This is a genomic window from Curtobacterium sp. LFS079, from assembly GCF_047977865.1.
Classification (GTDB): Bacteria; Actinomycetota; Actinomycetes; order Actinomycetales; family Micrococcaceae; genus Arthrobacter.
On the sequence record NZ_JBFPFO010000007.1, the window covers coordinates 111673 to 167575 of the forward strand.

At 65.4% G+C, this 55903-nt stretch carries 52 protein-coding genes, 1 tRNA gene and 1 pseudogene (2 of these 54 running past the window's edge); 21 read left to right on the forward strand and 33 right to left on the reverse strand.

Features of this window, described 5'->3' with window-relative positions; all coding sequences use genetic code 11:
* Together ACNQPB_RS13320 and ACNQPB_RS13325 are read left to right on the forward strand one after the other, a co-directional pair.
* A protein-coding gene (locus tag ACNQPB_RS13320; protein ID WP_498752422.1) for a M15 family metallopeptidase crosses the window boundary here: on the forward strand, positions 1 to 191 show its 3' end. The gene continues 1306 nt to the left of window position 1, outside the view; only the last 191 of its 1497 coding nucleotides appear in the window; its start codon lies beyond the left edge, outside the window; its stop codon occupies positions 189 to 191.
* 113 nt (positions 192 to 304) lie between these two features.
* Positions 305 to 378: transfer RNA gene (locus ACNQPB_RS13325), tRNA-Gly, on the forward strand.
* Positions 379 to 440: 62 nt separating this feature from the next.
* Here ACNQPB_RS13325 and ACNQPB_RS13330 read toward each other — a convergent pair.
* Entirely contained in the window at positions 441 to 1835 is a 1395-nt protein-coding gene (locus ACNQPB_RS13330) for an MFS transporter (protein ID WP_498752424.1), read from the reverse strand.
* Between the two features lie 174 nt (positions 1836 to 2009).
* Here ACNQPB_RS13330 and ACNQPB_RS13335 point away from each other — a divergent pair, with 174 nt between their 5' ends.
* Positions 2010 to 2864 (forward strand): LysR substrate-binding domain-containing protein, encoded by an 855-nt coding sequence (locus tag ACNQPB_RS13335; protein WP_498752548.1) that lies wholly within the window; start codon positions 2010 to 2012, stop codon positions 2862 to 2864.
* Positions 2865 to 2934: 70 nt separating this feature from the next.
* On the opposite strand, the pseudogene ACNQPB_RS13340 reads toward ACNQPB_RS13335, so the two are convergent.
* From ACNQPB_RS13340 to ACNQPB_RS13380, 9 genes and pseudogenes are all read right to left on the reverse strand, one after another.
* Positions 2935 to 3075: pseudogene (locus ACNQPB_RS13340) on the reverse strand (alanine--glyoxylate aminotransferase family protein); the annotation flags it as partial.
* Between the two features lie 40 nt (positions 3076 to 3115).
* On the reverse strand, positions 3116 to 4219 hold the full coding sequence (locus tag ACNQPB_RS13345) for a membrane dipeptidase (RefSeq protein ID WP_498752425.1): 1104 nt from the start codon (positions 4217 to 4219) through the stop codon (positions 3116 to 3118).
* On the reverse strand, positions 4216 to 5151 hold the full coding sequence (locus tag ACNQPB_RS13350) for an ABC transporter substrate-binding protein (protein ID WP_498752427.1): 936 nt from the start codon (positions 5149 to 5151) through the stop codon (positions 4216 to 4218). Before ACNQPB_RS13350 ends, ACNQPB_RS13345 begins: the two co-directional genes overlap by 4 nt.
* Complete coding sequence (locus ACNQPB_RS13355; RefSeq protein ID WP_498752429.1) at positions 5138 to 6577, reverse strand: MFS transporter; 1440 nt, start codon at positions 6575 to 6577, stop codon at positions 5138 to 5140. The genes ACNQPB_RS13350 and ACNQPB_RS13355 overlap by 14 nt, the downstream gene beginning before the upstream one ends.
* A 215-nt stretch (positions 6578 to 6792) precedes the next feature.
* Complete coding sequence (locus tag ACNQPB_RS13360; RefSeq protein ID WP_498752431.1) at positions 6793 to 7536, reverse strand: SDR family NAD(P)-dependent oxidoreductase; 744 nt, start codon at positions 7534 to 7536, stop codon at positions 6793 to 6795.
* The gene (locus ACNQPB_RS13365) at positions 7533 to 8612 is read right to left on the reverse strand and encodes an NAD/NADP octopine/nopaline dehydrogenase family protein (protein WP_498752433.1); all 1080 of its coding nucleotides are present in this window, start codon (positions 8610 to 8612) and stop codon (positions 7533 to 7535) included. Before ACNQPB_RS13365 ends, ACNQPB_RS13360 begins: the two co-directional genes overlap by 4 nt.
* The gene (locus ACNQPB_RS13370) at positions 8609 to 10033 is read right to left on the reverse strand and encodes a dihydroorotase (RefSeq protein ID WP_498752435.1); all 1425 of its coding nucleotides are present in this window, start codon (positions 10031 to 10033) and stop codon (positions 8609 to 8611) included. The genes ACNQPB_RS13365 and ACNQPB_RS13370 overlap by 4 nt, the downstream gene beginning before the upstream one ends.
* Complete coding sequence (locus ACNQPB_RS13375) at positions 10033 to 11487, reverse strand: aldehyde dehydrogenase family protein (RefSeq protein WP_498752436.1); 1455 nt, start codon at positions 11485 to 11487, stop codon at positions 10033 to 10035. Before ACNQPB_RS13375 ends, ACNQPB_RS13370 begins: the two co-directional genes overlap by 1 nt.
* Positions 11484 to 12473, reverse strand: a complete 990-nt coding sequence (locus ACNQPB_RS13380) for a polysaccharide deacetylase family protein (RefSeq protein WP_498752438.1) — start codon at positions 12471 to 12473, stop codon at positions 11484 to 11486. Before ACNQPB_RS13380 ends, ACNQPB_RS13375 begins: the two co-directional genes overlap by 4 nt.
* Before the next feature lie 181 nt (positions 12474 to 12654).
* Between ACNQPB_RS13380 and ACNQPB_RS13385 the strand changes: the two genes are divergently transcribed.
* The 4 genes from ACNQPB_RS13385 to ACNQPB_RS13400 all read left to right on the forward strand — a co-directional run bounded on the left by ACNQPB_RS13385 (position 12655) and on the right by ACNQPB_RS13400 (position 15369).
* Positions 12655 to 13410, forward strand: a complete 756-nt coding sequence (locus ACNQPB_RS13385; RefSeq protein WP_498752440.1) for a FadR/GntR family transcriptional regulator — start codon at positions 12655 to 12657, stop codon at positions 13408 to 13410.
* Positions 13411 to 13547: 137 nt separating this feature from the next.
* Positions 13548 to 13805: a hypothetical protein gene (locus ACNQPB_RS13390; RefSeq protein WP_498752442.1), complete on the forward strand. Its 258-nt coding sequence runs from the start codon at positions 13548 to 13550 to the stop codon at positions 13803 to 13805.
* A gap of 51 nt (positions 13806 to 13856) precedes the next feature.
* Positions 13857 to 14285 (forward strand): aspartate 1-decarboxylase, encoded by a 429-nt coding sequence (gene panD / locus ACNQPB_RS13395; RefSeq protein ID WP_498752444.1) that lies wholly within the window; start codon positions 13857 to 13859, stop codon positions 14283 to 14285.
* Between the two features lie 148 nt (positions 14286 to 14433).
* Complete coding sequence (locus ACNQPB_RS13400) at positions 14434 to 15369, forward strand: AEC family transporter (RefSeq protein ID WP_498752446.1); 936 nt, start codon at positions 14434 to 14436, stop codon at positions 15367 to 15369.
* Here the strand turns inward: ACNQPB_RS13400 and ACNQPB_RS13405 are convergent.
* Entirely contained in the window at positions 15347 to 16321 is a 975-nt protein-coding gene (locus tag ACNQPB_RS13405) for an EamA family transporter (protein WP_498752448.1), read from the reverse strand. The genes ACNQPB_RS13400 and ACNQPB_RS13405 overlap by 23 nt on opposite strands.
* Before the next feature lie 74 nt (positions 16322 to 16395).
* Here ACNQPB_RS13405 and ACNQPB_RS13410 point away from each other — a divergent pair, with 74 nt between their 5' ends.
* Positions 16396 to 17316 carry a LysR family transcriptional regulator gene (locus ACNQPB_RS13410; RefSeq protein WP_498752449.1) on the forward strand — a complete coding sequence of 307 codons (921 nt, stop codon included), beginning with the start codon at positions 16396 to 16398 and terminating at the stop codon, positions 17314 to 17316.
* Here the strand turns inward: ACNQPB_RS13410 and ACNQPB_RS13415 are convergent.
* Positions 17313 to 18302 carry an LLM class flavin-dependent oxidoreductase gene (locus tag ACNQPB_RS13415; RefSeq protein ID WP_498752450.1) on the reverse strand — a complete coding sequence of 330 codons (990 nt, stop codon included), beginning with the start codon at positions 18300 to 18302 and terminating at the stop codon, positions 17313 to 17315. The two genes, ACNQPB_RS13410 and ACNQPB_RS13415, sit on opposite strands and share 4 nt — an antisense overlap.
* A gap of 177 nt (positions 18303 to 18479) precedes the next feature.
* On the opposite strand from ACNQPB_RS13415, the gene ACNQPB_RS13420 reads away from it, so the two are divergent.
* Positions 18480 to 18908, forward strand: a complete 429-nt coding sequence (locus ACNQPB_RS13420; RefSeq protein WP_498752452.1) for a hypothetical protein — start codon at positions 18480 to 18482, stop codon at positions 18906 to 18908.
* A gap of 254 nt (positions 18909 to 19162) precedes the next feature.
* Here ACNQPB_RS13420 and ACNQPB_RS13425 read toward each other — a convergent pair whose 3' ends face one another.
* The 5 genes from ACNQPB_RS13425 to ACNQPB_RS13445 all read right to left on the reverse strand — a co-directional run bounded on the left by ACNQPB_RS13425 (position 19163) and on the right by ACNQPB_RS13445 (position 24761).
* Positions 19163 to 19690 carry a hypothetical protein gene (locus ACNQPB_RS13425; RefSeq protein ID WP_498752454.1) on the reverse strand — a complete coding sequence of 176 codons (528 nt, stop codon included), beginning with the start codon at positions 19688 to 19690 and terminating at the stop codon, positions 19163 to 19165.
* 70 nt (positions 19691 to 19760) lie between these two features.
* The gene (locus ACNQPB_RS13430; RefSeq protein WP_498752456.1) at positions 19761 to 20363 is read right to left on the reverse strand and encodes a TetR/AcrR family transcriptional regulator; all 603 of its coding nucleotides are present in this window, start codon (positions 20361 to 20363) and stop codon (positions 19761 to 19763) included.
* A 137-nt stretch (positions 20364 to 20500) separates the two neighbouring features.
* A complete protein-coding gene (locus tag ACNQPB_RS13435; RefSeq protein ID WP_498752458.1) occupies positions 20501 to 21361 on the reverse strand; it encodes an alpha/beta fold hydrolase in 861 nt (286 codons plus the stop codon).
* Entirely contained in the window at positions 21358 to 22419 is a 1062-nt protein-coding gene (locus ACNQPB_RS13440; protein WP_498752460.1) for an NADP-dependent oxidoreductase, read from the reverse strand. Before ACNQPB_RS13440 ends, ACNQPB_RS13435 begins: the two co-directional genes overlap by 4 nt.
* Before the next feature lie 155 nt (positions 22420 to 22574).
* Positions 22575 to 24761: a PxKF domain-containing protein gene (locus tag ACNQPB_RS13445; protein ID WP_498752462.1), complete on the reverse strand. Its 2187-nt coding sequence runs from the start codon at positions 24759 to 24761 to the stop codon at positions 22575 to 22577.
* Between the two features lie 406 nt (positions 24762 to 25167).
* Here ACNQPB_RS13445 and ACNQPB_RS13450 point away from each other — a divergent pair, with 406 nt between their 5' ends.
* A complete protein-coding gene (locus ACNQPB_RS13450; protein WP_498752464.1) occupies positions 25168 to 26163 on the forward strand; it encodes an ABC transporter substrate-binding protein in 996 nt (331 codons plus the stop codon).
* On the opposite strand, the gene ACNQPB_RS13455 is transcribed toward ACNQPB_RS13450, so the two are convergent.
* Positions 26117 to 27163, reverse strand: a complete 1047-nt coding sequence (locus ACNQPB_RS13455; RefSeq protein WP_498752466.1) for a threonine/serine dehydratase — start codon at positions 27161 to 27163, stop codon at positions 26117 to 26119. The genes ACNQPB_RS13450 and ACNQPB_RS13455 overlap by 47 nt on opposite strands.
* Positions 27164 to 27697: 534 nt before the next feature.
* Between ACNQPB_RS13455 and tcmP the strand changes: the two genes are divergently transcribed.
* Entirely contained in the window at positions 27698 to 28861 is a 1164-nt protein-coding gene (gene tcmP, locus ACNQPB_RS13460) for a three-Cys-motif partner protein TcmP (RefSeq protein ID WP_498752467.1), read from the forward strand.
* Here the strand turns inward: tcmP and ACNQPB_RS13465 are convergent.
* Entirely contained in the window at positions 28825 to 29580 is a 756-nt protein-coding gene (locus tag ACNQPB_RS13465) for a DUF5131 family protein (protein WP_498752469.1), read from the reverse strand. The two genes, tcmP and ACNQPB_RS13465, sit on opposite strands and share 37 nt — an antisense overlap.
* 286 nt (positions 29581 to 29866) lie before the next feature.
* On the opposite strand from ACNQPB_RS13465, the gene ACNQPB_RS13470 reads away from it, so the two are divergent.
* Together ACNQPB_RS13470 and ACNQPB_RS13475 are read left to right on the forward strand one after the other, a co-directional pair.
* Positions 29867 to 30223, forward strand: a complete 357-nt coding sequence (locus ACNQPB_RS13470) for a helix-turn-helix domain-containing protein (protein WP_498752470.1) — start codon at positions 29867 to 29869, stop codon at positions 30221 to 30223.
* A 304-nt stretch (positions 30224 to 30527) separates the two neighbouring features.
* Positions 30528 to 32018: a hypothetical protein gene (locus tag ACNQPB_RS13475; protein WP_498752471.1), complete on the forward strand. Its 1491-nt coding sequence runs from the start codon at positions 30528 to 30530 to the stop codon at positions 32016 to 32018.
* Between the two features lie 20 nt (positions 32019 to 32038).
* Here ACNQPB_RS13475 and ACNQPB_RS13480 read toward each other — a convergent pair whose 3' ends face one another.
* Positions 32039 to 33028, reverse strand: coding sequence for a HesA/MoeB/ThiF family protein (locus ACNQPB_RS13480; protein ID WP_498752550.1), 990 nt, complete (start codon positions 33026 to 33028; stop codon positions 32039 to 32041).
* 138 nt (positions 33029 to 33166) lie between these two features.
* Here ACNQPB_RS13480 and ACNQPB_RS13485 point away from each other — a divergent pair, with 138 nt between their 5' ends.
* The 3 genes from ACNQPB_RS13485 to ACNQPB_RS13495 all read left to right on the forward strand — a co-directional run bounded on the left by ACNQPB_RS13485 (position 33167) and on the right by ACNQPB_RS13495 (position 36314).
* A complete protein-coding gene (locus tag ACNQPB_RS13485; RefSeq protein ID WP_498752553.1) occupies positions 33167 to 33526 on the forward strand; it encodes a hypothetical protein in 360 nt (119 codons plus the stop codon).
* 1289 nt (positions 33527 to 34815) lie between these two features.
* Positions 34816 to 35769, forward strand: a complete 954-nt coding sequence (locus tag ACNQPB_RS13490) for a D-2-hydroxyacid dehydrogenase family protein (RefSeq protein ID WP_498752473.1) — start codon at positions 34816 to 34818, stop codon at positions 35767 to 35769.
* Between the two features lie 89 nt (positions 35770 to 35858).
* The gene (locus ACNQPB_RS13495) at positions 35859 to 36314 is read left to right on the forward strand and encodes a MarR family winged helix-turn-helix transcriptional regulator (RefSeq protein ID WP_498752475.1); all 456 of its coding nucleotides are present in this window, start codon (positions 35859 to 35861) and stop codon (positions 36312 to 36314) included.
* A gap of 14 nt (positions 36315 to 36328) precedes the next feature.
* Here ACNQPB_RS13495 and ACNQPB_RS13500 read toward each other — a convergent pair whose 3' ends face one another.
* Positions 36329 to 37258 (reverse strand): threonine/serine dehydratase, encoded by a 930-nt coding sequence (locus tag ACNQPB_RS13500; protein WP_498752477.1) that lies wholly within the window; start codon positions 37256 to 37258, stop codon positions 36329 to 36331.
* 65 nt (positions 37259 to 37323) lie between these two features.
* Positions 37324 to 39651 carry a helix-turn-helix domain-containing protein gene (locus tag ACNQPB_RS13505; protein WP_498752478.1) on the reverse strand — a complete coding sequence of 776 codons (2328 nt, stop codon included), beginning with the start codon at positions 39649 to 39651 and terminating at the stop codon, positions 37324 to 37326.
* A 192-nt stretch (positions 39652 to 39843) separates the two neighbouring features.
* On the opposite strand from ACNQPB_RS13505, the gene ACNQPB_RS13510 reads away from it, so the two are divergent.
* On the forward strand, positions 39844 to 40560 hold the full coding sequence (locus ACNQPB_RS13510) for an alpha/beta fold hydrolase (protein ID WP_498752480.1): 717 nt from the start codon (positions 39844 to 39846) through the stop codon (positions 40558 to 40560).
* 71 nt (positions 40561 to 40631) lie between these two features.
* Positions 40632 to 41459 carry an alpha/beta fold hydrolase gene (locus ACNQPB_RS13515; RefSeq protein WP_498752482.1) on the forward strand — a complete coding sequence of 276 codons (828 nt, stop codon included), beginning with the start codon at positions 40632 to 40634 and terminating at the stop codon, positions 41457 to 41459.
* 113 nt (positions 41460 to 41572) lie between these two features.
* Here the strand turns inward: ACNQPB_RS13515 and ACNQPB_RS13520 are convergent, their stop codons facing one another.
* The 7 genes from ACNQPB_RS13520 to ACNQPB_RS13550 form a co-directional block, all read right to left on the reverse strand.
* Positions 41573 to 41893 (reverse strand): GYD domain-containing protein, encoded by a 321-nt coding sequence (locus tag ACNQPB_RS13520; protein ID WP_498752484.1) that lies wholly within the window; start codon positions 41891 to 41893, stop codon positions 41573 to 41575.
* 361 nt (positions 41894 to 42254) lie between these two features.
* Positions 42255 to 43649, reverse strand: coding sequence for an NtaA/DmoA family FMN-dependent monooxygenase (locus tag ACNQPB_RS13525; RefSeq protein ID WP_498752486.1), 1395 nt, complete (start codon positions 43647 to 43649; stop codon positions 42255 to 42257).
* Positions 43646 to 44800 (reverse strand): LLM class flavin-dependent oxidoreductase, encoded by a 1155-nt coding sequence (locus ACNQPB_RS13530; protein WP_498752488.1) that lies wholly within the window; start codon positions 44798 to 44800, stop codon positions 43646 to 43648. The genes ACNQPB_RS13525 and ACNQPB_RS13530 overlap by 4 nt, the downstream gene beginning before the upstream one ends.
* Positions 44797 to 45672, reverse strand: coding sequence for a DUF1684 domain-containing protein (locus ACNQPB_RS13535; protein ID WP_498752490.1), 876 nt, complete (start codon positions 45670 to 45672; stop codon positions 44797 to 44799). Before ACNQPB_RS13535 ends, ACNQPB_RS13530 begins: the two co-directional genes overlap by 4 nt.
* Before the next feature lie 53 nt (positions 45673 to 45725).
* Entirely contained in the window at positions 45726 to 46763 is a 1038-nt protein-coding gene (locus ACNQPB_RS13540; RefSeq protein WP_498752492.1) for an ABC transporter substrate-binding protein, read from the reverse strand.
* Between the two features lie 11 nt (positions 46764 to 46774).
* Positions 46775 to 47626 (reverse strand): amino acid ABC transporter ATP-binding protein, encoded by an 852-nt coding sequence (locus tag ACNQPB_RS13545; RefSeq protein ID WP_498752494.1) that lies wholly within the window; start codon positions 47624 to 47626, stop codon positions 46775 to 46777.
* Positions 47623 to 48654, reverse strand: coding sequence for an amino acid ABC transporter permease (locus ACNQPB_RS13550; protein WP_498752496.1), 1032 nt, complete (start codon positions 48652 to 48654; stop codon positions 47623 to 47625). Before ACNQPB_RS13550 ends, ACNQPB_RS13545 begins: the two co-directional genes overlap by 4 nt.
* Positions 48655 to 48970: 316 nt before the next feature.
* On the opposite strand from ACNQPB_RS13550, the gene ACNQPB_RS13555 reads away from it, so the two are divergent.
* The 3 genes from ACNQPB_RS13555 to ACNQPB_RS13565 all read left to right on the forward strand — a co-directional run bounded on the left by ACNQPB_RS13555 (position 48971) and on the right by ACNQPB_RS13565 (position 52161).
* On the forward strand, positions 48971 to 50920 hold the full coding sequence (locus ACNQPB_RS13555; RefSeq protein ID WP_498752498.1) for an FAD/NAD(P)-binding protein: 1950 nt from the start codon (positions 48971 to 48973) through the stop codon (positions 50918 to 50920).
* Between the two features lie 23 nt (positions 50921 to 50943).
* Positions 50944 to 51447: a GNAT family N-acetyltransferase gene (locus ACNQPB_RS13560; protein ID WP_498752500.1), complete on the forward strand. Its 504-nt coding sequence runs from the start codon at positions 50944 to 50946 to the stop codon at positions 51445 to 51447.
* Positions 51448 to 51546: 99 nt separating this feature from the next.
* Positions 51547 to 52161 carry a dihydrofolate reductase family protein gene (locus ACNQPB_RS13565; RefSeq protein ID WP_498752502.1) on the forward strand — a complete coding sequence of 205 codons (615 nt, stop codon included), beginning with the start codon at positions 51547 to 51549 and terminating at the stop codon, positions 52159 to 52161.
* Between the two features lie 20 nt (positions 52162 to 52181).
* On the opposite strand, the gene ACNQPB_RS13570 is transcribed toward ACNQPB_RS13565, so the two are convergent.
* The 4 genes in view from ACNQPB_RS13570 to ACNQPB_RS13585 are tightly spaced (at most 40 nt apart) and all read right to left on the reverse strand, a layout consistent with a single transcriptional unit that may run on beyond the window.
* Complete coding sequence (locus ACNQPB_RS13570; protein WP_498752504.1) at positions 52182 to 52466, reverse strand: hypothetical protein; 285 nt, start codon at positions 52464 to 52466, stop codon at positions 52182 to 52184.
* A 13-nt stretch (positions 52467 to 52479) separates the two neighbouring features.
* Positions 52480 to 53064 (reverse strand): DinB family protein, encoded by a 585-nt coding sequence (locus ACNQPB_RS13575; protein ID WP_498752506.1) that lies wholly within the window; start codon positions 53062 to 53064, stop codon positions 52480 to 52482.
* Positions 53065 to 53104: 40 nt separating this feature from the next.
* Positions 53105 to 54505, reverse strand: coding sequence for an aspartate aminotransferase family protein (locus tag ACNQPB_RS13580; RefSeq protein ID WP_498752508.1), 1401 nt, complete (start codon positions 54503 to 54505; stop codon positions 53105 to 53107).
* Between the two features lie 19 nt (positions 54506 to 54524).
* A protein-coding gene (locus ACNQPB_RS13585) for a CoA-acylating methylmalonate-semialdehyde dehydrogenase (protein WP_498752509.1) crosses the window boundary here: on the reverse strand, positions 54525 to 55903 show its 3' portion. 112 nt of this gene lie beyond the right edge of the window; only the last 1379 of its 1491 coding nucleotides appear in the window; its start codon lies off the right edge, out of view — the gene reads right to left on this strand; its stop codon occupies positions 54525 to 54527.

Below are 55903 nucleotides of genomic sequence, written 5' to 3' on the forward strand. Positions count from 1 at the left end.
CCCCGATCGGCTGGGGCTGGGGCAACATGGACGCGCTTGCGCCCGACTTCGGTTTCGCGGGCATCGGAACCCGCGGCCTTACCGCCCGCAACGCGGACGGAACGCTCCACTACTACGGATTCCGCAGCGGCAGCTGGGCTCCAGTCAGGGTTGTCGGCAACGGCTGGAGTCCGTTGTCGATCTTCAAATAGTCCCTGACCCGACGGCGTCGGTTGCCACGTGCATGGCCTCCGGTGAGCCTTGGCGGGGAACGCCTGTGATCTGCGCTAAGCTGGGATCTGCTCCGGCCGAAACGCCGGGCAATGCGGGCGTAGCTCAATGGTAGAGCGCTAGCTTCCCAAGCTCGATACGCGGGTTCGATTCCCGTCGCCCGCTCCACGTGAAACACCCCGGTCCTTGTGGGCCGGGGTGTTTCTGCTTCTGCTTTTCCTTGCAGGCTCCTACGCCGCCCGCGGCACGATCCGTACCATCCTGCGCCGGTTCTTCAAGTCCACCCTGAGCTGCAATGCCGACTTCCGGGCCAGCACGACGGCGACCGTCCCCGCCGCGAGCGCCGGCACGCCACCGGCCACCAGGATCGCCAGGTGCGGGTTCAGGTGCTCGGCCAGCCAACCCATCATGGGCCCGCCGATCGCCTGCCCGCCGATCAACACCACGAGGTACAGGCTCATGACCCGGCCCCGGATGGCCATGTTGGCGCTGGTCTGCACCATCTGGTTGGCGGCCGTGAGGAACATCAGGCACCAGAAGCCCGAAAGGACCATCGCCGCGCCGAACCACGCCATCGACGGCGCCAGCGCACCCAGGCACAGCATCAGCCCGTACATTCCCGCGCCCAGTACGACGGAGCGCAGGCGCAACTGCCGGCGCCGGGCGGAAGCGACGGCCCCGGCCAGTGCCCCGAGCGCAACCAGCGCGTTCAGCAGGCCGTAGCCTCCGGCACCGGCGTCGTACACATGGGCTGCAAAGGCGGCCAGCAGCACCGGCAGGCTCATCCCGAACACCGCCACGAAACCGGCCATGAGCCACGGCCAGTAGATGGTGGGCTTGCGGAGCGCGTAGCGCAGGCCTTCGGCGAGCATGCCTTTGCGCCTGGGCGCCGGCTTGCTGAGGTGCAGCTCGTCCTTGCGGAGCAGCAGCAGGGTGGTGATGGTGGAGCAGCAGGCCAGGGCGTTGCCGGCAAAGGCCCAGCCGGGCCCGACGGCGTTCAGCAGCGCACCCGCCAGTGCCGGACCGATCAGCCCGCCCAGTTGGAAAGTGGTGGAGTTGACGCTGATCGCGTTGCGCAGGTACGTGGGTCCGACGAGTTCGTTGACGAAGACCTGGCGGGCGGGCTGGTCGAGCACGGTGACCAGCCCGAGGACGAACGCGATGACGTAGACCTGCCACACCTGCACGGCGCCGCTGAGGGACAGGACCGCGAGGGTCGCGGCAAGGGCTGCGGCCACGCTCTGGCAGAGCATGAGGATGCGGCGTTTGGCGAAGCGGTCGGCGATCATTCCGCCCCATGGGCCGAGCACCAGGGAGGGCATGAACTGCAGGGCGACGGTGATGCCGACGGCGGTGACGGAACCGGAGAGCTGCAGCACCATCCAGTCCTGGGCGATGCGCTGCATCCACAGCGCGACGACGGCCACGAAGTGGCCGATTGCGAAGACCCTGAAGTTTTGGATCCGGAGGGAGATGAAGGTGTGCCGCCAGGGCAGGCGTTCGCTCACGACGGCGATCGGCTGGGTGACGGTGTCCGGGTCGCGGCCGGCGTCGCGGGCCGCGGAGCTCACGGATTCGATGGCGGAGTGGCTGACGGTTGCCTCGGAGGGTGGAGGGGGTGCCAAGGGAGTGTCCTCATTCAAGCGTTAGGTTCAGGCAGGATTCGGTTCAGGTGGTTTCACTGGAATGCCTTTAACGCTAAGGTTGGCCCCGGTAATCATGGAAGCGTATTGGCCTTATAACTCCTATTGCATTCCGCAATAGCAAGCTCCTTGAGGAGACCCGTGTCCGGTGCAATACTGTTCGACCCCGTGCAGCTCCGCTCGTTCCTGGCCGTCGCGGAGACCCTGAGCTTCACCAAGGCCGCCGAACGCCTCGGCCTCGCCCAGCCGACCATCAGCCAGCACGTGCGCAAACTCGAAGCCGCGGCCAAGCGTTCGCTCGTGGCGCGCGACACCCGGGACGTCCGCCTGACAGACAACGGGGACGCTATGGCCGGCTTCGCCCGCAGCATCCTCGCGGCGCACGATGACGCGGCCCGCTACTTTTCCGGTTCGGCGATGCGCGGCCGGCTGCGCTTCGGCACCGCGGACGATCTCGCCATCACCGGCCTGCCGCGGATCCTGCGCGAGTTCCGGCAGCTGTATCCGCAGGTGAACCTGGAGCTCACGGTCAGCCAGAGTGACCAGCTGTACCGACGGCTCAATGCGGGCCAGCTGGACCTCGTGTTCGTGAAGTGGGTGGGCGAGGCCAAGGATGGCACGGTAGTCCGGAAAGACAGCTTCGACTGGGTGGGCCTGGAGCAGACCGCGCTCGATCCCGGCAGCCCGGTCCCCCTCATCTGCTACCCCGCTCCGAGCGTCAGCCGGAAGCTCGCCATCGATGCCTTGGAGGCGCGCGGTCGCACCTGGCGGGTGACGTGCTCCACCAGGCAGATCGCGGGAGTCCTCGCGGCGGTACGGGCGGGTATCGGCGTCGCGGTCATGCCGTCGTCGCTGGTTCCGGAGGACCTCAAGGTCATCACCCACCGTTTCGACCTGCCGCCCGTGGGCGACGTGGACTTCACGCTGATCCGCAATCCGCTTGCCAACGCCGAGGCGATCGACGCGCTGACCCAGGCAATCATCGGCAGGACGCTGCGGAAGCAGGCGTAGGGTTCCGGATGGCATTCGTTCACCGATGCAGGGAATCCTCCAACGCCGCCAGGACAAGGGCCACGGAGTCGCCGTTCGCATTCGGGTCCAGCATGGCAATGAAGTCCGGGTCAAGATGGCCTAGGAGCGGGTGCCCCAAGGCAGCGGTTGCCTCGGGGTAGCAATTGCTGGGACCGGGACCGAAGAGGTGCCGCTGGGCAAGCAAAGTCATGGGTTCCGCTCCGTAATGGGTTGGTTTCGTGTCATTCGGGTCAACCGACTACCCGGTACATGAGGTCGATGAAATTGCCGCCGAGTGCCGCGATGATGGTCGGTTCGTCGACGCCGCGGACCACCAGTTCCCTCGTGATGTTCGGGAAGCCCTCGTACGTCTTGATGCCTTCTGCGTAGGGATACCAGGGCGGGGACTGCATGCACCCCGGGCCTTCCCACTTCATGCGTTTGACGTACAGGGTGCCGTCGTACTGGATGTTGAGGTAGCCCTCGCCGTCGATGAAGGCGGTCTCGTAGACGCTGCGCCGCCCCTTGGGGAAGTCCGTGCAGACCCCGACGCCCGTTGGCCCGAAGACCTCGAGCGTGTACATCAGGTGATCGGCCATCTGCGCAACCGTCGGCTCGTAGTCGTCGTTGATTTCGAGCGGCATCGTGCTCATCATCCCGCCCTTGGCGGCCACCACGTGCATGGTCTCATCCATGGCGTTGCGCCGGTTTCCGAACACCGAGTAGCAGTTGTTGTGCGAGAAATACGGCGGTGCGGTGGATGCCTGGGCCGCCGTCAGCTGCGTCCTCTTCCCGCCGTGGGACAGGTCCACCAGCATGCCGGCACGGTTCATTTCGGCGATCATTTCGCGGCCGATGCTGCTGATTCCGGAGTTCTCCGGCTCGGCGCAGCCATCGCCCAGGAAGTTCCGCTTGTTGTAGGTGATGGCTGAGGATACGACGCCCATGTCCCGGAAGAGCTCGACATTTCCGGGATCGTCCCCGAAAGGCTTGGCGTTCTGAAACAGGTAGTAGACGCCGATCCGGCCGTCTTCCTTGGCTTGCCGTATGTCGTCAGCACAGGTGACCTTCACGAGGTCAGCCGAATGCTTGCGGATGTTTCGATTCCAGAAGGTGATCTGGTCCATGGCGGCACGTTGGTCATGTTCCTCGGCGGAGAGCGTCATGCCCACGCAGTCGACCCCGCCCCGCCGCAGCAGGGCGATGGAATCATCCAGGGAACCGCCGCCGCCCGGAGGAATCGCACCGCAGGTGTCCACCACGGTGGCCCGGGAATGGAGGTCGAGCGCGTACGCTTCCTCGTCCGCGCTCAGGTGGCGGGACAGGTAGGCATGTTCAAGCTGGGTCCGCGTCATTGTTCTTCCTGGAAATCCTGATTGATCATGTCCATGAGCCTCGTGTCCGTTGGCAGAAGACCAGCCCGAAGGAGAGCGTCCGCCCATGCCTTGAACTCAGTCGGATTGGCCTGTGGTGTCCGGGCCCAAAAGCCGATTCTTTGGAACTGGGCAATGGTGGCCAACAGTTCCCCGTCGGAGATGGACGGGAACAGCGCTGCCGCCTCCGCGGCGACCGTGGCGGCCTGCTGCTCCGCCAGCCAGGCCTGTGCCAAACCCAGCCCCGCCCGGAACGCTTCCAGCGTGGCGCCGTTTTCCTGCGCCCAGTCTTTCCTCGCGCAGTAGACGGACCACGGGACCGGGCCAAGGCCTTCGGCGAGCGGCACGGCTTCCCGCAGCCGGGGATCCTGCGCCTCCTGGCCGCCCGCCAGGAGGAAGTCACCGGGTCCGGCGAGGAACTCTTCGACCACCGCCTCCGGCTGGTAGCCGACCAGCAGCTTGATGTCTCCCAGCGGGATGCCCCGCCGGTGCAGGACCTCCAGGAAGGCAACCCACGACGTCGGAACATAACTCGGTGCGACGAGGAGGACTTTTCCGCGGAGCACCTTCCAGTCGAAGGCGGTGGGGCCGCCGCCAAGCACCGGATCCGCCGCGCGCTGGAACAGGAAATGCCGCGTCTGGGTGTTGCTGACCGCGGCCACCACGCTGGGAACAGCCCGGTTGAGGCGGTCCGCGAAGACCACGCTTCCCAGCACCAGCTCGGCCTCCCCGCGGACCACCGAATCGGTGATACTGCCGTGGCCTGGAGCCTGCTCGAGTACTTCCACGTCCACTCCCGCCTCAGCGAAGAAGCCCCGGGAGATGGCCACGTAGTGCGGCAGGTAGGCGAGATTGCGGGCGGCCGCCACCCGCACGGTTGACGCAGCGGCCGCCAGCGGCTCAGAAGTGGGCAACGGCGCCTGCTTCATTGGCTTCTTCGAGGGTCTTGCCCTTTGTCTCCACGCCGCTCGCAGCGAAAAGCACTACGACTCCGAACATGACCGCAAGGACGCTGAACACCCCGGAGAGCTTCCAACTGTCGAAGATCAAGGCGAACAGCGGAGGCATCACGATGGGGCCGACGCTGCCAACACCCTTGACGAAGGACACACCGAAACCACGGACTTTCGTGGGATAGAGCTCCGGGGCCCAGGACCAGATGGTGGTGGTCAGAAGCAGGCAAAAGAACTGGAAGATGGCTCCGAAAATGACCACCTGTGCGTCATTGCTGGCAACCATTCCGAAGAGAAAGGCATCGATTCCGCCCAGAAGGGCACCGACGATCATCACCATGCGGCGTGGAAGCCGAAAAGTGACGGTGGCCGCACAGATCGTGCCGAGGAGACTGCCCAGCTGCATGACCAGGGTGTAGACAAGGCTCTGTCCCACCGAGGAACCGCGGGACACCAGGAACGTGGGCATCAGGGTCAGCAGGGAGATCTGCGCCCCGACCAGCATGAAGTACGCGCCACCAGCTGTGACCGTCCTGCGGAGCAGGCCGCCAAGGAAGATGTCCGTGAGCCTGACCCGCCGGGCGACGCGCAGTTCGCCCTCGCTCTCGGGCAGACGGTCCGGATCAATGTGGATCTCAGAGTCCGGCACCTTGCCAGCGGCGATCTGGGTCAGGCTGCGGTTGCATCCCTCGACGTCGCCCCGGGAAAGCAGGAACCGCGGAGACTCCGGCATCTTGCGCCGGATCACCAGGACCAGGAGAACCGGCAGGACCAGGAGGCCGAAGAGCCACCGCCAGCTGGTCGCCGGGCCGCCGAAAAAGTCACCCAGCACCACCAGGACCAGGCCGGCGTACAGCGGAGCGATCACATTGCCCAGGCCCCCGGAGAAAATGTTCAACGCGGCCACCGAGGAGGCCCGCAGACGGGTGGGCATCATCTCGGAGATGAGCGCGATGCCGACTGCCAGTTCTCCACCCAGCCCCAACCCGACGAAAAGCCGGGCCACCATGAAGAATTCGTAGTTGGGAGCGATGGCGCAGAAGACTCCGCCAATGGTGTAGATGAAGAGGTTCAACACCAAGGAGAACTTGCGGCCTTTGAGATCAGCCAAGGCTCCCGCCGCCCAGGCGCCCAGCGTCAAGCCGATGAAGGTCATCGAGGTAATCAGTGCGAATTGAGGCTTGGATATGCCAAAGGACTTGATGATGTTCGAGCCGGCGAGTCCGACGGAGTTGGACTCCAGGATGTCGAAGAACATGCCCGCGACGATGAGCGCGATAGTGACGATGTGGGTCCGCGTCACAGGAATCTTGTCCACCGAATCGGACAGTTTCAACAACATGGAATTAAGTCTGGGGCTGGTGCCCTTGATGTCTAGCGAACTCATTTTCTGCCTCCTGGGATGAGCCGTTTACACCAGGCGCCACAGATGGCACTTGGCACATCCTTGCGCTCTGTTTGGAACCGGAGTCTGTTGCCCTGAACGGGCCTCACTAGCTGTGATTCGTACCACTAAGTTACTTCATCATCGATGATGATGCAACGATTCCCGGTAAATATCTGACCGTCTCCGGGGGTGATCCGATGGACTGGCGCCGCACCTCAGCGGGCCATGGCGGACAGGGACAGGCCGCCGTCGAGCACTACCATCTCGCCCACCGCATAACTGGCCTCGGGGCCGGCAAGCCACAGATAGATGCCCGTGATCTCGTCGATCCGGGCAGGCCTGCCCAGGGCTCCGCTGTACACGTCGTCCGGGTCCGCCGTCTCGCTGAAGAAACGGGTCTGGACATCGCCCGGGCATACGCCGTTGACCAGGATGCCGGCAGGTGCCAGCTCCATGGCCATCGACTTGACCAGGCCCATGAGCCCCCACTTAGCGGCGGCGTAGACCGCGTAGCCCGGCTCGGCCGTGAGCCCGGCCACGGAGGACGTGGCGATGATCCGTCCTGGCACCTCGTCCACCAGCATGCGGGCAGCGCCCGCGCGTATGGTGTTGAACGCGCCCCTAAGGTTGTTGTCCATCAGCCAGTCCCAGGCGTCATCCGGGGTGTCCACGGCGGGACGTTTGGGCAGCGATACCCCGGCATTGGCGATCACTACGTCGAACGGCAGTTCCGCTCCGGCGAAGTACTGCTCCGTGGCACGGGCATCGGCGACGTTGAGCTCGACGGCCTCCGCTCCGGGAATGTCCCGCGCGGCCCGGGCGGCTTCTTCGCCGTCCAGGTCCAGCAGCGTCACCCTGGCACCGGCCGCGGCGAAACGTTCGGCGATTCCCCTGCCGATGCCACGGGCGGCGCCCGTCACGGCTACCCGCTTCCCCGCGTGGGGCGACTCTCCGGTCATGGCAATGTGATTCCTTCCAAGAGTGGCTGTGCCGGGTACCCGGTCGCCTGGTGGCGCACGGACGCGCCCGGGTGGTTCCGGAAATCCTCGCCCGCCAGGCTGCATGCCATCGAGATCAAGGCGGTAATGGCCGGTGTGGGCGCCCCTGCCGCCTCGCCGAGTTGTTCCAGGGGAACGAGCCCGCACGGCACGTCCTCGGTGGTGAAGCGCGGCTGGAAGGTCGGGCCGAGCCGCGGCGGCAGTGCTTCCCGTGATCCCGGACCGTATGCCCGGGCCGCAAAGTCGTTCCGGCTAACAAAGTGCTCGCCGATCCCGAGGGCGGCCATCACATCCCTACGTTCGGCGTCGAGGACGTTCCGCAGGCCGTCCAGGGCCGGCGCTCCGAAATCGCCCAGGTGGAAGGCGCCGTTCGGCGGGATCAGGCTGTGTTCCTCCAGCGAGGCCGACACAGCGTTGAGCACCGCGGCGGGGACGTGCGCCACCGGATTCGGGTTGTTCAATGATGATGCGAGCTGGTGCCGGGCGGGCACGGCGGCCGGCAGCCAACGCGCCAGCCGGCAGGTTCCCCGCGCGACAGCTGCGGCGTCCGTCCCGGAGACTTCCAGCCAGCTCTTGACGGCGGCAACATGCACGCGGCCGTCACCCGGGGCGTAGGACAGATGGGGCGTGGTGTTCAGGGCCAGGACCGCGTCTCCGCTGGCAGTACACCCGGCGGCGGCGAGGCCGGCCGCGAATGCAGCGGCGCCGTTTGCATAACCGGTCGCCAGCACGCACAACTGGCCGTCCCGCAGGACGGGGGCCAGGCTGCGTGCCACATCCCCGTGCCGGTCCGCCGTCGTCGCCACGAAAATGACGTCGCAATCCGCAAGCCTGCCGTATGCATCCGTCATTTCCGGAAGGCCGAACGCGGCGGTGCCCAGATGCCCGCTGAGGGAAATCCGCCCGGCGGAACGCAGGTGCTCCAGCAGCTCCGCATCCTCGTCCACCATGCAGTGGAGCTCGCCGCCGCGCAGCCCGATCTGCGCTGCGAGCGCCATGCCAGAGCTGCCGCAGCCTATGATTCCGAGGTTCGTCATGGTGCACCGCCTGGCCGGACGAGCCTGCCGTGCCCCGGCCGTCCGATGGCTTCTCCGTCCCTGGCCACCTGGATGCCCCGCACCCAGGTGGCCACCACGGCCCCCTGGGTCCCGCGCCCGTTCCAGAACTTCGCCGCTTCCCGGCTCACCGAATGCTGGCCGGCAAGGTCAATCACGCCCCGACGGCCCAGGTCCACGAGGATGATGTCCGCGTCCCTTCCCTCCCGCAGTTCGCCCTTACAAGACAGTCCGAATACTTCCGAGGCCCGTTGGGACACCACCCTGCTCAGCCGGGGCAGCGTGAGGCGGCCCTGGTTCACGGCGGTCAGCAGGGCCGGCAGCACAGCCTCCAGTCCGTGCACCCCGGAGGGCGCGGACCAGATGTCATTCCAGCCCTTGTCCTTGTCCTCCGTGGTGTAGGGGGCGTGGTCGGTGCCGATGTAGTCGATCGTGCCGTCGGCGAGCCCGGCCCACAGCGCTTCAACGTCGGATTCGTTCCGCAGCGGCGGGTTGACCTTGGCGTAAGGGCCGAGGTGCTCGGCCTGGTCGAGGGTGTTGAACAGGTGGTGGGGGCAGGCCTCCGCCGTGACCGGCTGCCCGGAGGCTTTGGCACGGCGAACCCTTTCCACGGCCGCCGCGGTGCTGATGTGGGCAATCGAAAGCCGCGCGCCGGCCGCACCCGCGAGCAGTATGGCCCGTGCGACGGCCTCTTCCTCGGCGATCGGCGGCCTGGACTCTGCGTGCGCCCTCAGGTCCGTGCGCCCTTCCGCCTTCAGTTGCGCGGCCAGGCAGCCGCAGATGGAATCGTTTTCAGCGTGCACGACGGCGACCAGCCCGGTTTCCGCGATGGCCTTCATCGCTGCGAGGAAGGAAGCGTCGTCCGGCAGGGACCGGGCGTCGAAGCCCGGATCCGCGCCCGGCGCCGGGGCATTCATGAAGGATTTGAAGGCGACCGCTCCCGCAGCGGCCTGCTCCCCGATTTTCCCGGTGTTGCTGTGTCCGGCTCCGCCATAGAGCCCGTAGTCCACGATGGCCTTCGGCGCAACGGTTTCGTCCTTGTACCGCCAGCTTCCGGCGTCGGAGACGGCGGGAATTCCCGAGGGCATCTCGAGTACAGTTGTCACTCCCCCGACGGCGGCAGCTGCGGTCCCGGTGGCGAAAGTCTCCCGGTGCGGGTGGCCGGGGTCCCGCAGGTGGACGTGCGTGTCGATCATGCCCGCCATGACATAGAGTCCCGTGGCGTCCACGACGTCGGCTGCAGGCCGCGCGGCGCCGTCCCCGCCGCCGGGAGCACCGCCGCCGGTCCGCTCACGCAGCTGCGCGATCTTCCCGTCCCGCACGAGGACGTCGGCCTCGATGATCCGGTGCGGAAGGACCACCCGGCCGCCTGTGATGAGCAGTTCCGGTGCTGTCGCGGCCATCAGTCCTCCGACATCATGATCACGGCACCCTTGGTCTGGGTGTAGCCCAGCAGCGCCTCGTAGCTCTTGGACGTCCCGTAACCGGAATGTTTGCGCCCGCTGAAAGGCAGCTCGACGCCGTTGGAGAAGGTGTTGACCATGACCTGGCCGCTGTGCAGGTCCCGGACCATGCGGTGTGCACGGCCCGCATTGCGCGTCCACACGCCCGAAACCAGTCCGTATTCGGTGCCGTTGGCGAGGGCGACGGCTTCGTCGGTGTCGTCGAAGCTTGTCACGGTCAGCACCGGCCCGAAGATTTCCTGCTGGGCGATCACGGCATCCGGAGCCACGGCGTCGAAAATCGTGGGAAGCACGAAGTTTCCGCCTGCGAGGCGTTCGTCCTCCGGCACGCAGCCGCCTGTCAGGAGCTCGCCCTCGTCCCGGCCCAGCCGGATGTAGTCGAGCACGGTGGCTTGCTGCCGCCGGGAAATGACAGGGCCCATGCCGGGGTTTTCCAGGCCGGGGCCGAGGGTGGTCCCGCGGAAGATCCGGACGAGCCGTTCGACGAATTCGTCATGGACGCCGCGCTGCACCAGGAGCCTGGAACCGGCCGAGCAGGTCTGGCCGGCGTTCTGCAGGATGGAATTGGCCACGACGGAGGCCGCCATGTCCAGGTCGGCATCGGCGAAGACGATGTTCGGCGACTTCCCGCCCAGTTCAAGGTCCGCCGGGACAAGGTTCGCGGCGGTCGCCTGGCCGATCTTGATGCCGACCGGCACGGAGCCGGTGAACGACAGCTTGCCGATTCCCGGGTGGGCGGCCAGCGCGGCGCCTGCTTCGGTCCCCTTGCCGGGGACCACGTTGAAGACACCATCCGGCAGTCCGGCTTCGGACATGATTTCGGCAAGCCGCAGGGAAGACAACGGCGCTTCCTCTGCCGGTTTGAGGACGCAGCAGTTTCCGGCCGCGAGCGAGGGGGCGAGGGAACGGGTGGCCAGGCCCAGCGGATAGTTCCACGGGGTGATGTGCCCTGTCACGCCGTACGGTTCGCGATAGGAGAAGGTCATGCGGTCGGTGCCGGCCGGGATGATGCTGCCGAACACGGCTTCCACCATGTTGGAGTAGTACTCGAAGAAACGCGCGGCGAAGGCCACGTCGACCGCGGCCTGCCGCAGCGGCTTGCCGGTGTCCTGGCTCTCGATCCGGGCGAGCTCGTCTTCGTGCGCCACGATCGCCGCGGAGATGTTCCGCATGACCTTGGCGCGTTCGGCCGCCGTCGTCCGCTTCCAGCCGCCGTCGAAAGCCTGACGCGCGGCGGTGACGGCCCGGTCAACCTCGTCCGGACCGCACGCGGCAACGTGTGCGATTTCCTGTCCGCTGGAGGGGTCAAGGACCGTGGAAAAGGTGTCAGTGAACACCGCCCGCCCGTTGATGTGCGCAGCCCTTCGCCGGATTTCGGTGGTGTAAGTCGTCATTGCAATCCTCCTGTATGAGTCTTCGGGGTGCTTGGGCGGGCCGTGTCGCCGGCCCGGACGGGCTGCTGGGGCTGCGGGCGCTCGCGCAGCCAGTGCCTGGCAATTTCTTCCCGCGTGCTGAACAGGACATCACCAGCTCCGAGGGCGTGTTCCACGAAGTCCCGGAGTCCGGCCATGCGCCCTGCCTGGCCGGTGTGGCGCGGATGAATGCCGATGGACATCATCTTGGGCGCCCCGCGGTGGCCTTCGCGCCGCAGTTCATCAAGGCCACGTGTGCAGGTTTCCCAGAAGTCGAAGGGGCTGGTGAAACCCATTGGTTGGACGAGCCGGCCTTCGGTGTAGGTCAGGGTGTAAGGGACCACCAGGTGCTCACGGGTGCCGACCTCGGTGAAGTACGGGAGGTCGTCGTTGTAGGCATCGGAGTCGTAGATGAATCCTCCCTCCTCGACCAGCAGCCGGCGGGTGCTCATGCTGGGTCCGGTCCGCGAACGCCAGCCCACCGGCCGGCGTCCGCAGCTGCGTTCGATCGACTCGACCGCCAGCTTGATGCGTTCCCTTTCCTGCTGCTCGCTCAGTTCCGCGGGGTCGGTCCAGCGCCAGCCGTGCGCGCAGATGTCGTGTCCGCGCTCGGCTACCCATTCGCAGACCGCCGGGTTCCTTTCGAGCGCGACGGCGGGCGCGAAGAGCGTGGCAGGCAACCCGTATTCGTCGAGGAGGTCGGCGATCCGCCAGATCCCCGCGCGGCTGCCGTACTCGTAGACGGACTCGACGGCGAGATCCCGCCGGCCCGGCCTGGGTTCACGTCCTGGACCCAGGCTTTCCCCGTGAGGATCGCCTTCGAGGATGTTCCGCTCGGCCCCCTCTTCATAGGCGATGCAGAAGTTGACCGCGACGGCGGCGTTGCCCGGCCAAGTCACCCGCGGCTTGTGCCTGCCGTACCCGATGAAGTCCCGTGCCGGCCCTGGATCATTTTGCGGACTTTCCATTGAACCCACTCCCCTTCGAATCAGCTCTGCACTCTGCTGAAAATATCTTCATCACCAATGATGAAGTAGAAATCGGATGAGGTCAACAGATTCCCTGCGGCCGCGGCGACCGGCCCCGCTGTGCGAAGATGGCTTGCATGCGGCCGGGCCAACCGCAACTGGCTTGACGAAAGGGGCGCCGATGGTGACATCACCGAACATCGAGATGGAAATCCTGGCATTGACCCTGATCGGGGAATCGGATCGCCCGGTTGGCTCGTCCCGGCTCGCCGAAGCGTTCAACGAATCCGGAATCCAGGTGGCAGAGGCAACGGCAGGCCGCTTCCTCCGCTCCTTGGACAAACAGGGATTTACGGTCATACCGCGGCCTAAGCAAGGCCGCATCGTCACCGAACGCGGCCAGCAGCGCCTCGAGGAGCTCAAAACGACCCTTCGGGCTCAGGAAAACGGCGCCAATCTCGTGCGGGTGGCGAGCACCACGGACCTCAGCGAGCTTCTCGACTTTCTGGTGGTGCGGCGGGCCGTCGAATCAGAGGCGGCGAGGCTCGCCGCCGAATGCGCCTCCGACGACGAACTGGCGGAAATCACGCGGCAGGCCGCGGGCCACCGCGAAGCCGTCAGGGGCGGTACCACACCCAACAGGGATTCCTCGACCCTGTTCCATCGCACGGTTGCCGCCGCCACACACAACCGGATTCTCATATCGATGGCCGATCTCCTGATCGAACCGGCCAATCCGAACCTGACAAGCGTGCTGGAGGAAGTGTCGCTGAATTCGAAAGTGGTCTCCAAGCAGGCGCACGACCACTCGGAGCTGGCGGAGGCACTTTCCCGGCGTGACGCGGAACAAGCGGGCCGGCTCATGCACCAGCACATCGGCCACCTCATCAGCGCCGTCAGCGCCTATCTCAAGAAGGGCGGGACCGCGGCAAACTAGGCCGTCCGCCCGGGGCTGCATGAGCGGTGTCACGGGGACGCTGCGGAAGCAGGCGTAGGGTTCCGTAAGGCATTCGCATGAGGCGCGAAGGGGCATACTCTGATCATGTCCAAACCTACTAATTACCTGGAGTTTCGGTGACCTCCCCGGCAAGCCCCCCACCCGCACCTTCGATCCATGTCCGCGCCTTCATCACCTGGCTCGCGATCTTCCCGCTGGTCAGCATCGGAATGATGACGCTCGGTCCGTTGATCGAGAGCTGGCACCCTGTGCTCCGCGCACTGCTCCTGACCCTGTTGGTGGTTCCCGCGGCCGTGTACTTCGTCGTCCCGAAGTTGTTCGTAGGCTACGGTGCGCTGATGAGGAGCCAGGCACAGCGCACAACAAGGCGGTAGTAACCCACGTCACAGAGCGGCAGCCCCGGCCCGCGCTAAACTTGGTCCGTTATGAACCGCACAATGTTTAAGTCCAAGATCCACCGTGCCACGGTCACCCATGCCGACCTGCACTACGTGGGCTCCGTTACCGTGGACCTCGATCTGCTGGACGCTGCGGACATCCTGCCCGGCGAGCTCGTGTCGATTGTCGATGTCACCAACGGCGCCCGGCTGGAGACCTACACCATCGCCGGCGAGCGCGGTTCGGGCGTCATCGGCATCAACGGTGCCGCCGCGCACCTGGTGCACGTGGGCGACATCGTCATCCTCATCACCTACGCGGAGATGACCACGGAGGAAGCCCTGGCCTACGAGCCCAAGGTGGTCCACGTGGACCGCGACAACAAGATCCTCCAGCTCGGCAGCGATCCCGCCGAGGGCCACACGCCCGGGCTCCTGCGCCCGCCGCACGCCCTCAGCGCCTCAAAGCAGCACTGAGCGTTTCAAGGCCTGAGCAACGCGCTGCCCGCCCGCGCGTCCAGATGGCGGGAATCCACTCGGCTGGCACCGCCCTGGCGAATAAATCTGATTACGCTGGGATGGTGACCTTCCCCGGCAATCCACCCAGCGCTTCCGGAACCCTGTTGTGATCGACGTACTTTCCGGCTTCTTCGTCGTATGGGCAATCATCGGCGTGGGCTGGTTTGTAGGCAGGCGCGAGATCCTGGGTCCGAATGCCGGGCATACCCTCAGCCGCCTCGCCTTCTTCGTGGCCAGCCCGGCGCTGCTCTTCGAGACACTGTCGAAGGCACGGCTTGAAGACGTGCTGGGGCCGCAGCTCGCGGCCGCTGCGATCAGCGGAACGATCGTCGGCATCATCTACGTGCTGCTGAGCAAGTTCGTGCTGAAGCGGAAAATGCCCGAGGCCATGATCGGCGCGATGAGCGCCAGCCAGGCCAACAGCGCCAATCTGGGCATCCCGATCGCGGTCTACGTCCTGGGCGACGCCAGCTACGTGGCGCCCCTGCTGATCTTCCAGCTGGCCTTCTACAACCCGGTCAACCTGATGATCCTGGACACCACCCGCGGCACGCGCAGCACCAAACAGAACCCGCTGCTGAAGTTCCTCCTGATCATCCTGAAGAACCCGGTGATCGTGGCCTCCGCGCTGGCGCTGCTGTTCTCCGCCTTCCACGTCCGCCTGCCCGATCCTGTCCTGCAGCCGATCCATTTCATCGGCGGCGCTGCGGTGCCGGCCATGCTGATGTCCTTCGGCATGTCCCTGAACGGCAACCGGCCCTTCTCGGCAGCCAGCGGACGCCGCACGGACATCGTCCTGGCTTCCTCCTTCAAGCTCATCCTGCACCCGGTGCTGGCATTCCTGGCGGCGCGCTTCATCCTCGGCCTCAATGACCATGCCCTTTTCGCAGCCACGATCGCCGGCGCCCTCCCCACGGCGCAGAACGTCTTCGTGGCCGCCACCCGCTACCAGCAGGGAATCACCATCGCGAAGGACACCGTGCTGATCACCACGGTGATCGCAGTGCCCGCGATGCTCGTCATCGCCGCATTCCTGCACTAGCCCGCCGCGTCCCCAGCCCGCGACGCCGGAACCCACCCAGCTGACCCAGCAGCATCGCCCCGAAGGCAAGTACCAGGCCGAGTGTCTGCAGGGGGCCAAAGGTCTCGCCCTTGAGCAGCACGCCCAGGCTGGCGGCCATGAGCGGGGAAAGGAAGCCGAGCAGGGAGGCACGCGTGACCGGCAGGCGCCCGATCGCCCAGAACCAGACGGCGTACGCCAGCAATCCGCCCACCAGGCCAAGCCAGAGGTAACCGCCCACGGCGCGCGCATCGAACACAGGCGGGAATCCTTCTACCACGAGCGTCAACGGGAGCAGGAACAGCCCGCCCGCCGTCAACTGCCAACCGACCATCGCGACAGGCCGGACGCCTGCAGGACGTCCCCATTTCTTCGTCAGGACAACGCCAAGGGCCATCGACGCCGTCCCGGCCAGGCCGGCCAACACACCCACCAGATCCATTCCGGCCGAGCGTCCCAGCACCACGAATCCCACGCCCGCGGCACCGGTCACGGCCCAGGCGAGGCGCCAGAAAAGCAGCTTCTCGTTCAGCACGGCCACCGCAAGGAACACCACCACCAAGGGCTGGGTTGCGCCCAGGGTTGCGGCGACACCGCCGGGCAGGTGCTCCGCAGATATGAAGAGCAGCGGGAAGAAGAAGCCGATGTTGAGGAGGCCCAGGGCGGCCGCCCGGAACAGCCAGACGCCCTTCGGTAAGGCCCTGCCGAGCGCCAGGGCCACCAGGCCGGCCGGCAGGGCCCGGGCCAGGCCGGCGAACAAGGGGTGCCCGGCGGGCAGGAAGTCCGTGGTCACCACGTAGGTGGTTCCCCAGACCAGCGGGGCGAAGGCGGCGAGGGCCGTCACCGCTCCGAGCGGGAGGGCCCGACGGCGGGTGGCCGGCTTTGTGCCGTTCGGTGCCGTTCGGGCGGGGTAGGTCTTGGCCGGTGAACTCATGCTTCAAGAATCGCCGCGGAACAAGCATGAGTCCAACACATAGATTTCATTTGAATGATGAGCAGAATAGATGCATGGATTTGCAGCAGATGCGGTACGTGGTGGGCATCGCGGAAACCGGCAGCTTCACCCGCGCGGCGGCCCGGAACTTCGTGGTGCAATCGGCGCTGAGCCACCAGCTCGCGGCTTTGGAACGCGAGCTCGGAGTGCAGCTGTTCGTGCGGTCGAGCCGGCAGGTCCAGCTGACCGAGGCCGGCCGGGCCTTCCTGCCGCACGCCCGCGCAGCGCTGGAGGCTGCGGAGCGGGCGCGGGACGAGGCGGCTGCCGCCGACGGGGCTGTGCGCGGCAAGCTGCGGATCGGCTTCATCCCCACGCTCACCGCCGTCGAACTGCCCTCATTGCTGCGCGAATGCCGCAGCCGCTTCCCGGAACTCACCCTTGAAGCCCGGGTTTCCAACAGCGAGGAAATGATCCAGGAAGTCCGCAACGGCGCACTCGATGTGGCATTCCTGGGCCTCCTCGACGGCACCTTCCCGGCCGGGAGCGTCGAGCAAGGCTCTGTGCAGGGTGTCGCGATCCGGGAACTGAACCGGGACACCCTCGCGGCAGTCCTCAGCGAGGAGCATCCGCTGGCCCGGCGCAAGAAGCTGTCACTGAAGGAACTGGCCGAAGAAGCGTTCGCCGACTTCCCCCGGACCTCCGCCGGGCGGAAGCAGAGCGACGCCGCCTTCGCCCGGGCCGGCGTCGAACGCCAGGTCGCCTACGAGCTGGGCTCGATCGAGCTGACGCGGGAGCTGATCGTCAACGGGCTCGCCGTCACCCTGCTGCCGAGCCGTTTCGCCGCGCGCCTGGCGGGAGTCGCCGTCGTGCCGGTCACGGAGGAAACGGCGCGGCACGAGTACCTGATCTGGGACCGCCTGAATCCCAGCCCCGCGGCCCGGGCGTTCACGGCGTTGGTGGCGGAGGTCGCCCCGCCGGCTGAAAGCAAGCCCTAGGCCGGCACCAGCCCCACGGCCTGGGCGGTGAGCTCGACAGAGCGGAGACGGCTCTGCGTGCCGGTGCTTTGGTGGGCAACGATGAGTTCGTCCGCGTCGGCTTGCTTGGCGAATTCGTCGAGGTACTCGCGCACGGCGTCCGGTGTCCCGACCGCCGAGTACTGCATCATCTGCGCCACGTGCTGGCCCTGGGGCGAGTCGAGGATGAGGTCGGCCTCGTCGTCCGTGAAGGTGCGGCCGTTGCCGAAGAAGGTGGAGATGCGCGCCCGCTTGACGTCGAGCAGCATCTGCTGAGCGTCTGGCGCCGAGTCCGCGGCCACCACATTCACGCCGGCGATCACGTACGGTTCCGCAAGCTGTCCGGAAGGCTTGAACTCGCGGCGGTAGAGCGCGACGGCGTCCTGCAGCGCGGCCGGTGCAAAGTGCGAGGCGAAGGCGTACGGGAGTCCGAGCTGGGCAGCCAGCCGCGCGCCGAACAGTGAGGAACCGAGAATGTAGAGCGGCACGTTCGTGCCGCGTCCCGGCGTCGCCTCCACGCCCTGGATCCGGCTGGGCCCGCTCAAGTAGCCCTGCAGCTCGAGGACATCCTGCGGGAAAGTGTCTGCCGCCGTCGGGTCCCGGCGCAGGGCGCGCATGGTGTTCTGGTCGCTGCCAGGCGCGCGGCCAAGGCCAAGGTCGATGCGGCCCGGGTGCAGGGTTTCGAGGGTGCCGAACTGCTCGGCGATGGTCAGCGGCGAGTGGTTGGGCAGCATGATCCCGCCGGCACCCAGGCGAATGCTTTCCGTGTGCGCGGCGATGTGCGCGATCAGCACGCTCGTGGCCGAAGAGGCGATGCTGGCCATGTTGTGGTGCTCGGCGTACCAGATCCGCCGGTAGCCGAGCCGCTCGGCCAGTTGCGCCATGGCGACGCTGCCCGCGAAGCTCTCCGCCGCCGTCTGGCCTTTGCCGATGATTGCCAGGTCGAGGATGGAGAGGGGAACAGTCACGTCGGTGCCGGCCTTTCAGGATTCGTATCGGCCGCGCTCCGGCCGCATTTGGGACAACGACGGCGGGTGGCCGGGAAATTCCTGAAAGCCGGGTGGGCGGGGTCACTGCTCAGAAGTCGCCGTGTCTTGAACGGCTTCCCGCCGCGGCGCATCCTTGAACCGACAGAGGAGAGCACCATGACCCAGGACCCCCACAACAGCCACGCCGAGGGAACTGCCGGCGTCCTCGCCGCCCTCGCGTTCATCGACAACGTCGGCTTCCATGGCATCGCCACCAACCTCACCGGCCCGGCACCCAAGATCGACCGCAACTGGGTTGCGCTGATCAAGAATGCGCGAATCGCCGTCGCCGCCACACGATGGCCGGACGGACTCAATCCCCAAGTCCAGGCGTTCCTGACGGCTGCGGAGAAGCTTGTCTCGGCACTCGAGCTGCGCGACACCGTTGCCACCAAGGATCCCGCCGCGGAGCTGCACATCAGCTACCACGCCCTCAGCGACGCCGGCTGGCAGCACCTCGCCCAGGCCGCAGGGATCGAGGCGGAGAAGCACGATGCGGAAGGGCACGCGCACGGGGCGGAAGGGCACGAGCACCATCACCATTAGGGGTTCCGTGCTGAAAGGTCTGACCGAGATGCGCATCAGAGTCCGCGGAATAGCTCTCATTGTCAGTGTCACTCCCGAACAGCTCGCGGCGAGTGACCTTCTGACCATGAAGTTCGCCGCAGGATCCAACCCAAGCCTCTCGTATGAGCAGGCAGCTGCGGTGCAGGATTGGCCAGCGAATGTCACCAGGGTGGAATGCGTCATTTCCGATCGCAAGGACGCCTTGGTCGTGAATGCTTGCAGTCTCACGTTGTCTACCCTTCGGCGGGCGCGTGTTCCTGCAGCCGTGCCGCCAGAATGATCCGCCCGCGGTTAAAGACTTCTTTGATCAGGCGTCTCTCAGATTTCTTGAAGTGAGGAGCGTAGTGCTCACCTGGCGGAGTGATGCACTTCATGTTCAGCCCGCGGAAGAGCTTGTCGTAGCATCGGTCCACTTCTGCGGTGCGGTCGTCGAGGCTGGCTCCGACACTGCGGGCGATGTCGCCCAAGAGATTCCACGCGTTGATGAGTTGATTGCAGATGTCGTCCGAAATCGGCAGTGTAAGCAGCTTCTCCAACCCGTCCAGCTTCACCAGCTCGGCTGTTCCCTCTTCGAGCGTGAGTCCTTGTCGCTCAGCCAGCTCGCCGAGCTCTCGCGCTGTCCGCGCCCAGATGATTCGGCCGTCGTCGTCGATCAAGACGCCGTCGGTGTCGCCCTCAACCGGTGTCTCGTCGTCGGACTGCCACACAAGGCCGCGGCGCACACCGCGGAATTCGATCCACTGGGCAACGGAATACCTCATTCCCGCACTCTAGCGTCACGCCCGGCAATCTTTCGCCCGGCTCTCATCGGTTGCCAATCCGAAATGGACGTCACCGGGGCAGCAGGACCGCTACCTGGTTCCTGATGTCCTGGAGGATGTCTTCGACCGTACTGGCGGTATGGAATGGTGCTGCCATGGCCAGGAACATGATCGCGGAGACGATGCGCGCCAACGTTGAAGCGTCGTTGGGAGTGATGCACTGATCTCGTCGAAGCACTGCGATGATCGCCTCCTCAGTCTGGACGGTGAGGGCGAGGGCGTCGCGGTGGTGGGGTTCCTCGGGATCGCCGAAGATCATCTCCCGTAGGTAGGTGCGTCCGTTGTCGATTTGGACCCTGTTGCACTCGACGACCGGCCGGACAATGGCCATCAGTGCGTCCAGCACGTCCGGCGTGTTTTCGGCGGCTGCCTTGCCCCGCACGAGCGCGTCGGTGTAGCTCGAATTCTGCACCAGGAGAAGGAGTTCCCCCTTGGACTTGGCGTAAAGGAACAAGGTCCCGGCGCCAATATCGGCTTTGTCGGCGATCTGCTGCGTGGTGACTTCATCGACCCCATGCTGGGCGAACAGCTCGCGGGCCGCGGCAGTGATGCGGTCAAGCTTCTCCTGCTTGTTCCGTTCGCGGCGGCCGACCGGTTGTGGGGCAAGGGGCATGGGGTCCTCCGGAATACAGATTTCCGACTGGGTTCGGTGCTGATCCTAGTCAGTACCGCGTGGGCTCGGATTTGCTGTTGTTCATTTTCGCATCATGCCGGGACGCGGCAAACCTCCCTTTCCCGGTGTCTTCGGCGTCAGCTGGCTAAGAACTTGGCTGCTATCGGGGCGAATTGTTCGTGGAACTGGAAGATCCCGCCGTGACCGGAATCAGGGTAAATGATCAGTTCGGATCCGGCGATGCGACGGTGGAGGTCCTCGGAGAGGACGGATGGCACCATGCGGTCGTTGTCGCCGTTTGCGATCAGTGCGGGTTGGGTGATCGTGGACAGGTCCGAGGGCGCGCCCCGGCCCCACTTCTTGATCGCTTTAAGTTGCGTGCGGAAGGCCTTGACGTTGATCGGGGCATCACGTTCTTCGGTGCGTTCCGCCAGACGTTTCACAAATGCCTTGCCTGCGCGCTTGCCGGCGGTGTTGCGGCTGAAGAACAGGAACTCCTTTGGATCGGACCCGGTCAGGGTGGCACGCAGTATGTCGTAGTAGGTGATCCCGGCGACCTTGTCCATGTCTTTCCCGCCTCTGGGGCCGGTCCCGGTGAGGATGAGCTTGCGGACCAGCTCGGGGTGCTTGAGGACGAGGGCTTGGGCGATCATGCCGCCCAGCGAGAAAGAGAAGACATCGATCGTGTCGAAACCGAGCGCTTTGATGAAGGTGTAGGCGTCATCGGCCATTGCTTCGATGCTGTCGGGGACGGCGCCGGAGGAGGCTCCCACGCCACGGTTGTCGAAGGTGATGACGTGGTGATCCTTGGCGATGGCGTCGATAATCCGGGGATCCCAGTTATCCAACGTGGCGGCGAGGTGCACGAAGAAAATGACGGGTACCCCTCCCCTGGGTCCCAGCTCGCGGTAAGCGTAGCTGATCCCGCCGGCGTCGATGGTGCGGGCCGGGGCCTTTGCGTAGGAGGTGATGGCTGGCTGCTTGCCGGTGGCGCTCATGATTGTTCTCCTGATGTGTGGTTGATGACGACGCCGGTGATGATCGCCGCCGGGGTGGCCGGCGAAGGGTTGCTGATGACGGCCTTGCCGCGGATGCCGCCCGTTTCGATGGCCTGCAAGGCCTGGGGAGTTTGGTCGAACGGGAAGGTGCGTCCGACCACGGGACGCAACACGCCGTCGTCGACCAGCCCGGCGATCCGGGTGAGCTGCTCACCGTTGGCGCGCATGAAGAGGAACTCGTAACTCACGCCCAGCTTCCGGGCCTGACGGCGGATGCCGGCACTGAGGCCGCTGATCGCCAGGCGCAGCGCCGGGTTCAGGCCCATCTCCCGGGCGAAGGCAGGGTCCGGCGGGCCGGAGATACCGATGGCCTTGCCGCCGGGGCGCAGCACACGGAGGGATTTCCCGAGGTTCCCGCCGCCGAGGCTGTCGAGCACCAGGTCATAGCCCTCGAGGAGCTGTTCGAAGTCCTGGGTGCGATAGTCGATCACGGTGTCCGCGCCGAGGCCGCGGACGAATTCCGAGTTGGCGGCGCTGGCCGTGGTGGCCACGGTGGCGCCGAGGTATTTGGCGAGCTGGATCGCGATGGATCCGACCCCGCCCGCTCCGGCATGGACGAGGACCTTCTGTCCCGGCCGGACCTTCCCGCGCTCCACGAGGGCCTGCCATGCCGTCAGCGCCACCAGCGGCAGTGAGGCTGCCTCCTCCATGCTGATCGACGCCGGCTTCAACGCCAGATCGGCCTCGGCCACGGAGATGCGCTCGGCGAACGTTCCGATGCGTTCCTTCCCCGGCCGGGCGAACACCTCGTCACCCGGCGCGAAACCCCGGACCTTGGCGCCGACCCGGATGACAGTCCCGGCGAGATCGTTGCCCAAGGTCAACGGGAGCTTGTAGGGAAGGATCCGCTTGAACTCGCCCGCCCGGATCTTCTCGTCGAGCTGGTTGAGTCCCGCGGCCTCCACCTGGACGAGCACGTCCCGTTCTCCAACCTCGGGCTCGGGAACGTCGGCCTCCTGTACCGGCCCTTTGTACTTGGTGACGACGAACGCTCTCATTTGCAGGTGCTCCTTCGGTGTGTCAGGCCAGATCGAATACTGACTACACTCAATATTGAGCACACTCACTAAAATTGTCAAGGAAGCTGCGTGAGCGCAACACGCACGAAGGCCCGGGGTCATGCCCCAGGCCTTCGTGTGAGCAACGACGCTCTTTACTTCATCTTGAAGTTTGCGTAGATGCTGGAGCCGTCGGCCGCCTTCATCGTCAGCTTGTAGCAGGATCCCGGGGTGGCCGGGGTCTTCCAGTTGTAGATGAACTGGCCGCCGGTTGCGTCGTAGCGGAGCGAGGTGTTCCCCGTGGACGTCAGCTCGATGTCATCGACGGTGGTCAGGGTGCAGGTGATCTTCGCTGCGCTCATCGTCACCAGGTTGGTGTCCGTCAGTTCCGTGCTGCCGGCAAAGACCTCGAACTTCGCCGGAACGGTGCTGCCGCCCTTCACGGTGTTCAGCACACCGTTCATGTCAACCGGCTGGTAGAAGCCCTTGATCGTCCAGGCCATCACCGTGTACGTCTGCTGGGCGGTGGAGGTACGGCCGGCGTTGTCCGTGGCCGTCGCCGTCAGCGTGTGCGTGCCGACCAGGTTGGAGTATCCGGTAACAACGCAGCCGGCCGGGCCGGATACATCATCCGAAGCCGTGCAGCTCGGGGCCGCCGCGACGGAGCCGAAGTAGGCGTTGGCCACCACCGAATCGAACGAGGCCGTGGGATCGGTCTTGTCCACCTTGTAGCTGTGGCTGGCCGCACCTGCCGCCGTCACGTTGCCGGCAGTGTCCTCGAACGCCGGGCTCTGCACCACGACGGCCGAACCCTCACCGCTGCTGGTAGCCGTCTGCGTGGCCGACGCCGGACCGGACGTCGCGTCCGTACCCGTGAACGTCGCCGTCACATCCGAGGTGTACCAACCGTTGGCTCCGACCGTACCGCTGGCGCTGGTGTAGGCAACGTCCGGTGCGGTCTTGTCGATCTTGAAGCTGTGGCTGGCCGCACCTGCGGCGGTCACGTTGCCGGCGTTGTCCTTGAACTCGGGGCTCTGGACCACGACGGCGGAACCCTCACCGGAGGAGGTGGCGGTCTGCGTGGCGTTAGCCGGCCCGGAGGTCGCATCGGAGCCGGTGAACGTGGCGGTCACGTCCGAGGTGTACCAGCCATCATTGCCCGCGGTGCCGCTTGCGCTGGTGTAGGCAACACCCGGCGCCGTCTTGTCGATCATGAAGCTGTGGCTGGCCGCACCGGCCGCGGTCTCGTTGCCCGCGTTGTCCGCGAATGCCGGGCTCTCCACGACGACGGCGGATCCCTCACCGCTGCTGGTGGCCGTCTGCGTGGCCGACACCGGACCCGAGGTCGCGTCCGTACCCGTGAAGGTTGCGGTCACATCCGAGGTGTACCAGCCGTTGTCGCCGGCCGTTCCGCTGGCGCTTGTGTAGGCAACGCCAGGTGCCGTGCCGTCCTTCTTGATGGACACGGTTACCGGACCGGCCGATCCGCCGCTGCTGCTCGCGCTGCAGCTGTGGTCCGCCGGAAGCTGGTCGAGGCTGATGAGTTCGTCGGAGCAGCCGGTCAGCGACAGGGTGCTGGGCGAATCGGATTCAGTGACCGTCCAGTCCAGGAAGACCTCGCTGCGGTACCAGCCGTTGAGTCCGTCAGGCGCTACAGGGTTGAGTGTGTAGCTGATTCCAGGGGCTGTCGCATCGACGATGTTGTAGTTCAGGGAGCTGGCAGCGTGGAGGCCGCCGGCGTCCGTGTAGCTGCAGCTTGCTGTCTGGCTTCCGACGCCGGTGGCGGCGTCCGGCCCGCTGACAGCGCTCAGGCTCGCCGCGAAGGAACTCGGGCCGTCCTCGGCGTCAGTGACGTTGCAGACCGCCGCCGGCACGGATCCCTTGGAGTAGGAGGAACCGGCGGAGACCCCGCTGATGGACAGCGTAGGCGCGGTGTTTGACGGGGCGGGGGCGGTGACGTTCACCTGGAATGTTGCCGGCGCAAGGTCGAAGGTTCCGCCCGAGGTGTTGCTCACCACGTTCGCGCTCACGGTGGTCGAGCCTGAGGTGAGGGGAGTCACCGTCGCCGTCTTGGTATCGCCGCAGGACGTGAAGGTGAGACTGGAGGGGCTGACGGTGGCCACCGACGGCTGGCTTGAAGTGAGGCTGAGCGTCAGGATGGTGGAGCCCGTGAGATTGCAGCCGCTCTTTCCGTCCCCGTTGGTCGGGTCCAGTGCCAGGACTGTGCTTCCGGTGGCGCCTCCCGCGTTCAGCGGCATGACTTCGGCAACCGAATCAACGGTGGCGTCGAGGTTGTTGTAGATGTTATCCGCCCAGGCAACCCCGGCTGCGGAGAGGAACAAGGCACCCGTGGCCAGCGCAACGCCCGCCTTGAGACCTGTTTTCCGTAATTTTTCCCGTTTTCCGGGCGCGTGCTGACATGCTGGTTTTCCCATTTTGAGTGCCTCCCCAGACTGGTGCAGCCCCCGCGGCCGCAGCGTTTTCCCACGGTAGGACCGGGCTTGCACAGGGCACACGCGTAATCCCCACCCGTCTTTCTCCGGCGAGTACTCGTCTTTTCCGGCCTTTGTTTCGCCGCACTACTTGGTTCCTTCCCGCCCGGGTTCCGAATATGACCTTCGCGGACCCGCCGTTAAGCCCGGTTTCGCCCTGTATCCAAGCGTTTCAAAGTGCTTTGACTGGCCTGTTTTCGCTGCAGGATAGTTGCTGCCACAAGCACACCGTTCAGCAGAAAAACAGGGGTATTCCATGGCTATTCCGGCCTTCACAAAGGGCACCGCGCTGGTCCTTGCGGCAGCAGCAACTCTCGGACTTGCGGCTTGCTCGGACCCGGGCGCAACCGCAGCCCAAGGCGCCCAGGGGGCGGCAGCGCCGTCGTCGTCCGCTGCCATAGGTGGGAAGACCTTCAACCTCAGCCCCGAGCAGGACCGTTTCCCGGTGAGCAAGGACGACGCCGCCGCGGCCCTGGTGCCGGAGGCCATCAAGGCGGATGGCAAGCTGACAGTGGTCACCACGGGCGGCACCGCGCCGCTCAGCCTGTTCGCGACGGACAACAAGACGCTGATCGGCAACGAAGTGGACCTGGCCTACGCGGTGGGCGAGACCCTCGGCCTGAAGGTGGAGGTACTGCCGGTGGCGTGGGCGGACTGGCCGCTGGGCATCGAGTCCTCCAAGCACGAGGCCGTGCTCTCCAACGTCACAGTCACCGAGGCGCGGAAGGAGAAGTTCGACTTCGCTACCTACCGCACGGACCTCCTGGGCTTCTATGCGAAGAGCGACTCGAACATCGGCGAGATCAAGGAGGCGAAGGACGTGGCGGGCAAGCGGGTGATCGTGGGCTCGGGCACCAACCAGGAGGCGATCCTGGTGCGCTGGGACGAGGAGAACAAGAAGAACGGCCTGGCGCCGGTTGAGTTCCAGTATTACGACGACGACTCGGCCTCGTCGCTGGCGATCCAGTCCGGCCGTGCGGACCTGACCTTCGGTCCAAACGCGGGGGCCGCGTACAAGGCGGCGAAGGACGGCAAGACCAAGCAGGTGGGCACGGTGAACGGCGGCTGGCCGCTGAAGGCCGACATCGCGTTTACCACCAAGAAGGGCAACGGCCTCGCGGTTGCTGCGCAGGCGGCTTTGAATTCGCTGATTAAAAACGGGACCTACGGGAAGATTCTGGACCGGTGGGGGTTGGCTTCGGAGGCTATTGCGAAATCGGAGCTGAACCCGGCCGGGTTGCCGAAGAAGTAGGGCTGTTATCTATTGCTCCGTAGGTGTCGTTCAGACGTGTGAGAACGACACTTACGGAGCAATCGTTCGTCGACAAGCTCGAAGGATCGGTGTTCGCACCGCAGAGCACGACGGCCACCGTCTCACCGTCGGCGGGCCGGTACGCCCCGGACAGCAGGGCAACGTAGGCAGCCGCCGCTCCATGCTCGACGACGATCCGGTGGCTCTCCCACAAGCGCCGCCGCGCATCGATGATGTCGTCGTCGCTGACCAGGACGCTCTGCACGCCGGTACGCCGGGCGACATCGAAGCCGATTTCGCCGATGCGGCGCGCCCCGAGTGAATCCGCCGCGCTTCCGGACACAGAAACGTCCACAGGCCGGCCAGCGGCGAGGGCCTCGTGAAAGGTCGGCACCGTCTCCGGCTCGACTCCCACCACTCTGGCCTTGCCTTCGACAGCGGCGGCGATGCCGCCCATCAGCCCGCCCCCGCCAACGGCCACCAGGAGGGTGTCGACGTCGGGCAGTTCGGCCAGGATCTCAAGCCCGACGCCTCCGGCGCCGGCCACGATCCCGGGCTGGTCGTAGGCATGGCAGAGAATCGCGCCGCTGGATGCCGCGAACTCGGCAGCGGCGGTGAAAGCCTCTGCGTACTCTGCCCCGTGCTGCACCACTGTGGCGCCAATGGCATGAAGTTTCGCGACCTTGTTAGCGGTTGCCGTCTCGGGGACAAAGACCGTGGCGGGCACTCCCAGGCGGGCCGCAGCGTAGGCGTTGGCCAGGCCGGCATTTCCCCCGGAAGCAACCACGATTCCTGCGGTTTCGGAGAGCTCGCCGCCCTCCCAAGCCGTGAGCTGCCGATTGAAGGCGCCACGTGCCTTGAACGAGCCGGTGTGCTGCATGAATTCGCATTTGAACCAGAGGGTGAACGGCAATTCTTCCCCGGCCGCAACCATCGGCGTGCGCCGGATCAGGCCGGTAGTCCGTGCGTAGGCTGCCTCTACATCTGTACGGGTGATCATCCTTCTGCCTTTCCTCGCCGCCCATCCTCGTGTGTTGGGGAGGGCGGAAAGGATGGCGGCGCATCGCGCGGTCTTGCCGTGCGGACCTGACCTGTGGCCCGAACGCGGAGCTGCGTACAAGGCGGCGAAGGACGGCAACCGATAGTTGACCTAATATAAAGTTAATAGGTTGTCAGAATGAGAGATCAAACTAACCTCCTTCTCACCTTAGCGCTACCCGAATCCGGCCTCAACTGAGTCGACCATTCGCAAATTACTTGGCATATACGGTCTTACGGGGTTCGTCTCAGTTAATCTGGCCATCATGGATGCTTCTCGGGAGCTGAGATCGATAACCTCCCTCCGGGCAAGGTCGAGAGAGCTGACAGATGTTATGACAACCTATGGGTAGGAAGGAAACGCCTCTTACGGAGTGGGGGTGGAGGGGACCAAGGTCCGGAACTCCCGCGAGAACACGCTTGGATTCGTTGCGCCGTCTAACAGATCACAGGTAGAGGCATTACGCTCAAATGTCACAGACGATCTGGGGGAATCATGAGCAGCACAAAAAACTTCTTTGAATCACCGCAGGCTGCTGCAGTCTATAAGCACAAGCTATTGAAGGCGTACATACCGGCCTGGGCGGGAAAAGTTGGATCAACCGCACAGGATGGGAAAGTTGTCGTCTACGACGCCTATTCCGGACCCGGACGATATGCCAACAACCAGCCTGGCTCACCGGAGCTGTTGGTAGATACCGCAGTCGCGATGGAAAATCTACGGCGGGTTCATACCGTGTTCAGCGAGCGGGAGCAGACATACTGCTCTCAACTGCGGAATTTACTCTCGGAGAAGGGCGTTGATCCGACGAGCTACGAAGTTAGACAAGGTCCGGTCGAAGAGCACCTCAATCATGTTTTAGCCTCCATAGGCGATCACCCACTGTTTGTCTTCCTTGATCCCTTTGGCCTAACTGTTCCATTTGACCGCGTGGTTCAGGTTCTAACGTCCCGAGACCAGCCCAACCTTCCCAGATCAAACCAGCCTAAAACTGAGTTACTGATGAATTTCTCTTACGAGGCAGTAAGACGTATTTCCGGAGCTCTCCGGTCTGAGAAGCGTTACGCCGCAAAAGCAGCTCAAATAACGGCCCTGGATAAGGCCCTCGGCGGAGACTGGTGGCACGAGCTGGCGGAATCCGAGCCTGACGGTTGGGTAACGGAAGTCTTGGTCGGTTTCGCCGATCGCGTCGCTCTGGCCACGAGATGTAGTTACATCACTGCCGATGTTTCCGACTCCCTTGAAGCTAAGCCGGTTTACGAGCTCATACTCTTCACTCGCCACCCTGACGGTCTCTGGGAGATGAATAACGCCATGTCTCTTGCAAGGAAGGATTGGCGCCAATGGCTCGTAGAGCAGAAGGAAGGTATGGCAGGTGGTCAGGCCGAGTTGAGGGGCCTCGCGTTCGACGACAACGAACTCGCGTGGAGCGAAGAAATTGAGTCGAACTTGGAAAGCCTATTAGGCACTTTCCCCGGGTTTACCTTAGAGGACAAGCTTGACCATGTACTTGGACGCACACTTGGTCTTGCACGGGAAAAGCACATCCGTTTGGCACTGAAGTCTCTGGAGGCACGAGGAATCATCCCCTCTGGCACCGCAAAAGGTAAGCTACAACGCGCCTACATCGCCAGGGTTGGCTTACCGGCTGGCATCTGATCCCACGTTTGACCGTCCAGTTCCCGCCCTCCGCTCTTGGGGCGGATGCCTCCCCACTGCTTGAAGAAGAACGGAGTACCTGAAGATAGGCAACTGTCCCGCAGCTCCCGAACCCACTCTGGGTCCATTCGCCTCGCCTTGGATCCGCTCTCACCTCCGGCTATCACCCAATCGATTGCACCCAGCGGAACGTCTGGAATCGGGCCGAGGAGGGGTTCGCACGAAATGAACCGCACTGAGGCCGGCACTTTTACGAGATCGAGCACTCTCTGATACTGGTCTGCCGACTCCACGCTCGTGCCCATCCATAAGTTGCTTGGCCATTGAAGCTGATCAGCAATCCGGGCCAAACGACGAGGCCGCTTGGTTAAGACCTGATAGGTGTGGCGTGGCGTCTCCGAAATGACTTCAAAAACGTCCCGAATGAACGACAGCGGAACCCTGGCATGAAATAGGTCGCTCATAGAATTCACAAATACGACTCGCGGGCGCTTCCAAGAATATGGCGTGGAAAGAGCTTCAGGATGAACAGCGAGACCGAAACCAGGACCACTCGTCCTGGGGTCTCCATCATTCTGATACTTTGCTGCCCCCATCGCCTTCAATCGCCTGGCTAGCGTCAGTGCATAACAGTTATCGCAGCCTGCTGACACGCGGTCGCAACCTGTCGTCGGGTTCCAGGTAGCTTCGGTCCACTCGATAGAGCTCTTATCAGACACTAGGACAGACTAGCGCAATCGAAAGTATGTTCTAAGGATGTGGTAGTCGTGGACACCACCGGGCCGATCGTGTCGCGCTGGCGCTTTGAAAGTTCACACTCTCGGAAGCGGCCCACACGCGCAAGAACAGGACAGCAGCAGCCAGGCCCCCTGAACGGTCCTGGGAACGGGTAGCTTCCAGGCATCAACGCCCACCCTTGCGGCCAAAGTTCCGCAGCCATGGACGAGAGGGTACTTGCAGTGAGTCTTGCTAGTTATTCTGAGCAACACTTGCTATCCTAAGAAAATGAACACCGACCTTGGCACGTATCTTCGTGCTGCCCGGAAAGCGGTAGGGTACACACTTCGACGCGTGGAAGAACTGTCTGAGGGTGTGGTCAAAAACGGCTACCTAAGCCAAATTGAGAGCGGCTCAATCAAGATTCCATCTACCAAGATTCTTTTTGAGCTAGCTCGAGTGTATGGGGTTGAATATTCGGAGATCCTCCGAATCGCAGGCCTCCCATCGGATTCAAATCAGCTTCCGACTGAATCCCGCCTCGCGCGGATCGCCGGGGTTCCGGCAAGCGCACTCTCTGACCTCACTGAGCAGGAAACGAAACAAGTAATGGACTTCCTCGCGTTCCTGAAGTCCCAGCGTTAGCATGACAGTCCGCGACGATTAGGTTGCAAGCTGTGGTCCGCAGAATGTCAGACCACCCTTGTATCCTTCCATCAACAGGAGGAGCGAGTATGTCTACGCAGTCAATCACTCGGCCGGGTCTAACGGTACAGACAACCCTTGCCGAGTTACTCAATTTTGAGCAGTCCACCGACATCGTTGTCGAGTGGGAGAGGCGTATGCGCAACATCAAGGAGTCAGAGCGAAGCGCCGAAAATGAGGAAGCAAGCGTCCGTATTCATTAGTCTGAACTTGCTTTCAAAACAAAACACAAGGAGCGAACTGAATGTCGCTGGCGTTCGATCAATGGAGCCCCGACGACGACCCCGGTGAAGTGGTCGATGTCGGGGCTCCAGGCGGATGGGATGTCATCCGATCCAACTACACAGCGCCAAACACGCCATCTTTGCCGCTAGAACGCATCATTGAGATCGCCAAAGCTCACGGAGTGCAGTCAGTTGTCGTCGAGAAGCGATACATCGACAGCGACTGGCGAAGCGAGCACGCAAATTTTTATGGATCCACGTTCCGCCGTTATCCCTCGGTATGTCACCGCCTGCATTTCTTTGCTGCTCAGGTTCCACCGGACTTTAGTGACCTGGACAATCACGTCGAGGCTTACCGTGGATATTCAGTAATCCGGCCCTTGCCAGGAACCCCAGTGGGCCGGACCATGATCCAGGCTCCGCCGGAACTTAAGGCTGCCTCCGTCGCAGGAGTCCCCGAAAAGGTCAACCTCTTTGGCTTCGAACTGACAGTGACGGCAATGCCTTTCATCAGTCAAGACGCCCAATACTTACGCTGCGCCCACGCCTCAATTTGGATGGTTTTGCGCCATGCAAGTCTGCGTCACGGGTTGCCGAAGAGAACGCCTAGCGAGGTTCGGGATGCTGCCACCGGCGGTTTGGTGGTTGGACGTCAAATGCCCTCCGACGGGTTGTCTCCGTCGCAGATGCTCAACGCGCTGGATCGTCTTGGCCTTCCGACGGGAATGCTGGAGCCTGCAATCGATTCTGGGCCAAACGTGCGCCCAGCGGCCGGGAGCACAAGTTTGTACGGTGTCTTGTGCCGCTACGTGAACTCGGATTTGCCGCCAATAGTCGTCTCTAACTCCCACGCTTGGGTGGTCGTGGCTTGGGACCGCACTCCAAGTCGTGGACACGGTCGATTGACACTTTGGCGCCACGACGACGCACGCGGTCCTTACATACCCGTCGATGATCCTTGGAACGAGCCCGACCAGGCGCACCAACCATGGAAGTTCATCTTGACCCCTCTGATGCCGCGGATGAACATCGATGCCGAGCGCGCAGAGGCAACTGGTGCGGCATGGCTGGAATTGGCTACCAAACAGTGGTCTACAGGGCCGAATGGAGCACCTGGCCGGGCCGCCCAGGCGCTGGCTGCCGACGAGCTGGCCTACCAGACCTATGCCGTGGCCTCGAATGACTACAAGAAGCGGCTGCCTCTTCGGGGTCTCGACCCTGATCTCACGCTGCTTTATCGGACCACCCATATGTCGAAATACATTTGGGTCATCGAGGCGATCGACCGAACAGCAAGAAGAAACTCCCAACCCAGCGTTCTCGGCGAGATCATTTTGGATGCAACCCACGCATCGCCCGAGCGACTCGCGCTTACGGGCGTCCTGTGTGCGCATGTGGAGTCGATGGCCATAAGTCAGGCGTTCGATCACGAGACCATTCGGCAGGTTAAGATCTCCTCCGTCGCTCCGTACCTCAGTGATCGGGATGCACGCTCAACAACGGGCGAATAATTCAGGGGCTCATCCCCACGCTAAGTCTGATCGACTGGTTCCGTGCATGGGTCCTTATCAGAGAGGCCTCTTCGCTCCAGTCGCGCTCGTTCGGCGGAAATGTGTCGGTGGACGGTCGGTCGCCCTCCCCTGTCCGCCGCCCCAGTCATTGCCTCGTAGATGCAGCCCGGTTCACACCCCCGAGTATCCAAGTCGACGGTACCGCTGGCGAAATGGAAAGTTTGCGCCCCAATATCGCCGACTCCGGCTGGGGCGACAATCATGCGCAGAGCAGCCAGAACCTGCTGCGCAGACGCTGCCGCCGAAAACGCAAACACATTTTCATTTCGCTTCAATGGACTGCTGTCGAGCAGCTGATCAAGATAGCTGGGGTCAGCGAGCAGCCCATCCCGGTCTGCTTGGACCAATCCCGAATCAAATTGCCCCAAGCACTCCAAACACCGGCGACCTGGAGCAGCCACATGCGCCCGCCACTCGGCACCTCGCATCATATTTCGTCCTGGACTCACGAGCACGCCACCGTCAATGACAGGGATCAGGTGCGCATATGCGAGGGCATTCAGCGCCGCCCGGCCGGCCGGCCGGTCAACGCAAGAGAAGATCAGATCACAGTCCTTGAGTAATTCGATTCCTCGAGCCTCGATTGCGCTGGCTTCACTCCATGCAACCCTAAAGTGCGGATTTGTCGCATGCTTAGCGGCGGCTGCCGCCGCCACCTCGGCTTTTGGTGCCGAGCGGCTGGCATGGTCTGCCGTGGCATTGAGGATCCGATCGAGGTTATGGTCCTCCACAGCGTCGTAATCAAGAATTACGAGATCACCGAAACCTGTGCGGGCAAGCGCCTCAACTATCTGGGAGCCTACGCTCCCAGCCCCAACGATTCCGACTCGCAACGAGCCGATAATCTGCTGGACGCCGGTCCCCCAAGAATCAATCGTGCGTCGTTGGTACCGCTGCGAATACTTCTCGGTGCCCCGCGGCAATGAAACCTCTAAGCGATCCCCGATCACGCGGACATTGTCCGCCCACCGTGGCTCCCAGCGACGCTTTTCAGTGCGTCGCCAGATCCTTGCACTGTACTTCTTGTTGCCCCCGGCGAGAGTCAAGCCAACCAGAGGCTGACCCGTAAGCGCTAGGGCCTGTGCAGCATGCCCAGCCTCCGCATTGAAGTCATCGTCACTCAATTTCGGCCAACTACTGGCCTTCGGATGGGAATGTATCAGGGCAATTCCACCGCCGAGCTCTGCGGCAACGTCACAAGCACGCAGAAAATATTGAGACTCAAAGGAAACATTTCCGTGCACATGACGATCACCGGCCTGAGGCAGAACGAGGTCAGTGAGGATAGCCGTCTGACGTTTAGCGCCTACAGAGGGCCTCCAGACGGCGAACGTCAGATCCTCGTCGCCGTCATCACGGATGAGATGGTCAAGAAGCGCTGTATGAACAGTCGCACCGAACGCTGCACTAAAGCTATCCACCAGTCACCTGCGCAAAGAGGCTTCTAACATGCCGGACCCATGACTTGACTGAACGGTCCGCCGGCCAGGACTGAATGGGCCTGCTCCAATAGACCCAATCAGGGCCGAGCGGTGAAGCATGAACTGCACCGGCCGGATGGGTGGTCGCCGGGCTGACATGCGGGCCGGGAGGCGGCGTGTCAGGGAAGTCCGCCGGAACCTGAGCGGCGATTCGCCGACTTTCGCCAGCATGCCCACCAGCATGTATCGGCAACTCGAAGAAAACCCAGTCCGCGTCAACCCGAATATCCGCCAACCCGATAGCTTCTGCCTGTCGGGCAAATTCCTCCTGCCCACTCATGAGGTCGGGGTGGGGCCGGTGGAGAGGCTGATAAACACCTGGTTGTTGTGGACCCGGATGGCCCTGTCACCCGCGCCTTGGTACGAATTCTGGTGCCGTCCTTGTACTTCAACCAGGTAGTGGCTCGCTGGATCAAGGCCCACAAGGCCAAGAATTTCGTTCGGAGTAGTCTCCCCGTCTGGGAGAAGAGTCTCCTCGCCGTCAATAGTGACCTGAACCTGCTTCTGCCGCCGCGCGTTTGGACTCTGTCCCTGCAGTGAAGTTTCCAACACATCTCCATTTCAATTGGCCATATTTTGGCCTTGCTCATAATTCTAAGCATTGCTCATAACGGCTGTCAACATGGCTTCGTCAGCCGTTGTCTTTCAGCAACGGCCAACAGTCGCGGGGGTGTCAGCGTCAGCGACAAGGTACGCTCCAAGAGCCTGACGAGCGCATCGTCGTCAGCTCTGAATCAGCGGAGGCTGGCAATCGTGGACTCTTGACCGGTGGGAGCCGCGGCCCCGCAGTTCCCGCCTTCAAGGGCTCGGCCGCCAACGCCGCTCTAAACGATCAGTCTTAAGCCGTCCGCTTCCATCTAAGTTGGCTCAGAATCCGATCCGCTGGCGTCGAATCTAGCCGCTCCAAGGAATGCTGACTGCGCAGCCAGTCCGTTCATCCTTTCCATCTCGTGGACGCGTTGTTGCGCCCGGTAATGACGCAGACGTCAGAATGCGTCAGCAAGAGCGACCACGCGGCAAGTTAGGTAGAAGGGCATCTGATCTGCGTTTCGCCATGCGAATCGCTCTCAACGCCGATAACAGCGCATACGTCATGTGAAACCTGCTCTGCGTTTAGAGGCGACGGCCGCGCTTCTGTTAGGCGGAGCAATTATCCAGACCGCACCGGTTACAACCCACCTCTCCCACCGTCCCACCTAACCCCGCATATCGTGGACTCCAACGAACCCTCCCCGTACAGGACCAAAAGGAGAACCATGCGCCAGCGCCTCGCCATCCTCGATGACTACCAGGGTGTCGCCTACGACTATGCCCCTTGGGACCAACTCGCCGCCGACGGAATCGACGTCGCCGTCTTCAGTGAGCCTTTTCAGGACGAAGAGGACCTAGTCCAGGCGCTGCGCGAGTTCAGCATCGTCGTGGCAATGCGCGAACGCACCGCCTTCACGGCCGCCCGGCTCCACCAGTTGCCCAAGCTGAAGCTGCTGGTCACCACCGGAATGGCCAACTCGTCGATCGACATCGAAACCGCCCACGAACTGGGCATCACGGTCTGCGGCACCGGCGGGTCCGCAGCAGCCGCACCCGAAATGACATGGGCGCTCTTGCTGGCTGCCGCGCGAAACCTGCAATTCGAGGGCAATGCCATGCGCAACGGTCGCCTTCAAAGCACTGTCGGGTTTGAACTGGCCGGCAAGACCCTCGGCGTGCTGGGCCTGGGCAAGATCGGCACCAAGATCGCCGGCTACGCTCAGGCGTTCGGCATGAACGTGATCGCCTGGAGCCCCAACCTGCGCGAGGAAACCGCGGCTGCCGTCGGCGTCCGAAAGGTGAGCAAAGAAGCGCTGTTCCGGGAGGCCGACGTCGTCAGCGTCCACGTGCGGCTCTCCGACCGCTCGCGCGGGGTCGTTGGCGAGGAGGAACTCCGGCTGCTCGGGCCGGACGGCATCCTGGTCAACACGGCCCGCGGTCCCCTCGTGGACGAGGACGCGCTGCTGCGCGGACTGAACGAAGGCTGGCTGGGCGGCGCTGCGCTGGACGTGTACGACGTCGAGCCCCTCCCCGCGGACCATCCACTCCTCGACGCCCCGCGCACCGTATTGACCCCGCACCTCGGGTACGTCACTGCCGAAAGCTACACCTGCTACTACGGCGAGGCCTTCGAAGACGTCCGCGCATGGGCGCAGGGCAAGCCGGTGCGGGTGCTTTGAATGCTTGCGCTGTGGCTGCCGCGGGCGCCCCAGCAGGTGCCGTTCGGCCTGCCGGGCGGGCCGAAAATCGGGTTCTGTAAGATGGGCGTGTGGCGACGCATTTCAAGGGTAAACCGGCCGAAGAGGCCGCACTGGATGTCTTCGTCAAGCTCGTCCGCGCAGCCGCGGCTGTTGAGTCCCGCAGCGGCCGGCTGATAGCCGAAGCCGGGCTGACTGCAACCCAGTTCGGCGCGCTGGAGACGCTGTTCCACCTCGGACCAATGACTGCGGGCAGGCTGGCGAGGAAGCACCTGAAAACCCCGAACAACTTCACGCTGGTCCTGGGCAACCTGGAAAAGCTCGGCTTGGTGCGCCGTGAACGCGATCTAAGCGACAAGCGCGTGGTCCGCGTGAGTTTGACCCCGGCGGGCCAGCGGAGGGTCGAGGAGATCATGCCGGGCTATGTCGAGCACCTCGTCGGAGATTTCAGTGTGCTGACGCGCGAGGAGCAGGCCACACTCGCCGAATTGCTGCGTCGGCTGGGGAGATCTGCCCGCGGGATCTGAGAGGGCGATAGGAACTACAGGGTTGCGGGATCGGTGTTTGCCCCGCAAAGCACGACGGCGACAGTCTCGCCGTCGGCGGGGCGGTAAGCGCCGGACAGCAAGGCCGCATAGGCAGCCGCGGCACCGTGTTCCACGACGATCCGGTGGCTCTCCCACAGCCTGGACCGCGCGTCGATGATGTCATCGTCGCTGACCAGGACGCTCTGCACGCCGGTGCGGCGGGCAACATCGAAACCGATATCACCGATCCGGCGCGCTCCGAGGGAGTCCGCCGCGATTCCGGACACCGAAACGTCCACGGGCCGGCCGGCGGCCAGTGCCTCGTGCAGGGTCGGTACTGTTTCGGGTTCCACCCCCACCACCCGGGCACGTCCCTCGACGGCGGCCGCGATTCCGCCGATCAGCCCTCCGCCGCCAACCGCCACGAGGATCGTGTCGACGTCGGGCAGTTCGTCCAGTAACTCAAGCCCCACCCCGCCTGCGCCGGCCACGATTTCGGGCTGGTCATAGGCATGGCAGAGGACGGCACCGCTGGATGCCGCGAAGTCGACGGCGGCGGTATAGGACTCTGCGTATTCCGTGCCGTGCTGCACCACGGTGGCACCGATGGCGTGGAGTTTCTTCACCTTGTTGGCAGGGGCGGTCTCGGGCACGAAGACAGTGGCGGGCACACCGAGCCGGGCCGCCGCGTAGGCGTTGGCCAGTCCCGCATTTCCGCCCGAGGCGATCACGATCCCGGCGGCCTCCGACAGTTCGCCGGCTTCGCGCGCCGTCAGCAGCCGGTTGAATGCCCCGCGCGCCTTGAAGGAGCCGGTGTGCTGCATGAACTCGCACTTGAACCAGAGCGTGTAGGGCAGGCCTTCTCCTGCAGCGGCCAGCGGGGTGCGGCGGATGAGGCCATCTGTCCTTGCATAGGCTGCCTCGACGTCAGCGCGAGTGATCATTTCTGCACCTTTCCTCGTCGCCCATCCTACGGACTGCCGACCAGGTGGAACGTGGCCGCTGCTGTTCAGGCGTCCGGGAGGCGCAACTGGGCGTTTGTCGCGTCCTGAAATGCAGCAGCTACACCCTCCGCACCAAGCGAAACCGAAGCAAGCGCCTCACGCACTTCATCAAGCCACGCCTCGGACCGCGTACCGGTCCCCAATGACAGCGCGGCCGTAAGGTCCGCCCGGGCCGCATCGTGCCGGCCCAGGGCTCGCGCGGCAATTCCCCGGTGCCGGTGCGCCGCCGCCTGCCCGTTGGGAAATTCGCCGGGCGTGCCCGTGCGCAGCGCATCGGACGCGGCGGCCAGCGCGTCCTCGTACCGGCCGAGGCCCAGAAGCGTTGAGGCGATGATGGCGTGCGCGTTGGTCTCCGTCACCACCCGGATGTTCCGCGGAAGCAGCTCAACGGGCTGCTGCACAAAGCCCAGCAGCTCACGGTATTCGCTGATGGCGGCCGCCGGATCGCGCCGGCCGCGGATGTCCGCCCGGATGGAACGCGCCTGCAGCTGCCCTTCCACATCGCCGGCCAGGGCGAAATCGGCCGCCGCTGCATCCGCCCGCTGCGCCGCCACATCCAGCTCGCCGAGCTGCAGCGAACTCCACGCGAGATAAAAACCAGCCCAACCGCACTGCTGCGCATCCCCCGCCTGCCGCGCGGCAGCAAGGGCAGCCTCCGCCGTCGTCCGGGCCGCCGCCGGATCGAAGGACTCGGCGAGCTGCGCCCAGGCAAGGTACCCGAGGTGCCGCGCCTGCTGCAAAGGGTCCGCGATGGACGCCGCGGCCGCCGCCGAGGCCGAATACAGCTCATGCCAGCGGCCCCACGCGAGCCAGAGATCGGAGAACCAGTGCAGCGAGTCCGCCACCGCAAGGACCGCGGCGTGATCCGCGCGGGCCGCGGCCGCCCGGTAGGCGGCAAACCAGTGCTCGGCCTCGGCGATCAGCCAGCGGCGCGCCGCCTCATCGGACGGGAACCCATCAGTCGGGAACGCGCCCGACGGCGGGCCGGGCCGCCGCGGCTCGAAGCGGGAACCAGCCGCGATGGTCGTCTGGAGCAGCCATTCGCGGAGGTGCCGGCGGTGTTCGGCGATCACTTCGGACGTCTCCTCTGAACGGAGCCGCGAGGCGGCATAGAGCCTCAGGAGATCGTGCAGGCGGTGGTGATCGCCATGCAGCGCTTCCACCAGGCCCAGGCCCACCAGCCCGTCCAGCTGATCCTGCGCGTCCACCTCCCCGATCCCGACGACGGCGCCCGCCACCCGCGCGCCGAACGAGCCACCGTCCAGCAACGAGAGCCGGCGGAACAGGGTTTGACCGGCTTCATCCAGCTGCCCGTAGGACAGCCCGAACGCGGATTCGACGGCGAGGTCCCCGGCCACCAGCCCGCCCAAGCGGCGCTCTTCGGTGCTCAGCCGCTGCACCAGGTCCTGCACCGTCCACCGCGGCCGGCTGGCCAGGCGGTTTCCGGCGATGCGGAGCGCGAGCGGGATGTCATCGCAGTAGCGGGCCAGTTCCTCAAGGCCCCCGGCATCTCCAGGTCCGGCATCCCGCTGTGCCGGCGGCACAATCCGCTCCAGCAGTGCCACGCTTTCGGCCCGGGGCAGGTGCCCGATGGTGAGCCGGCGCGCCCCCTCCAGTCCCGCCAGTTCGCGGCGCGAGGTAACCACCACGGCGCCCTGCCAGCCCGGCGAGAGCACCGGCCGGATCTGCGCCTCATTCGCGGCGTCGTCAAGGAGAACCGCGGCGGGCGTTGCGGCAATCGCCGACCTCCAGGCCGCGGCGGCCTCGCCCAGCGAACGTGGCACATCGGCGTCCCCGGTGAGCTGCCGCAAGAGGGACTGAAGCACCTGCAGCGGAGTCAGGGGAACGACGTCGAGCCCTCCCAAATCGACGAAAAGCCGCCTCGGCTTCGCGGGGGCGCAACGGTGCAGGGCTTCGATGGCGATCGACGTCTTGCCCACGCCCGGCGCACCGCAGAGCACAACCGGCGCGGCGGTACTGCGGGCGGCCCCGCCAGCCATCAGATGAGCTACGACGGCGACGATCTCGGCGTCGCGGCCCGTAAAGTCCGCGAGCCGGTGCGGCTCTGGATCCACGGCCGGCTCGTCCTGGGACGCCGGCCGCCGTCCGGCCCGTGCAGCCTCGAGCAGCTGCTCCCGCGCAGTTCCCTGCAGGCCGAGCGCATCGGCGAGGGCCAGCATGGTGCGGTGTTGCGGGCCGCGGCTCACCCCGCGCTCAATGTCGCTGATGGTGCGGTCGCTGACCCCTGATCGCTCGGAGAGGGCCTCGAGCGTCAAATCTCCGGCCCGGCGGTGCTTCCGCAGCAGTGCGCCGAGGTCCCCCGCAGGGCTCATGCGCGCCCAGGAATCATGCGCACGCGGGAACGCAGCCGCAGTTCTGCGTGGTTCCTTCGTGGTGCCGGGAGGGAAAGGTCAGGTCGAATGGAAGTCGTCACCACAATCCGAGGGTCCCAGCGCGGTGCCTCTCAGGCAAATCGCCATCAAGCCCCTGTGAAGGGACAAACCCGTAGAGGAAAGAGACGAGCCATGTCACAAACACCCACGATCGTGCTGGTACACGGCGCCTTCGCCGACGCCGCGAGCTGGGCGCCGGTCACGCGCCTGCTGCTGGACGAGGGTTTCACGGTCCTCGCACCGCCCGTGCCCAACCGCAGCCTTTCGGGCGACGCCGCATACATTCAGTCCTTCGTCCGGCAGATCGAAAGCCCCGTCCTGCTGGTGGGCCATTCCTACGGCGGGGCCGTGATCACCGTTGCGGGCACCGCGGAGAACGTTGTGGGGCTGGTTTACGTCTCCGGCTACGCCCTGGACGAGGGCGAAAGCCTGGCACAGCTGCAAGGCGGCTTTCCGGATTCCGCCCTCGCCGCGAACCTGGTGTACTCGCCGTATCCCGTGGAAGGCAGCGAGCCCGGTACTGACGTTTCGGTGGATATTGCCGCGTTCCCGGAGGTTTTCGCCGCGGGCGTGGATCCCGACGACGCCCGCGTGCTCGCCGTCTCGCAGCGGCCCCTTTCGGCGATCGCCTTCGGCGAACCGGCCTCCGCCGCTGCCTGGAAAACCCGCCCGTCCTGGGGAATCGTCTCCAGCGCGGACCGCACCATCAACCCCGATGTCGAACGGTTCGGCTACCATCGCGCCGGTCTGCGGGACGTCGTGGAGATCGACGCACCGCACCTGGTGATGCAGACCCATCCCGAGGACGTGGCTGCCGTAATCGCGACGGCTGCCGCCGAAGCCGGCTGACCGCCGTCGTCGTTTCCTGCCAAACCCACCGAACCGTTTCACCGAACGCTCCCACCGAAAGAGAGAGAACCATGCCCTTCATCACCACCACAGACGGCACCCGGATCTACTACACCGAGCAAGGACCGGCTATGGGCCGCCCGGTGGTCCTCAGCCACGGCTGGCCGCTCAGTTCAGACGCCTGGCAGGTGGAGCTGAAGCTGCTGGCCGACCACGGCTACCGCGCAATAGCGCACGACCGCCGCGGCCACGGCCGCTCATCGCAGCCCTGGACTGGCAACGACATGGACACCTACGCACTGGACCTCGCCGAACTGGTGGAGCAGCTGGACCTGCAGGACCTGGTGGTCATCGGCCACTCCACCGGCGGCGGCGAAGTGGTTCGCTACGCCGCGCAGCACGGCGAGGGCCGGGTGGCGAAGGTCATCACCGTTGGGGCCGTGCCGCCTGTCATGGTGCAGTCCGGGTCGAACCCGGAAGGCACCCCCATCGAGGCCTTCGACGGCATCCGGGAAAGCGTGCTGAAGGACCGCTCGCAGTTCTACCAGGACCTCACCGTGCCGTTCTTCGGTGCAAACCGCGAGGGCTCAACTGTGTCCCAGGGCGCACGGGACGACTTCTGGCGGCAGGGCATGCTCGCGGGCCTCCACGCAGCGTACGAATGTGTTGCCGCGTTCTCGGAAACGGACTTCACCAGCGATCTGCAGGCGCTTGATGTGCCCATCATGATTGCGCACGGCGACGACGACCAGATTGTGCCGATCAAAGCCGCCGCCCTCAAGAGCGCCGAGCTTGTGCGGTACGGCGAGTTGAAGGTCTATGCGGGTGCGCCGCACGGCATCTACGGTGATTACCAGAAGCAGTTGGGCGAAGACATCCTGGACTTCATCAAGAAGTAGGCCGCCGCGCACAAGGGTCCGTTGCTCCGTAACTGTCGTTTAGGACCCCCTGAACGACAGTTACGGAGCATTCAGCGTCTGGCCGGTCCCACTGGTTTTGTGTGTCAGTTGCCCTACTGTCCCGGGGCCCGGTAGGACGGCGTCTTCTTAGCGGCTTCGTCGATGTCTTCCACCGTGAGGAGCGGCTTCAGGCGGACATTGACGCTCCCCGACGAATTGATCAGCAGCGACAATGCCGCAGCACTGGCATCGTCCGGCGCCTCGAAAACGCCGAGGACATCGTAGTAACCGAATGCGTAGTAGTAGCTCTCCAGCGATCCTCCTACCGACGCCAGGGCCTCCGCCAGGGCCTCACGCGGCTTGGTGCCGCCCTCTTGCATGAGCCCCTTGATTCCCTGTCCCACGTATGTTGCTTCAAACAGATACTTCGGCATGGTCTTCCTCCCTACAAAACTTCCTTCGTTACCGCGATCGCGCATCACACGCTCATCCGGTGCCTCGCCATGAGAAGTTGCCCGGGCCCGGCGCCTCATTCAGTGAAACGGGGCGACTCGCCCCGTTAACGCAGAAGCTATTCCTCCGGCTAAGGGCAGTCAATATGCCTCCGTCGCCGCGCAGGCGGGGCTGTCCGTAAACGAAAAAGGCGTCCAGCACTGATGTGCTGGACGCCCTGTCTCGTGAGATGAATCGAAGCCGAAAGTTACAGCCACTGCTCCCACACAGTCAGCTGCAGCCTCACCGCCTCCTCGCTCCAAAGCGAGTCGCCGACGTCGGCCACCTCCTCGCCCGCCCGGCTCACCTGGCGCTCCCGGCAGTTGCCGGGACCAGCTCCGGTGACCGGACCGGCGTCGCGAGCCCGAGGTTTTCGCGGAGGGTGCTGCCCGCATATTCCGTGGGGTAGACGCCGCGTTCCTGTAGTTCAGGGACGAGGTGGTTCACGATGTCGTCCAGGCCGCTCGGGATGATCCAGGGCGAGATGTTGAAGCCGTCCACGGCGCCAACGCGGGCGTACCCGGCCAGGGTGTCCGCCACGGAGCTGTAGGAGCCTGTGAAGGTGGAATCGATGCGGGCGGTCCGGGAGCTCACGAACTGCCGGATGGACCAGCCGTTTTCCTTGGCCTCGGACCGCCATTGCGCGGCGAGCTCGTGGGCCTTGGCTCCGTGGAAGCCGCTGCCACGGGTCTCGGAGGTGGTGTCCACTACCGGATCGATGTCCGGCAGCGGGCCGTCCGGGTCGAAGGAGGAGAGCTCGCGTCCCCAGAACTGTTCCAGGTACGCGATGGCCTGCTGCGGGCCGATCTGCAGGCTGCGCACCCACTCCTTCTTCTCCCTGGCTTCCTCGTCGGTGGCGCCCAGGATGAATTCGCTGGCCGGCATGATCTGGACCTCGTTGGCGCCCCGGCCCGCGGCAAGAGTGCGGGCCACGATGTCCTCGCGGAACTTCACGGCGGCCTCGAACTTCGGGTGTGCCGAGAAGATGACATCAGCCTGGCGCGCCGCGAAATCCCTGCCATCCGGTGAATCGCCGGCTTGGAACAGCACCGGCCGGTACTGGGCGCTGCGCGGCAGACCCGGCGTCACGTCCACGGTGTAATGCTGCCCCTCGTGGAGCACGCGATCCCACGAGGCTCCGTTCCCCAACTGCCCGTTCCAGGAGTCCCAGATGCGCTTGGCCGTCTGCACGAAGGCCTCGGCGTGGACGTAGCGGTCCGCGTGGTCCAGGTAGCCTCCGCGGCGGAAGTTGGCTCCGGTCCAGGCGTTGTCCGTGGTGACCACGTTCCAGGCGGCGCGGCCGCCGGAGAGCAGGTCCAGGGAGGCGAGGCGGTGGGCGAGGTCCGCGGGGTCGTTGTAGGTGGTGTTCTGCGTGGCCACCAGGCCGATGTTCCGGGTTACCGATGCCAGTGCCGCGAGCATGGTCTGCGCGTCGGGGCGGCCCGCCACGTCCAGGGCGTGCGGCCGGCCAAGGTGCTCGCGCAGGCGCAGGCCTTCACCAAGGAAGAAGGCTGCGAACAGGCCGCGTTCGGCGGTCTGGGCGATCCGGCGGAAGGACTCGAAGTCCGTCTGTGAACCTGCCTCCGCCGCCTTCCAGATGGTGCCGGAATTGACCCCTTGGAAGAAGACACCGAACTGGATCTTGCCGGAGGGCTGGAATTTAGCACGGGCGTGCTGCTCTGATATTTCCTGGCTCATGCCGATTCCCCGATCGTGGCGGTCTGGTGGGCTGTGGTGTAGCGGTTTTCCGGCCGTTCCAGGCCGAGCAGTTCCCGGAAAGTCGCCCCGGCGACGACCGGCCGCAGCACTCCGTGGCGGCGGAGCTCCGGAAGCACCAGCTGGCCCAGTTCCTCGAGCTCAACGTCCAGCACCGCCGGGTGCAGCCGCACGCCGTCGGCGGCCTCAAGCAGCTCCGCGAGGAACTCCGCCAGCCCCGCGGCGGTTCCCACGAAACGCGCCCGCGGGCTCTCCCACGCCGTGAAGGCGTCCAGCTCGGCGAGCCGCGCGTCGGCGGACTGCCCGCGGGAGTCCAGGACGACGTCGAGCTCCGCGATGACCGCCGGGCCGCCCCCATGACCGGCCCGGTGGCCACGCACCTCGTCTACCAGCAGTTCCGGCGTCGGGGCCGAGACCAGCACCGCGTCCACCTCGGCCGGCCTCAGCGGACCGTCCACGGACACCACCGACGCCGGCGCCAGCACGGGCAACTGCCCCTGCAGCGGGCGCGGAATGATGGACGGCCCCTTCACGGCGTAGGCCTCCCCGGGGAACCCGGCCGGCGTCTCGAAGTCGGCGTAGTGCAGCTTGTCGACGTCCAGGTAACGGCCGCTGGGGACGTCGCGGATCACGGCGTCGTCCTCCCAGGAATCCCAGAGCCGGCGGCCCACCTCCACGGACGCGGCCGCCTCATGCGCCAGGGCGCCTTCCGAAGCAGCAGTGCGCCCGACGGCGGCAGCCTCCCGGGCGTCTTCGCTCGCCTTGACGAGCCAGCCGCCGCGGCCCCCGGACACGTAGTCCAGGCTGGCAAGCTGGGTGGCGATGTGGAAGGGCTCGGTGTAGACGGTGTCCACCTCCGGAACCAGGGCAATGGAGCCGGTGACGGGCCCGGCGAAGGCCGCGCGCTGCAGGGCGTTCAGGCGGCCCGCAACATCGCTGCCATCCGGCAGCGGTCCGTCCGCGAAGGTCGCGACGTGGAAACCGGCGGACTCGGCCGCGAGGACGGTGTCCTTGATTCGCTCACCGTTCAGCAGTTCGTCCGGGGTGTGCCGGGCCTTGCGCCAAGCGGCGGGGTGGGCGCCGTCGCCGTCGAGCTCCAGCGCGAGGAACCCGGCGTTGGAAGAGAGAGTCACGAGGTCTGCCTTTCGTAAGGGATCTTTTCGCCGGCTTCGATGGCGACGGGCAGCCGGTTTTCGGCCGGCGGCAGGGGGCAGGTGGCCAGGTCGGTGTAGGCGCAGGGCAGGTTGACCGCCCGGTTGAAGTCGAGCAGCACGGACCCGTCCTCCCCAGGGGTCACTGTGAGGGAACGGTTGGCCGCGTAGGTGGTCTTGCCCGAGGTGGCGTCAGTGAAGAGGACCGAAAGGGTGCCCGGGGCGTGGCCGTTGAAGGCGGTCAGCGAAAGTTCCCGGCCGTCGAGGCTGAAGCGGATTTCGCCCGGCGCCTCGTAGACGTGCTGGATGCCCTCGACGGCGGCACCCACCGTGGTGGTGCGCGGCTCGGCGAACGGTACGTACGTTCCGGTGACGGCGAAGGCGGCGTCCGGCTCGTAGGCCGGCGTGCCGCGGTATTCGTTGAGCAGTGGGTTACGCGGGTCCCGCGGGCGGACAATGTATTCCCCGCCGCGCTTGGCCAGTTCGACGACGGTTTCCTGCGCAGCGCCGTCGGGTCCGGCGGTGTCGCCCGCCGCCAGGTTGATCCCGGCGCGTTCGGCGATGGGGCCGAAGCTGAGGCTGGCTCCGGTCTCGGTATTAAGTTCCCGGCCGTCCCGGCGCAGGCTTTCGCCCGCCTCCAGGACCACTGTGACGACATCGTTCGCCACGCTCCAGGTTCCCGGAACCCCGGCGAGTTGCCGCGGAGTGGCGGACAGCCAGTGCAGGTGGGAGACGGCGAGGAAGCCGTGCGGATCGGCGCGGTGGCGTTCGTGGGCGGCGTGCCATTCCTGCCACGCGGCGGTGAAGGACGGGTTGGTTTTCGGGGCGGAAAGAATGTCAGTGGGTGAGGGCATGGTTGCTCCTATGAATGGTGTGGTCTCGTTCGACGGCGGACGGTCGTTCTGGGTCAGGGTTTCGACGCGGCGGCCTGCGCGGCAGCCTGCGTTGCGGCGAAGTTTGCCTCCGTGACGGTCTTGGACTCCGGCAACGCTTCCTCGGAGAGGCCCCAGCGCTCCAGCACCTTGGCGTAGGAGCCGTCCTTGATGGCCGAGTTCAGTGCCGCGGTGATGGCCGGAGCCAGTCCGTTGCCTTTCAGGGTGGTGGCTGCCACGAGGGTTTCGGAGGGCCAGCCGGCGTTTACTTTGCCCACCACCTTCAGGTCGTTGCGGGTGTTTTTCCGGTACGTGGCGGAGGGGTACGGGCCGATATTCAGGTCTGTCCGGCCGGAGGATAGCGCCAGGATGGTGTCGGCCTCGGAGGAGTAATACTGCAGGGTTGCGGGCGCTTTTCCGCGCGCCTCGAGCTCCTTGTTCCAGGCCAGGAGGATCTTCTCCTGGTTGGTGCCGGAACCCACGGAGACCTTCAGGCCGGAGATGTCGTCCGCGCCCTTGATGTTGTAATTCGAGGACTTCTTGGCTTCGAAACCCATGAACGCCGCCCGGTAGCTGGCGAAGTCGAAGAGCTTCACGCGGTCCTTGTTGATGCCCACGTTGGAGAACACGGCTTCGACGTCCCCGGACTGGGTCTTCAGCGGCCAGTTCTCCCAGGAGGTCACCTGCACGTCGAGCTCCAGGCCCAGCTTGTCCGCCACGAGCTGGGCGATGTCCAGCTCGCTGCCGATCGGCGTCTTGTCATCGGTGGCGTGGAAGGACAGCGGGATGGAGCCGGCAGTGGTGGCGACGGTGAGCTTGCCGTCCTTGCCGATCAGCTGCGGCACCGCCGCCGCCGCAGCCGGGTCCTTCTGCACGCGGATGCGGTCCTGCTCCGGGGAGGTGTTGTAGACGACGCCGTTGCGTGCCGCCGCCGTCTGCGCACCGGAGGCGCCGCCGGCCGCCGTCGCTCCCGGATCGGAGCAGCCTGCCAGGACCGGAACGACGACGGCGGGCAGCACGGCGAGCGCCAGGAGTTTGGCTGTGCGGCGGGTGCGGGAGGTGGTGTGAAGCATGGAGTGGATCCTCAGATGTTGAAAGCCGGTTCGATGACTTTGGAGAAGAAGCTGCGGGTGCGGGGTTCGCGCGGGTTGGTGAAGATCTCCTGCGGGCTGCCTTGTTCCACGATCTGGCCCTCGTCCATGAAGACCACGGTGTCCGCGACGTCCCGGGCGAAGCCCATCTCGTGCGTGACGATGATCAGGGTGGTGCCCGAGGTAGCGAGTTCGCGGATCACGTCCAGGACCTCGTTGACCAGTTCCGGGTCCAGGGCCGAGGTGGGCTCGTCGAAGAGCAGGATCTTCGGGTTCAGGGCCAGGGCGCGGGCGATCGCCACGCGCTGCTGCTGGCCGCCGGAGAGCTGGCGCGGGTAGGCGCCGGCGCGGTCCTTGAGGCCCACGCGGTCCAGGAGTTCGAGCGCCCGTTTGCGGGCTTCTTCCTTGGACCTACGCAGTGCCTTTTCCGGACGCAGGGCGACGACGGGCGCCTCGGCCACGTTTTCCAGTGCGGTGAGGTGCGGGAACAGGTTGAAGTTCTGGAACACCATGCCAATGTCCGTGCGCTGCTTGAGGATGTCCTTCTCGCGCAGTTCGTGCAGCTTGTTGCCGCGCAGCTGGTAGCCCACCAGCTGGCCATCGATGGTGATGTAGCCGGCATCCACCTTTTCCAGGTGGTTGATGGTTCGCAGCAGGGTGGACTTCCCGGAGCCGGACGGGCCCAGGATCACCGCCACGCCGCCGGGTGGCACCGTCAGGGACACGCCCTTGAGGACTTCGGTGGCACCGAAACTCTTGCGGACATTGGTGATTTCCACGTGGCCGCGGCTGGCGACGGGAGCCGCGGGCGCCGTCGTCGGGCTCTCTGGAACAAAGGTGCTCATCGGGATTCCTTCACGGCGTGGGTGGCGAAGAAACGACGGACCTTCTGCAGCGGAGTCAGCGGCAGGTTCCGGACGGCGCCCTTCGAGTAGTGGCGCTCGATGTAGTACTGGAAGACGCTCAGCACCGAGGTGATCACCACGTACCAGAGCGTGGCAACGAGCAGCAGCGGCAGCACCTGCTGGGTGCGGTTGTAGATGACCTGCACCGTGTAGAACAGCTCCGAGTAGGCCAGCACGTAGACGATCGAGGTGCCCTTGACCAGGCCGATGATCTCGTTGAACGCCGTGGGCAGGATGGCCCGCATAGCCTGCGGCAGCACGATCCGGGTGGAACGTCGCCAGGCCGGGATGCCCAGCGCGGCCGCAGCCTCAAGCTGGCCTTGGTCCACGGAGAGGATGCCGCCGCGGATGATCTCGGCCGAGTAGGCGGCCTGGTTGAGGGTCAGGCCCAACACAGCGGCGGCGAACTGGCTGATGAGCGTGGTGGTCTGGACTTCGAAGAAGCGCACGTCCGTGAACGGGATGCCGAGGCTGATCTTCTCGTACAGGTAGCCGAGGTTGTACCAAAGCAGCAGCTGGACCAGCAGCGGGGTGGAGCGGAAGATCCAGGAGAACGTCCAGGACACCCCCACCAGCAGCGGCGACGCGGAGAGCCGCATGAGCGCCAGCCCGAAGCCGAGCACGAAGCCGAGCGCCCCGGAGATTGCCGTGAGCTTGAGGGTTTCGATGAGCCCGTTCACCACGGACTGCGCGGTGAACCACTGCGCCACCACGCCCCACTCCCAGCGCGGGTTCGTGGCGAGGGACCACAGCACCGCGGCGAGGCCCAGGGCCACGATCACGGTGCCCACCCAGCGGCCGGGGTGCTTGGCCGGGACGAGCTTGTAGCCGGAATAGTCGACGGCGGTTGCTTCCGCCGCGGTGTTTGTTGGGGTGCTTGCCGGGGCACTCTCCGCGGCGCCGGCGGGCGCCGGCCTGCCTGCGGTCGACGGTGCGGACTGCGCCACCGTGGTTGCTGTAGAACTCATGCGCCACCTCGCTTCGGATTGGGTGTTGGCTATCGGATGGCTGCAAATCTAGGGGTGCCCCGGAAGGGGCTGCAAGGCGGCTTTTTGCACTTCTTCACCGGGATTCACCGGGCTTCACGGCCTGTCACAGAGCGCCATATGAATGCCGTTCATTGCGCCTTTTGACGCCTCTTTGACGCGCCGTGACGCGCGGTGACCGGGCATGACCAGCTCCTCGACCGGGGCCGTGGATGGTCCCTAGGCTCAGGTTCTACCCGGCCCGTTCCGCCGGCCTTCCACCGTTTCCCGATCACCCTTTCCCGACAGGAGTGTGCACATGCCCGCAGACATCCCCGCGATCGTCTTCATCGGCGGCGGACCGCGCACCGCGGGCGTGCTGGAACGGCTGGCCGCCAACCGGCCGGCGCTCTTTGCCGGCCGGTTGGACATCCACGTGGTGGAGCCGCACGAGCCCGGCTCCGGGAGGATCTGGCGCTATGACCAGGCCCCGGGGCTGCTGCTCAACTCCATGGCCGGCGACATCACGATGTTCACGGACGGCTCGGTGCTGTGCGAAGGTCCGGCCGCCGACGGCCCCGGGCTGGCGGGCTGGGCCGCCGGGGTCCTGGACGGGTCCATCCGCGACGTGCCCGCCTTCGAACCGCACATCCTGGAGCAGCTGCGCGCTCTGACGCCGGCCACCTTCCCCACCCGGCAGCTGCAGAGCAAATACCTGGAGTGGTTCTTCCGCCGGGCCGTCGCGGCGCTCGGCTCCCCAAGCAACGGTGCCGGCGCCACGGTGACCGTCCACCGGGACACCGCCACCGGCGTCGAACCCGTCGCTCCGGATCCCGACGGCGGATCCCCCGACGGCGGCGCGGGGCACCGGGTGCGGCTTGCCTCAGGTGCCGTCCTGGAAGCGGATCTGGTGATCTATTCGCTCGGCCACACCGACTCGCGGCAGGACGCCGAAACCGCGCGCCTGACGGACTTCGCGGCCCGGCACGGCGGTTTCCATGCCGCGCCGTCCTACACCACCGACGTCGACTACTCCCCCATCGCTCCCGGACAGGACGTGATCGTGTCCGGGATGGGCCTGGCCTTCGTGGACCTGCTGGTGCTCCTGTTCGAGGGGCGCGGCGGCCGCTTCGAGGAGGGGGCCGACGGCGGGCTGCGCTATGTGCCCTCCGGCGCCGAGCCGCGGGTCTGGGCCGGTTCGCGGCGCGGGGTGCCGTTCCACTCCAAGATCTCCTCGACCTTCCGCGGCGAAGCGACCGGTGCGCCGCGCTACTTCACGGCCGACGCCGTCGGCGCCCTCTTGGACGAGCACGCGGAACTGGATTTCCGCACCCAGCTCTGGCCGCTGATCGCCAAGGACGCCGGGCACGCCTACTACCGCGAGCTCTTTAGCTACCCGGAACGCGTGAACGGCAACTGGGCGGAGTTCGAGGCGCCCTTCGACGCCCTGGACTGGTACAGCAGGGAGCGCGAGGAGCTGGTGACGCAGTCCGTGCCGGAGGCCGCGTTCCGGCTGGACCTCGAGGCGCTGGACCGGCCCTTCAGCGGATGCGCCTTCGCGGACCACGCCGCCATGCAGTCGGCAGTGGCGGGCTACATCCGCCGGGACCTCGAGCTGCGGGACGGCCCGGACCATTCGGAGACGCTCGCCCTGTTCATGGCGCTGCTCAAGGTGTACATGGACCTGGGACGGCTCATCCCGCAGGAACGGCTGAACTCCCGCTCGCAGCAGGCAGTGCACGGCTGGTGGCACGGGTTCTTCAGCTACGTGGATTCCGGCCCGCCGCCGCACCGGCTGCGCGAAATGCTCGCCCTGCACGATGCCGGGCTGCTGCACTTCCTCGGCCCCGGCATGTGGGTGCGCCCGGATGAGGCCTCCGGGCGTTTCGTGGCCGGTTCCTTCCAGTCGCCCGTGCTGGTGGACGCCGCGGCGTACATCGAGGCGCGGCTGCCGTCGCCGTCGGTGGAGCGTTCGGCGAACCCGGCGCTTGCGGATCTGCACGACGCCTGCCGCGGCACCGAACAGCGCCTGCTCACCGCGGACGGACCGCACTCCACCGGCAAGCTGCTGGTGTCCGGTGCGCACGAGGTCCTCGCGCCGACGGGCGGTCCGCAGCCCGGACTGTTCGCGATCGGCCCGTGGACCTCCGGCTGGGGCGCCGGCGCGTTCGCCCGGCCAAACACGAACGCCGCGCCGTTCCGGGAGAATGATGCCTTGGCACGGACCATCCTCGGACGCCTCGCGGCCCGCGTTCTTGTCCACAACTGACACTTCCCGCACGAAAGGAAGCCATGACCACAACGCCAACCCGGCCGACGTCGGGCGTGAAGGTCCTCAGCCTGCCCATGCACGATCCCCGGGTCAAACCGCTGTTGGACGAGCTCGCCGTCGAATACTCCACCCGTTATGGGAATCTGTTCGGCAACGTCCAGGACGAGCTGCGGCGCTACCCCGCCGAGGAATTCGCCGCGCCGCACGGTGCCCTGCTGATCCTCCAGGAGAACGGTGAATCGGTGGCCGGCGGGGCTTTCCGCCGCTATGACCCCCACACGGCGGAGCTCAAGCGGATCTGGACGCATTCGGCGCACCGCCGTCGCGGGCTGGCCCGACTGGTCCTCGCCGAGCTGGAGGCCGAGGCCGCCCGCCGCGGCTACCGCAGGATCTACCTGACCACCGGTCCGCGGCAGCCCGAGGCCAAAAACCTCTACCTCGCCTCGGGTTACACCGCGCAGTTCGACCTCGACGCCGACCCCGAGGAAATCAAGCACCTCGCGTTTGTGAAGAGGCTGGGTTAGCGGTTCGGCTAGGGCCGTTGTCTCGCTGTGCATTCTGTGCCAGCCTCTTAGTGATCCCGCCGCCGGGACGACGGCGGGGCGTACGGGAAGGGGCACAGCATGGGACTCATCCACATCGACTTGTTCACCACGCTCGATGGCGTCGCGCAGGCGCCCGGCGGGCCGGAGGAGGACACCGACAACGACTTCGCCTTCGGCGGCTGGCAGGCGCCGCTCATCGACGATGTGGTCGGCGAACAGATCACTTCCGGGATGGAAGGGATGGACGCGCTGCTACTGGGCCGCAAGACCTACGACATCTTCGCCGGGTACTGGCCGCACCAGGACGGATTCATCGCGGACCTGTTCAACCGCATCCCGAAATACGTGGCCTCACGGCAGGACCAGGAGCTCGAATGGGCCGGGTCCTCGCAGCTCGGTACCGATGTTGCAGCCGCTGTGAATGGACTGCGGGAGCGGCACGAGAACGTCCACGTCATCGGCAGCCTCGACTTCGTCCAGACCCTGCTTGCCGAAAAACTCTTCGACCGGCTCAACCTCTGGGTGTACCCGATCCTGCTCGGCGGCGGAAAGAAGGTCTTCGCCGGCGGGGTGGTGCCGACGAACCTCAAACTCATCGAGCCGGTGGTCGCCTCGCCGAACGGAGCGGTAATGCAGCGCTACGAGCTGGTCGAGGGGACGCCCGGCGTCGGAGATATGTCGGAGGTGGTTTAGGGCGTTTCGGCGCTCCGGACCTATCTGAAGGCCGCGAACACCAGCACAATTCCCAGAACGCCCATGACCATGTACATGAAGCCCATGAACCTGATCGTCGGAACGTCGGCAATGGTGAAGCCTTCGGGCGGTATTCCTTTGCTCTCTTTGTACATGCGGGACCAGGCTGTCGCCGCGCCGTTGATATCCCTGAAGATGCACAAGCCGAAAAGGAATATCGAGAGTGCGGCGGCAACGAAATCCAGCAGCAGGAGCCATTCGGGAGCTTTCAGCGCGGCAATCGCGGGGCTGAGCAGAAAGAACATGAAGAGGCTCCACCTACTCCATCCCCGATACCTCCCGCGCCGCGGCCTCGATCCGGGCACGGTGCAATGCCCATTCCTCGGCGCTGCGCCCGCTCAGGTTCGGGTCGTTTGGCCCCTTGCCAGCGGTGCCGTCGATCAGTTCGCGCAGGATGTCCGCATGCCCAAGATGCTGGGCGGTTTCCGAGATCATGTGGATGAGGATCCGGTGCAGCGTGACGTTCCGTTTCTCTTCCGACCACCAGGGCACGACGCCGGGCGCGTCCAGCGGCAGCTCGTCGATGGTGGCATCGCTGTGCGCGGCGGAAAAATGGTGCAGTTCGACCACACTCTCCAGGCTCTCCTCCGCCGGGACCCACAGGTCAGCGTCGGGTTCGGCGTCGTCCGCCAGCCAGGGAAGTTCGCGCCCGCTGGGCCGGCCGAACACCGCGCCGAAGTAGTCCAGCTGCACACTGGCCACGTGCTTCACAAGGCCCAAAAGGTTGGTGCCGGTGGGCGTCATCGGCCTGCGGAGGTCGTACCCGTTCAGGCCGTCCAGCTTGGCCAGCAGCTCCACGCGCCGGGTGCTCAGGTAACGGTGCAGCGTCGCTTTCTCGTCCATGGCCGCACCATACCGCAGCCGGAGCTCACCCGGCCACGGTTCACCCGGCCACGGCCGCATCCGCGACCGCTTTATCCGCGACGTCCAGCGCGCGGTCGATCACGGCGAGCCCTTCGCGGAGCAGCTCGTCCGGGATGTTCAGCGGCGGGACCACGTGGATGCGGTTGAAGTTGGCGAACGGCAGCACGCCGCCGGCCTTGATTTCCGCGATCACGGCGTTCATCTCGGGGCTGGATCCCCCGTAGGCAGCCAAAGGTTCGCGGGTCTCGCGGTCCCGGACCAGTTCGATCGCCCAGAACACGCCGGAGCCGCGGACATCGCCCACGCTCGGGTGCTTGGCCTTCATCGCCTCCAGCGCGGGTCGGATGATCGCCTCGCCGAGCCTGCGGGCGTTCTCCACCATCCGTTCGTCGCGCATGGTTTCGATGGTCGCGACGGCGGCGGCGCAGGCGAGCGGGTGGCCGGAGTAGGTCAGGCCGCCCGGGTAGACACGGTGGCGGAAGGTGTCGAAGATTTCGTCCGAGATGACCACGCCGCCCAGCGGAACGTAGCCGGAGTTCACGCCCTTGGCGAAGGTCACGAGGTCCGGGGTGACGCCCCAGCGGTCGAACGCGAACCATTCGCCGGTGCGGCCGAAACCGGCCATGACCTCGTCGGCGATGAACATGATGCCGTACTTCCGGGTCAGTTCCCGCACGCCCTCCAGGTAGCCGACCGGCGGGGCGTAGATGCCGGCGGTGCCGGGCACGGATTCCAGGATCACGGCAGCCACGTTCACCGGCCCCTCCAGGACGATCATGTCCTCCAGGTGCTTCAGCGCCCGCTCGGTTTCCTCTGCCTCGGTGGTGGAACCGAAATAAGAGCGGTACAGGTAGGCGGGCAGGAAGTGGACCACGCCGGCGTCGCCCGTGTCGTTCGGGAACCGGCGCGGGTCGCCGGTGACGTTGACCGCCAGGTCCGTGCCGCCGTGGTAGCTGCGGTACGCAGCGAACACCTTGCGGCGGCCGGTGTGCAGGCGAGCCATGCGGATGGCGTGCTCGTTGGCGTCCGCGCCGCCGTTGGTGAAGAACACGTGGTTCAGGCCTTCCGGCGCCAGCCCGGTGATGAGCCGGGCGGCCTCGGAGCGGGCATCGTTGACGTGCTGCGGTGCCACGGTGCAAAGCTTGCCCGCTTGCGCGTGGATCGCGGCAACCACGCGCGGGTGCTGGTGACCGATATTGGTGTTGACCAGCTGGCTGGAAAGGTCGATGAACTTCCGCCCCTCGCCGTCCCACACCTCGGAACCGGAGGCCTTGAGGACTGTCATCGGATTGAGGGTGTCCTGGGCGGACCAGGAATGGAACACGTGTGCCCGGTCCAGTTCGTGGGCGCGGCGGCCGGCTTCGATTTCTTCGGCAGTGGGCGCGGCGGTCTCCGCGCCGGGAAGCGTCTCGATGCTCATGGGGTGACCCCTTTCTGATTCAGGAGTTGGTGGGGAAGCCGAGGTTCAGGCCGCCGTGGCTGGGATCCAGCCAGCGGGAGGTGACCACCTTGCCGCGGGTGAAGAAGTGCACTCCCTCGCTGCCGTAGGCGTGGGTGTCCCCGAAGAGGGAATTCTTCCAGCCGCCAAAGGAGTAGTAGGCCATGGGCACGGGGATGGGCACGTTGATGCCGATCATGCCCACGGTGACCTCGTTCTCGAAGCGGCGGGCGGCGCCGCCGTCGTTGGTGAAGATGGCCGTGCCGTTGCCGTAGGGGTTGGAGTTGATCAGGCTCATGCCTTCGTCGAAGCCGTCCACGCGGACCACGGAGAGGACCGGGCCGAAGATCTCGTCCTGGTAGATGCTCATCTCCGGGGTGACGTTGTCGAAGAGGGTGGGGTTGAGGAAGAAGCCCTCGCCCTCGGCGTCCGGGCTCGGGTTGCGGCCGTCGACCACCACGGTGGCCCCGGACTCGATGCCGGCGTCGATGTACCCGGCCACCTTGTCCCGGTGCGCGGCGGTGATCAGGGGGCCCATGTCGCAGCCGCGGGTGCCGTCGCCGATGCGCAGCGTGTGGGTGCGTTCGGCGATCTTCGCCACCAGTTCGTCCGCGATGGAATCAACGGCAACCAGGGCCGAGATGGCCATGCAGCGCTCACCGGCGGCACCGAAACCGGCGTTGACGGCGGCGTCGGCGGCCAGGTCCAGGTCCGCATCCGGCAGCACAAGCATGTGGTTCTTGGCGCCGCCCAGGGCCTGGACGCGCTTGCCGGTGGCGGTGCCGCGCTCGTAGACGTACTTGGCGATGGGGGTTGATCCCACGAAGGAGACGCTGGCCACCTGCGGGGAGTCCAGGATGGCGTCCACGGATTCCTTGTCGCCGTGCACCACGTTGAAGACGCCATCGGGCAGGCCGGCTTCCTTCCAGAGGGCGGCCAGCCAGTTGGCAGCGGTGGGGTCCTTCTCGCTGGGCTTGAGGACGATCGTGTTGCCGGCCGCGAGCGCCACGGGGAAGAACCACATGGGCACCATGGCCGGGAAGTTGAAGGGAGAGATGATCGCGGCGACCCCGAGGGGCTGGCGGACGGAATGCACGTCCACCTTGGTAGAGGCGTTCTCCGTGTAGCCGCCCTTGATCAGGTGCGGGATGCCGCAGGCGAACTCCACGACTTCCTGGCCGCGGGCGATTTCGCCGAGGGCGTCGTCCAGGACCTTGCCGTGCTCGGCGGTGATGATCGCGGCAAGCTCACCCTTGCGGGCGTTAAGGAGCTCGCGGAAGGCGAAGAGGATCTGGACACGGCGGGCCAGGGAGGTGTCCCGCCAGCCGGGAAATGCGGCGGCCGCGGCGGCGATGCCCTCCTCGGTGGTCGCCTTGCTCG

Coding starts and splice junctions, on each gene's coding strand:
- ACNQPB_RS13345 (WP_498752425.1), bottom strand. CDS start 4,219: ATGACGCGGACCCAGCTTGAACATGCCTACCTGTCCCGCCACCTGAGC.
- ACNQPB_RS13355 (WP_498752429.1), bottom strand. CDS start 6,577: ATGAGTTCGCTAGACATCAAGGGCACCAGCCCCAGACTTAATTCCATG.
- ACNQPB_RS13360 (WP_498752431.1), bottom strand. CDS start 7,536: ATGACCGGAGAGTCGCCCCACGCGGGGAAGCGGGTAGCCGTGACGGGC.
- ACNQPB_RS13365 (WP_498752433.1), bottom strand. CDS start 8,612: ATGACGAACCTCGGAATCATAGGCTGCGGCAGCTCTGGCATGGCGCTC.
- ACNQPB_RS13370 (WP_498752435.1), bottom strand. CDS start 10,033: ATGGCCGCGACAGCACCGGAACTGCTCATCACAGGCGGCCGGGTGGTC.
- ACNQPB_RS13375 (WP_498752436.1), bottom strand. CDS start 11,487: ATGACGACTTACACCACCGAAATCCGGCGAAGGGCTGCGCACATCAAC.
- ACNQPB_RS13380 (WP_498752438.1), bottom strand. CDS start 12,473: ATGGAAAGTCCGCAAAATGATCCAGGGCCGGCACGGGACTTCATCGGG.
- ACNQPB_RS13385 (WP_498752440.1), top strand. CDS start 12,655: ATGGTGACATCACCGAACATCGAGATGGAAATCCTGGCATTGACCCTG.
- panD (WP_498752444.1), top strand. CDS start 13,857: ATGAACCGCACAATGTTTAAGTCCAAGATCCACCGTGCCACGGTCACC.
- ACNQPB_RS13405 (WP_498752448.1), bottom strand. CDS start 16,321: ATGAGTTCACCGGCCAAGACCTACCCCGCCCGAACGGCACCGAACGGC.
- ACNQPB_RS13410 (WP_498752449.1), top strand. CDS start 16,396: ATGGATTTGCAGCAGATGCGGTACGTGGTGGGCATCGCGGAAACCGGC.
- ACNQPB_RS13420 (WP_498752452.1), top strand. CDS start 18,480: ATGACCCAGGACCCCCACAACAGCCACGCCGAGGGAACTGCCGGCGTC.
- ACNQPB_RS13425 (WP_498752454.1), bottom strand. CDS start 19,690: ATGAGGTATTCCGTTGCCCAGTGGATCGAATTCCGCGGTGTGCGCCGC.
- ACNQPB_RS13430 (WP_498752456.1), bottom strand. CDS start 20,363: ATGCCCCTTGCCCCACAACCGGTCGGCCGCCGCGAACGGAACAAGCAG.
- ACNQPB_RS13435 (WP_498752458.1), bottom strand. CDS start 21,361: ATGAGCGCCACCGGCAAGCAGCCAGCCATCACCTCCTACGCAAAGGCC.
- ACNQPB_RS13440 (WP_498752460.1), bottom strand. CDS start 22,419: ATGAGAGCGTTCGTCGTCACCAAGTACAAAGGGCCGGTACAGGAGGCC.
- ACNQPB_RS13450 (WP_498752464.1), top strand. CDS start 25,168: ATGGCTATTCCGGCCTTCACAAAGGGCACCGCGCTGGTCCTTGCGGCA.
- ACNQPB_RS13455 (WP_498752466.1), bottom strand. CDS start 27,163: ATGATCACCCGTACAGATGTAGAGGCAGCCTACGCACGGACTACCGGC.
- tcmP (WP_498752467.1), top strand. CDS start 27,698: ATGAGCAGCACAAAAAACTTCTTTGAATCACCGCAGGCTGCTGCAGTC.
- ACNQPB_RS13470 (WP_498752470.1), top strand. CDS start 29,867: ATGAACACCGACCTTGGCACGTATCTTCGTGCTGCCCGGAAAGCGGTA.
- ACNQPB_RS13475 (WP_498752471.1), top strand. CDS start 30,528: ATGTCGCTGGCGTTCGATCAATGGAGCCCCGACGACGACCCCGGTGAA.
- ACNQPB_RS13485 (WP_498752553.1), top strand. CDS start 33,167: ATGCCCAGCCTCCGCATTGAAGTCATCGTCACTCAATTTCGGCCAACT.
- ACNQPB_RS13490 (WP_498752473.1), top strand. CDS start 34,816: ATGCGCCAGCGCCTCGCCATCCTCGATGACTACCAGGGTGTCGCCTAC.
- ACNQPB_RS13500 (WP_498752477.1), bottom strand. CDS start 37,258: ATGATCACTCGCGCTGACGTCGAGGCAGCCTATGCAAGGACAGATGGC.
- ACNQPB_RS13505 (WP_498752478.1), bottom strand. CDS start 39,651: ATGAGCCCTGCGGGGGACCTCGGCGCACTGCTGCGGAAGCACCGCCGG.
- ACNQPB_RS13510 (WP_498752480.1), top strand. CDS start 39,844: ATGTCACAAACACCCACGATCGTGCTGGTACACGGCGCCTTCGCCGAC.
- ACNQPB_RS13515 (WP_498752482.1), top strand. CDS start 40,632: ATGCCCTTCATCACCACCACAGACGGCACCCGGATCTACTACACCGAG.
- ACNQPB_RS13520 (WP_498752484.1), bottom strand. CDS start 41,893: ATGCCGAAGTATCTGTTTGAAGCAACATACGTGGGACAGGGAATCAAG.
- ACNQPB_RS13525 (WP_498752486.1), bottom strand. CDS start 43,649: ATGAGCCAGGAAATATCAGAGCAGCACGCCCGTGCTAAATTCCAGCCC.
- ACNQPB_RS13535 (WP_498752490.1), bottom strand. CDS start 45,672: ATGCCCTCACCCACTGACATTCTTTCCGCCCCGAAAACCAACCCGTCC.
- ACNQPB_RS13540 (WP_498752492.1), bottom strand. CDS start 46,763: ATGCTTCACACCACCTCCCGCACCCGCCGCACAGCCAAACTCCTGGCG.
- ACNQPB_RS13545 (WP_498752494.1), bottom strand. CDS start 47,626: ATGAGCACCTTTGTTCCAGAGAGCCCGACGACGGCGCCCGCGGCTCCC.
- ACNQPB_RS13550 (WP_498752496.1), bottom strand. CDS start 48,654: ATGAGTTCTACAGCAACCACGGTGGCGCAGTCCGCACCGTCGACCGCA.
- ACNQPB_RS13555 (WP_498752498.1), top strand. CDS start 48,971: ATGCCCGCAGACATCCCCGCGATCGTCTTCATCGGCGGCGGACCGCGC.
- ACNQPB_RS13560 (WP_498752500.1), top strand. CDS start 50,944: ATGACCACAACGCCAACCCGGCCGACGTCGGGCGTGAAGGTCCTCAGC.
- ACNQPB_RS13565 (WP_498752502.1), top strand. CDS start 51,547: ATGGGACTCATCCACATCGACTTGTTCACCACGCTCGATGGCGTCGCG.
- ACNQPB_RS13570 (WP_498752504.1), bottom strand. CDS start 52,466: ATGTTCTTTCTGCTCAGCCCCGCGATTGCCGCGCTGAAAGCTCCCGAA.
- ACNQPB_RS13575 (WP_498752506.1), bottom strand. CDS start 53,064: ATGGACGAGAAAGCGACGCTGCACCGTTACCTGAGCACCCGGCGCGTG.
- ACNQPB_RS13580 (WP_498752508.1), bottom strand. CDS start 54,505: ATGAGCATCGAGACGCTTCCCGGCGCGGAGACCGCCGCGCCCACTGCC.